Genomic DNA, 42078 nt, shown 5'->3' with positions numbered 1-42078 from the left:
ATTGCGGGGCACCGAGCCAAAGGAACAAGCTTAAAAAAGCGGGTTGGTGCGATGATTATCGGGCAAGAGTTTTCTTTGGATGAATAGCAGTCAAAGTATGCTCGTGCCCTGCTCCTGCATTACTGTACTTACCGCGCCAATTACTATTGGGATCCTTGCTTGGGATTGTGTATCGAATCTTAATTTGTTTGAGTTTGCCATTGTTTTCATCCATTACTGATTTTAGTTGTCTGTATGATTTAGTATACCGCTTTTGACAAACAGTAAATAGTTCAACGTTATTGGTATAGGCTAGTTGTTTCAATTTTTTAGCTTGATTGATACTAATGGCAAATGGTTTTTCTTTGATGATTTTTAATTTTTTTCCAGAGCAATACTTAATGACATCTTCATACATGTAATGAGGAAGAGCTACAAGAACAGAATCAGTGGGAACCTCTTCCAACATTTCTTGATAGCAAGAATAACTTGGTATTTTGTAATTAATTAGCTTACGTGCTTCGATAATGTTTTCTTCTAAAATATCACAGAGTCCAACGATTTCAATCCCTAATGTATTTATTGTAGGGATGTGCTCTTTAAGAACAATATTTCCGCAACCAATTATAGCTAGTTTCATTAATTCTCCTTAATCTTGGATTAATAGAACTATCTTCTGATTTAATAATTTTAATAGAGAATGTTCATATATTTGTAGTTCAAATATTATTTGTTATGTATTCTCTTAACGGATTATCGTATTTAAAATACTCTTTCCCGTTATAGAAGAATATATAACGCACAGTTATTCGTTCAAAAATTTCTGTTCTCTATCGATAAGGATGGGGATCTTAGCAATATTACTTAACCCCTCATTTATATAAAATAGTTAGATACGATAAAAAATTTATTCAATAAAATTAGAAACTAGAAATATGACCTGTATTTATAGATAAGTCATTACTGGTTTTTTGGCTTCTAGCGTTGCTCAACTGTATATACACATATCAAACCTAGCAAGCTACCGAAAATTAATAGAAAAACCATCATGTCATGCAGCACAATGTTGAACAACCCAGATATGTACATATAACAAGCAGCAATCACTAATTGGGCTGTATGAAGAATACCACTAGCACTACCGGCATTAGTCTTAAAAGGCTCTAGAGCTCTATTTAGCGTGATTGTAAATAAAATAGAGTTGATGATACCTATTAGTGAAAAGGTTATCATATAGCTATAAGTACCCAAAATATCTTCAAATTGGTATAGTTGGCATCCAGCAGCACCCAGTATAATTAGCCCTGTGTTAAGCAAAATTCTATCAGAAATCCAACGTCTCAATAAAGACAGACCAAATGAAGTCGTCACACTTAATGCCGCAAATAATCCCATCCAAAGCGCATATTCTTTGGTAGTTAAGCCATATTTGTTTATTAGTACGAGTGGACTGATATTTACATAAGTGAATACACTGGTAAGCCCGACAGAGGAAATAATCACCATCTTGATAAAATTGGGATCTAGAAAAGAATTTATCGACTGTACTTTATTCCCTAAATTTTCAAGTGGTCTGATATTCTTGTTCATATTAACAGAGGCAGCACTAACTATCACACCAAGAGCAGCCATAGAGTAAAATATGGACTTCCACCCCAACAGAACAATTATTGCTCCTATACTTGGTGCTAGGATTGGCACTGTACATGAAATACCATTGAGGATAGCGTAAGCTTTTACTCTCTCATCACTATCGTAAGAACATTTTCTCACTGTTGAAAGTGCCGCTATATAACATATTCCGCTGCCACATCCTTGAAGAAATCTACTGGTAATAAACAGCTCAACTTCTTGAGCAGGAGTAATTGCACACGATATTGATGACGCTATAAATAATGCTGATCCAAACACTGATGTTAATGACATACCAAATCGATCTACAGTTTTTCCAGCAAGTAATAGACTGCTTGCAACTCCTATGAGATAGACGGAAAACACCCGATTCATTTCTATATCAGAAGCTAAAAGGTGTAATTTTATGTTTGGCACAGATACTAAATAGAGATCAATGCCTAGTGGATAAAGTAGAACTAATAAGCTGAGCGATCGAATAACACTCCATTGCATACAATACATTCCAGAAAGTGAATAGGTGCAATGGCTAGCCCAAAGCAATTCAGCAAAACGGTGAGCCGAAATTTAGCAATTTCCTAAATGGAAATCCATAACTATAATTAGCTAAAAATAAATCGGGAAATATTTGTTTTGACTCTTATCAATGCTAAATTTCTTACTATCTATTACCTCAACAGTTTAAAAATAACGGTATTAAAATCTCCCGCCAGCAAATTAAAAAATGGGTGATGGATTTACGGGTGATAGATTTACCCGGTTTCCCTTGAGCTATTTTGATTTATTTTCGTACTGCCCATTATCACTAATGGAGTCATGGGCAGAGATAATTAATGATACGGGGTTGTTAGCAATCAGCCTTTCATTTTTTTCAGCGCATTTTCAACACCGGCGCCATATTCTGGGTGAACTTTTCTAAATAGCTCGACTTGGCGGCGTTGAGTATCTTCATGAGCTTGTGACAGTTCACTGGCGATACGGTCAAACATACGCTGATGCTCTTTACTACTGATTAAGTTATATAGTGCGCGAGGCTGACTGAAATAATCTTCATCTTGACGATGGTTCCAGTGATCGGCATCTCCTTCTAAAGACAATGATGGGTGTTTGAATTCAGGTTGTTCCTGGAACAATCCTGCATTGTTTGGTTCATAAGTCACGGTGTTTCCGCTGTTGCCATCGACCCGCATTGCCCCATCACGGTGGTAATTATGGAACGGACAACGAGGCGTATTGACTGGAATTTGATGGTGGTTAACGCCAAGACGATAACGTTGAGCATCACCATAAGAGAACAGACGGCCTTGTAACATCTTATCAGGGGAGAAACTGATACCTGGCACGACATTGGCTGGGTTGAAAGCAGCCTGTTCAACATCTGAGAAATAGTTATCAGGATTACGGTTTAGCTCGAAATAACCGACATCAATCATCGGATAATCGCCGTGAGGCCATACTTTGGTCAAATCAAATGGGTTGTACGATAACAGATTAGCTTCTTTCTCTGGCATGATTTGGACTTTTAATTTCCAGCGTGGATAATCTCCTTGCTCAATTGCTGCAAACAAGTCACGTTGAGAACTTTCACGATCTTTACCTACCAGCGCTTCTGCTTCTTCGTCCATCAGGTTTTTAATGCCTTGCTGACAACGGAAATGGAATTTCACCCAGAAACGTTCATTATCTTCGTTGATAAAGCTGAAAGCATGGCTACCAAAACCGTGCATATGACGGAAAGATTTAGGTACGCCACGGTCACTGAAATCAATCGTTAATTGGTGCAGTGATTCAGGTTGATGAGAGAAAAAATCCCATTTATAGGCAGGATTACGTAAATTAGTGTGAGGATCGCGTTTAACAACATGGTTAAGATCTGGGAACTTCAGCGGATCACGAAGATAGAATATCGGGGTATTGTTGCCGACTAAATCCCAGTTCCCTTCTTCAGTATAGAACTTAAGCGCAAAACCACGAATGTCACGTTCAGCATCTGCTGCGCCGCGCTCACCGGCGACGGTTGAGAAACGGGCAAACATCTCGGTTTTTTTGCCTATTTCAGAAAAAATCTTAGCGCGGGTGTACTTAGTAATATCGTGAGTAACCACAAAGATGCCATGAGCTCCAGAACCTTTGGCATGCATACGGCGCTCTGGGATCACTTCACGATCAAAATGGGCAAGCTTTTCTAAAAACCAAACATCTTGTAACAACATAGGACCACGTTGACCCGCAGTCATGACATTATTGTTGTCAACGACAGGGGCACCAGCATTCGTTGTAAGTCCTCTCTTTTTCATCACACTTCTCCTGTTTTACATGAAAAAAAACAGCGGAATCGCTGATTAAGAAAAAATGTTCTGGTCAAATGGCGAAATGCAAATATTGTGTTTTTTTATAATTCATTTATTATTTTCTTGTTTATTGTTTAAAATAAAACTATTTACATAATTAATTATTAAGCAAATGAAATGAAAAATTCACACATATTTAGTAAGTATAGATGATTCATTTCTTTTTGTTGTCTATCGGTTTAGTTGTATTTACGTAATATGTTTAACATTAAGTAAATAAAGAGGAAATATCATGAAGGTTTATCTTGCCGCGGTAGCAACCGGTTTGTTGTTGATTGCTGAATCAGCGAATGCAATTTCCGTGAATGTTCAGGCTGGCCGCCATTTCACCCATACTTCTGCGGCAATTGGTGATAACAGTGCTGGATTATCCTTTAATGGCAACTGGGCACGCAGTGATCATAATGGGCAGTTGGGAAGTTTGGGAACCGCATTTAGCCTGCCTGTTGGTCCATTGACGGCCAGCATTGGCGGTAAGGCTCTCTATTTATCCCCTAAAGATGGGAAAAATGGTGAGGCATTAGCCGCAGGTGTGGGTTTGAGTTGGACTATTATGCCCGCTTTAGCGCTGTACGGTGAAGCTTACGGTGCGCCATCCAGATTAACTTCGGGTATTGATTCTTATGTTGAGGCTGCGGGTGGCTTACGTTTTACCGTATTTAAACCGTTGACGGTGGATGCTGGTTATCGGGTTATGAACATGAGAGGGAAAGAGGGAAATAGGGATAACAAACTGGCTGATGGATTTTATATCGGTGCTGGTTTGAATTTCTAATTTACTTTTGCGTTTTGTCCGCACCATTGCTGATGCGGACAGTTTTGACTTCTTAACTAACCCACTTCTGGCAGTAAACCACTGACAATACCTATCTGGATAGCAATTACCGTAATTCCGCAAAGAAATACCAGAATCAGAACGGGTTTTCCGCCTTTTACCCGATAGGCTCGTTGCTCAATTTGACGACTGCGCCATGCCAGCATGGAAGGTAGTAACAGTGCGAGAATGGACAGAGCGACTGCGGCGAAAGTTAATGCCATGACAAAGTTTGGATAGTACAGAGCGCAAAGCAATGGTGGAACAAAAGTAATGATGCCGGTTTGCAGGCGACCGGTCGCGTTGTTACGGCGTTTGAACAGATCTGCCATATAATCAAACAAACCTAAGGAGACCCCAAGAAATGAGGTTGCCAGCGCCAAATCAGCAAACAGACGGACAGCAAGCTCTACACGAGGTGTTGCGACAACCTCTCTCACCGCTTTTAACAGCCCATTCAGCCCTGATTGCTCCGCTAAGATCCCGACAAAAGTATGGGAAGAGATGGCACCCAGAGTGGCTAATTGCCATAGGATATAGGCAGTTAATGGGATAGCACTGCCGATAACAAATATTTTGCGTAACTTACGGGTATCGCCCCCCATATAATTGACGATACTTGGCACACTGCCGTGAAAACCAAAAGAGGTGAATACCACGGGAATAGCTGATAATACCAAACCTTGTTCCAAAGGCATTGACATCAAGTTAGTGCTTTTGATGTGGGGCATCATGACGGTCAGCATAATAACCAGAAAGATGATTTTTGCCGTAAATAGCAGGCGGTTAATCATATCGACAGATTGAGTACTGATAGTGACAACACAACCCGCGACAAGAGTGAAAATCAGCACACCGTATGAAACAGGAATAGGTTTATCCAGCCATGAAGAGAGGCTGCCTGACAGCAACTCACCTGCACCACTGATATAAGCGGTTGTCAGAGCATACATGAGGAAAAGCATACTGAAACCGGTGAGCCATTGGCCTCCTCGCCCAAGATAACGTTTTGCCAGCGTTCCCAGGCCCGTATCGGCCGGGCTGTATTGATAAACTTCCACCAACAATAAAGCGGTATAGCTCATCAAAACCCAAAGAGCGATTAACATCACGAAGGTTGTTCCAAAACCGACACCGGCTGCTGCCAGCGGCATCGCCAGCATTCCTGCGCCAATTGTCGTGCCCGCTACGATAAAAATACTGCCAAGAGTACGATTCTTCACGCTTTCCCCTAGTTTCTGAACTGATTGAAATCGTTATGGAAAGGCAGGCTAAAGGATTAATTTATTCATGTCAAATTAAGGTTACACTTAGTGTAAATAAATAATTACAATTGTGTTTTTGCATGATCGTAAATGATGTATTTCATTAAATATAAAAAGTTACTTATTCTATTAAGTATTTAAAAAACCAGACTTTATTCACACTTAAATAAGATAATTTTTTATTTTCATCTAGATTGCCAATTAAAATAAGACGTTATTCATTATCTTAACAATTAACGCATGGTGAAATAAAAATTATCAATGGAAAGAATATCTGTTTGTTTTAGGACATTGGTTGTATCTGTTCTATTCGCTATATCGGGGCAAGCTTATGCTTCAGAGTTTATTGGCCCGGCGGATCAAGAGGTTATCACGCAACAACAGAAAGCGTTATTGCAGCAGGCTCAACAGCAGCGGGAGGCGTTACGTAACAACATCACTTTGTCTCCAGCTTTAGAGCCCGAAACTGATGGTGCTAAATCTGTTTGTCATACCATCCGCTATATTCAATTTGAAGGTGTTGAGAGCCTTTCCCAATCAGTAAGGGAAAAACTAATACAACCTTATTTAACCCGTTGCTTAACCTTGCCAGATATTAATGAACTGGTGCGTAAAGTATCGAATGCCTATATCGAGCGAGGTTATGTCACTTCTCGGGCTGGGCTCAGAGCACAGGATTTATCCACCGGTACGCTCATTATTACCGTGAGTGAGGGCAAAGTTGAATCAATCACGCTTGATGGTGAGACATCCCTTTCATTGAAAATGGCCTTTCCGAGGATGGTTGGTAACATACTGAATCTACGGGATATTGAACAGGGGATGGAACAACTGAACCGGCTTCCTTCCCAACAGATAACCATTGATATTCAGCCAGGAAAACAGCCCGGTCATTCTGCGGTTATCTTAAAACGAATATCGACTCGTTTGCCGGTTGGCGCTAGTTTGGGGATAGATAATAGTGGTCAAAAAAGTACTGGCGCCGGGCAAATCAACGCCAGTGTGAATGTAGATAACCTATTACATCTTGCAGACCAATGGTCATTATCTGTCAGTCGCAACAACGATTTTCGTAATAACCACCGTAGTCGAAGTCTCTCTTCCAATGTGACGATTCCTTATGGTGACTGGTTGTTCAATTATCAATATGCGTGGAACGATTCTTTTCAGGAGATTCCGATCGGCTCACAAACCTACCGTTATGAAGGTGACAATCAAACTCACCGGCTAGCAATAAACCGGACGTTATATCGTGACGGTGAGCAGAAACTGGCTTTGAATGCAGGAATAACACATCGTCAGACGGCTAATTTGTTTGCAGGAAAGAAATTATCCATCAGCAGCCCGACATTAAGTGTTGCCAATCTTGGTATTAATTACAGTTCGGTACTGGCGGGTGGCTATATCACGTTCAACCCTGCATTGAGTTATGGCTTACCCGTGTTAGGCGCAACAAAAGATGATCCGCATTTCCCGGATGCTCCACGTAGCCAATTTCGCAAATTCAGCCTGAGTGCTAGCTATTTTGTCCCGATCTCCGACTCGCTTTATTACCTTTCATCTGCTTACGGTCAAACCACACCGTACAACCTTTATGCCAATGAGCGTCTCTCGTTAGGCGGGCAATATTCTGTTCGGGGATTTAAAGAACAATATCTGACCGGCAATCGCGGTGGGTATTGGCGTAATGAACTGAATTGGCAAATTTCAGAGTTGCCTGTGCTGGGTGAACTGGCCTTAACGGGAGCGCTGGATACGGGTTGGTTACAGGGAAAAACCAAGCAAATCGATGGCGGTAATGTTACCGGTACAGCGCTTGGCATATCACTGACGCACAGCAAGTTCAATCAAACGATGACATTGGGAACACCTCTGATTTATCCAGACCACCTGAAACCGGATAACTGGGTAGTTTACTGGTCTGTATCACTGATTTTTTAGCGATGTAATACGGATATTTATACCAATAACTTTGTACTCAAATTAAGAAAGGACAGAATAATGGAAAGACGTAACGGCCCTATGGCAAGGGGCGCTTGTTATCTTTTAATTTATCTTACTGCCGTATATCCCCTTCATCCTGCTATTGCGGCCGGGATCACGCCAGATAATAACCGAACACAGGTACAAAACCAGGGTAATGTGCCGATCGTAAATATTGCTACGCCTAATGGTGCAGGAATATCTCACAACACTTATAAAGAATTTAATGTTGCGACTCAGGGCGCCGTATTAAATAACGCCACTCAGGTGGTTAAATCACAATTAGCCGGGCAACTTAACGCTAACCCTAACTTGAATGGTAAATCGGCTGAATTGATTATTAATGAAGTCACCGGTAGTGGTCGATCTGATCTCCAAGGGAAACTAGAGATAGTTGGTCATAAAGCCAATATGATGATTGCCAACCCTAATGGCATTACTTGTGATGGTTGTGGTTTTATCAATACCGGCAGTGCGACATTGACCACCGGTAAACCTCAATTTGATAAACAGGGTGCGTTGGAAGCATTGGAGGTTAAAAAAGGCCAGATTACTATTGGTGGCAAAGGGCTGGATGGTAAGACAACGGATTATATCGATATTATCAGCCGGGCGACTGAATTAAATGGAAAAATTCAAGCTAATAATTTATCCCTGACGCAGGGAGCTAACCGGATTGATTTTAACGATGGCACAGTGAAAAAAATCACTGGAGAAGGTGTTAAACCTCAATTAGCCGTTGATACCAAAGCATTAGGCGGCATGTATGCCAATAAAATCCGTTTGGTTGCTACGGAAGATGGTGTCGGTGTTAATCTTAAGGATTTAATCAGCAATCAGCGTGATATTACCTTAAACGTTAATGGCAAAATTGAGCTGGGAAATGCCAAAGCCAAAACGGATTTTAATCTTAGCGCTAAAGAGACTCATATTGCGCAAAATATTAAGGTACAAGCGGAACGGGATATTACTCTGGCAAGTACTAAATTGGATAATAAAGGGAGTGTAACTGCGGGCCGGGATATGCGGATATTTGGTGATACCTTGCGTAATACCGGTGATAAAGCACTTTTGCAAGCCAATAATAATATGTGGTTACAGAAAGATTCTCAGGGAAATAAGAGCACTCTGATTGAAAATAAATCTGCAACGATAAAGACTGTGAAAGGGGATTTGGTTGTTCGCACTGATAAACTGGATAATATAAGAGATCAAACCATAACTGAATGGAAAACCATTCCGGCTGACTCCGTAGGAATTAATAAATGGGCTGGTAGTTTTTATGGTATCAGACAAGGTGTTGATTCCGTCATTACATTGGCTGTGAAATTGAAAGATTTTAATCGGGATAAATGGTTTGGTATTATTGATTTATTAAAAAATAACTTTATCAATATTAAACAGGATAGATTTTCAATAAAGGCGATAAGCCCAGCAGGGAATATTGTTTCTGGTGGTAATGCTTATATTAATGCAACTAATTTGCGAAATGATGTTTCATCTATATATGCGAAAAAGGATCTTATTCTCACCGGGGAAAATATTGATATTATCAGTCGTCAATTAGGTAAGAAAAATACATTTTGGCATTATACTACATCAAACCCTATGGTTGGCAGTGAATTCAAAGATGATGATGCACCACCGGGTGATTGGGATTTATTTTATGTTTATGAAGATGCAGAATATACTAAGCAAGGAGAGTTATATACTTGGGGAGAAGAAAGTTATATATCGTCTTCAATTAGTGCGGAAAAAAATCTAGTAGCGGATTTTAAAAATAACTTAAATATCAGAACGTTGATTCCTGATGATGCAAAAAATCTGTCAGAAATAACAGTAACTGCCCGACCTGACACATTATCAGCAAAAAACATTTTGCTTCACGCAGGTAAAATCAATATCACTGATAAACTAAAGGCTATTGATGGGTTAAATATTATTTCCGAGAATGATATTAATCTTAATAATGCAGCATTGATTTCGTCAAATAGCTTATCTATGACAGCAACTAATAATATTAATGCTTTGCAAGGTGAACTAAAAGCCAAAGATGTAACTATTATCAGCCGCAACGGGAATGTTCAGTTTCAGAGTAGTAGCAAACCAGGGTATTTTAATCCTGATAATACGCGTAAAATAAGTAGCTTAGAAGCTACGGGTGATTTACTCTTACATGCAGGTAAGAACATTCTTCTTCGCAATATCCTCTTAACGAAAAGTCATAATATTTCTTTAACTGCAAATCATGATATTACCATTGATAATAACAGTGAGTTATTGACACATAAACGAATGGGGGATGTGAGCGCTGAGAGTAAGGAACAAACGCTGTTTAATCAGATGTTATCTACAATAGGTAAGCTTGATGCAAAAAGCTCGGTTGTCATTAATGCTGGAGGAAATTTATCTATTAAGGGAGTTAATGTTTCAGCGGTAAAAGATATCAACTTGACCGCTGCAAAAAACATTGATCTCACTCCTCGTGAATTATCTCCTTCACTGAATAAACTATTTTCCACATCCCGTTCTGGTGAATTAAGTAGCCGATTAACCGCAGGAAATAATATCAATATTATCAGTGGTGCCGATATCAATGGCAAGGCGGCTCAAATTAACGCGAAAGGTAATACATTATTATCAGCAGGTCGGAATATTAACTTGTTAGCTCTGGGCTATTCCGCTATTGATAATAAGAACGATAATAATAAAGATGATCGCCATATCGTTGCTGTAGTTAATGGTGGAAAACAGCTTACCTTAGCTGCTAATGGAACGCTGATTACCCAAGGCGCTACATTAAGCTCAGGAGGAAATACAACGATTTCTTCCGGCGGCAATATGCGTTTTGAATCAGTGCAGAATCATTCTTACCGGGAAAAAGGCAGGGAATTCACTGAATCAGTCACACAGCAAGGTACTGCATTGACTAGTGGCGGTATATTAACTGTTATTTCAAACGGCAGTATTCTTTTCCAAGCCACTAAACTGACTGCCAAAGGTGCGATGGACGTCGCGGCGAAAGGCGGTTATCTGTACGCTCAGGCAATGGAAGAATCTAGCCACTATGAGAAAACAGAAACCAAACGTAAGTGGTATGGCAAAAAGAAAACCATTAAACGTACCCGTCATGATGTCACTAATAAAGTCACTGAATTTACTGCGGGTGGTGATATTAACCTGTTAAGCCGGGATGATAGCACTTACGAAGCCAGTAAAATTGCGACTAATAAAAACGCCAAACTGACCAGCACTCACGGTAAAGTTAATTTTAAAGCAGTAAAAAATACCGCTTTTGAACAGACTATTACCTATTCCAAAGGCTTTTATATTAAGCAAAGGGATAAAGGTTATACCGAAACCCAATGGGTATTACCGCAGATTTTCACTGGTGGAAAACTGACAGTGGAAGCAGCCAACGGTGTTAGTGCTGATATTAAAGCTAAAAATGGTCAGTCATTGCAAAATGTATTAGCCGTATTGGGAAATACGCCAGAAACAGCTTGGTTGAAAGGGCTTCGAGAAAATAAAGATATCCAGTGGAATGTGGTCAAAGACGCTTATGACAGTTGGGATCACAAGAGCCAGCATTTGAATCCAGTGGTTTCTGCGGTAATTGCGATTGCAGCGGCGGCGGCAACCGCAGGCAGTTCTTTAGCGGCATCTGTTGCATCTTATGCGGGTAATAGCGTTGCGGGTGGGGCGTTAACTGCGGGAATGTCATCACTGGCGGCACAGGCGGCCGTTGCTATTGTGGATAATCAGGGGGACATATCCAAAGCGCTAAAAGTATTAGGTAGCAGTGATGCGGTTAAATCAACAATTACCTCAATGGCGATTGGTGGCGCATTGGCCGGATTTGATTCCTACATGGGATGGGATAAAGCGGCTGATGGTACCAAATTAGATCCCACAAAAGCGAAATTACCCCAAATCAGCAATGGTGATTGGAATAAAGTCGTCCAACGGGTAGCGGGTCAATCCATTATTAGTTCTAGCTTGAATACCGCCATTAACGGCGGCAGCTTTAAAGATAATTTGACTACGGCTCTGTTGGCTAATATTGGCAGCCAGATTAATGCGGAAGGTGCCAGATTAATTGGTGACAACGGCGAAGTGCTTGGAGTGCCGGGTAAAACGTTAAGCCATGCAGTTGTCGCAGGGATAAGCGCTGAAATTGGCAGAGGAAATGTTAAAGGCGCAATGGCAGGGGCTTTGGCTGCGGAATTGGCTGGTTCTATTATGGATAATAGCTTGTTTGAGCCTAAATTTCGTGATGAATCAGAACGTCAGTTAAATAAGCTAATAAAGGCTATGTCTGATAATGAATCTAATGCCCAGCTAGCAAAAGTTTTTGGTTCAGTAGCGGGAGCAATAGTAACAGGAACGCCGGATGGTGCTTACAGTGGTGCAAATGCATCTGAGATAGTTTTTCGTTATAACTATATTGATCATCAGCTTACTCAGTTAGCGTTAGAAAACCAAAAAGATATGTTGGCTGCAATGGAAGGTGATAAAGAGGCTTTAATTCGTGTGGAAGCTCGTCAACAAGCTGCGTTAGCAGTTATGGATTACATCCCTGTCATTGGCGCAACGAAAGGATTTTATGATGCAGAGAAATTGGAAGATTATCTTCTTGCTACTCTCAGTGTTATTCCTAGTGGGAAGTTATCAGTAAAAATCATTGAAAAACTTAAAGTTGCGGTTAAAGCTAAAAATGCCCCTGAAACAAGGATATTGTTGAATGAAATTAAGCGTGATATTAGTAAGTCAGGAACAGTATGGGATTCTATAAAAGCAACACAGCCTGCAATTCCTGGAACATCAATACCAAAATCGTTTGAGATGACGGTAAATGGAAAAGTTGTATGGGTTAACCCAAATGCAACCAAGCATATGGAGGAATATCTAACGCGTAATGGATTGTCACACAGCACAACAGAAGGGAGCCAAGCTATGTTGTCAAGTCTTCAACATGCGATCAAGAATGCATCATCTCAAGGTTTGAAGTTTAATGAAAAAATGCAAGTAGGTCGTTGGGAGTTAATATTTAGTCAGCGATCTACAGATCCTTATCCAGTATTAAAACATGCGTTGTATAAATAATGATGCTGAAAATAATCAAGCCAGTAAATGATCAGGAAGTAATCATTAATATTGATGGTTACACACCTATTGATATCCAATTAGTTGATAATATAAACGAAACTCCTTTATATTGGAGAGTTGGTGATGATAAGAAGAGTTTATTAGAGTTTGCTATTTTGCCTAGTAATGGCAGAATTGCAGCGATTACTTTGGTTATAATTAATCCAGAGTTTATTCAATATGCAGATGATTATCTTATTGAATCATATGAAAGTAAATGTGGTTTTCCTATAGTTGATGTGAATATATGGAGATTTACTGAAAATAATGATTTTAATCATCGTTTTATCGATGAATTCAATTGTGTGATTAAGGCATTGATTTATCAAGAATCTATAATGTTGGTCATAAAAGAGAAATGTATGTTATCCAGTTGGATTAAATGTAGCAACTCTTTGTGGTTGGGATTGGACGATGATGAAAATATTGTAAGTGTTCTAATAAGAGGATTATCAAAAGAAGATATCAATAATTTCTTTAATTCTATTAGTTAGTGTATATCAAGCTAATTTTATCTTGGATTGATATGCGATATTGCTATGTAGTAAAAATGGGTAACATCGGTTTCCATACCGATGTTACCAAATATATATTTTTTTATTACCTTAGATAGTCTTTGTGTTGTATTAGGAAATTTTTTACTGCTTACTGGATCTATCCAATGGAGTCTTGCGATTGAAATAGTATGGGTATCCTTTTGAGGATTTTGTTGCTACGCAAATGCCAGCAGGTTCTCGGTTGCCTGAAAGGTTTAAGACTTTTGATTTTTATGATGAAAAAACAGGTTTGGCTACCAGTGTAAAAACATTGGATACACGTACTGCGGCAAGGATTAAAGATCCGAAACAACTTTATTCTTCCATAAAAGGGAACATTGATTCAGTGGTAGATTTTAGTGGGCATGTTAAAAAGGGTGAAGAAGTAACATCATCGATGATTTCACAACGAGAGATTCGCATTGCTGTACCAAAAGCCACGACGGTAAATCAGTGGGAGCAAATTAACCGTGCAATAGTTTATGGTGCAGAAAAGAATATTAACGTCAAAATTACAGTGGTGAAATAATGAGTGAAATTTTTGAACGATGGAAAAATGCCAGATGTGTATTTAATGGTGATTTCTACTCAGTAACAGCTTATTCTGGTTATCGTGCACTTAATTTAGATACTTCAAGAGGCAACTATATGTTAACTTCTGATGTTTCTGATGAGGAGCTAGGCATTGTAATTCTGGATGCTCTTTCTAAAAGTCGGCTGATTGATCCCGATGATAATTTTTTTGACAATGAAAAAAAGGCTGAGAGATATAAAGAATGGGTTAAACTCTTAATGGAAACTTACAATTATCGTTCAAAACGTCAGCTTTTTAAAAAAATGCATAACTGTGGAATCCAATTGCTTGATGGCCAAATAACGATAAGACCATCTAGCCATGAAAAATTGGAAGGTTGGTCTGAAGATGGTATTTCTGAAGCTGATTATGTCGTGATTCCGGCAGACAGTTCTCCTGAGGAAGTTGGTGCGGCATTACGATTGGCTTTTTCACGTTGCAGAAGTTATGTTTGACAATAAAATAACAATTTGTTTTTACATTGATTATTCATGATCTTTGATTTAGAGAGTTAATTAAGGTGGACACGTAGTAGTTATTATGTGTCCGCTAATTATTTCGAAAAGATTCAAATAGTTATTAAATAAGCCTTACTGCTAAAATTACGGTGGTGAAGTAATGAACATAGATTTTGATCAAGGATTGAATGCGGGTGTTAAGTTTAATGGTGATTTTTATTCAATACAAACCTATTCAGGCAACGGTTTATTAGGGGTAGATCCCTTAGGAAGCGAATACCTATTACAGCCAGTTGCATCTGATCAAGAGTTGGGAAAGGCTGTGCTTGATGCTTTATCAAAAAGTAGGATAATCCCACTTGATGAGTATGGGGATTATTTTGATCATGATGCAAATGACAAACAGTATAAAAACTGGATCACAGAGATGATGGGATCTTATGGTTATCGCTCAAAACGTCAGTTATTCAAGAAGATGAACAATTGCAATATTCGCTTGTTAGATGGTGTGATAACTATTATGCCCTACGGTCACAAAAAACTTGAGCTTTGGACAGGGCAGGGTATTGTCGAATCTGATTATGTCATTATTCCGGCAAACAGTTCTCCTGAGGAAGTTGGTGCGGCATTACGGCTGGCTTTTTCACGTTGTAGGAGTTATGTTTGATTAAAGAACCTAAGTTTTATTTCGTAACTGATCATAGCGATATCCATTATATAAAATCATCAGTAAACAGAATATATGGCATTGTTCTGTTAAGAATAAATCTTATGAATAGTAAAACTGTTTTAGTTGATAAAAATGGTAATAAAAAGAAGTTAATAAAGTCTTTTAGACCATTTATTAACTTCCGATATTTTTAATGAACTCATATATATTTGGTTTTTATTTTCCTCTAAAAACTAATTTATTAATTTTTATATTGTAAATAATTATTAATTCTATAGTCTTTTAATACTTGGTCTATTACCCAACTGGTTCGTGAGCCTGATTCTCCTGTTGATGGGCAAAATCCTTTTCCTTGTAATTCATTAATTATTGTATTAATCAATGGCATTTCTATATGCTTTGGATTATCAATATTAAATTGGTGTAATTTATTATTTTCGTCATAATATGAAATGGCTGAATTTCCAAATGTAGAGAAAGATATTTTTCCTTTAGTACCAATTATTTCAACATTATCTCCTCTAGAGTTCGACACAAAATTCCATATACCCACACCTTGAATATTATTTTCAAACATAAATGACATTGATACACAATCTTCAGCGGGATAAGCATTCCCTTGTGAATTTGCATGTCCTTTGACAGAAATAATCTTTCCCAAAAGAAAGTCTAATATATCAAGAGTATGACATGCTAAATCAACAAATAACCCACCACCGGAAATTTCTGGATTAACAACCCAAGGTAAATGATGAGGATCTTGGTAACATTTCTCTATCTCTCTATAAAGTATACAGTTTACTATCCTTGGTGTTCCTATCGCGCCTGACTCAATTAATTCTTTGATCTTTAAAAATCTTGGCAATGCTCTTCTGTAATAAGCTACAAATAAGGGAACATTTTGGGATTTACAAGTCGCGATCATCTCATTACATTCTTCGAATGTTAATGCCATAGGTTTTTCTACATATATTGCTTTACCAGCTTTAGCCGCTAAAATAGTATATTCTTTATGTGTAGAGGGAGGTGTTGCAATATATACTGCATCAATGTCTTTGTCATTAATAAGTGAATTAGCGTCAGAATACCATTTAGGGACATTATGTCTCTTAGCAAAATCCTCTGCTAAATTAGCGTTGCGCCGCATTACTGCAACTAATTCAGAATTATCTAATTTATAAAAGGCAGGGCCACTTTTTACTTCAGTAACATCACCGCAACCAATAATGCCCCATTTTATTGTTTTTTTCATTTTATTTTCCCAATATGTTTATATCGAATTCTTTCTTAATAAAATCTTGGTGGAGATTATAATAGAATTCTGATTTATCCCATTTTTTTCGTTCCAATATATGATTATATAACATGTTTTTTACTTCTGAATCAAGCGAGTTAATATAATCTTCATCAAATTTCTTATAATCCATTACACCGAAGTGACATGTGGGTTCACATCTATTAGTATGGTAACCCAATTGTATTGTTGCGCGATTATGTTTCAGTATGCCACCATATCCTCTATGTATTGCCAAATTATTATAAAAGATAGCTTCTCCTGGATTTAGTATGATTTTTTCACCGATATTAATGTCAGGCGATTTCATTGGGGCTATTTTTTTTGAACCAGAAAATAATGCTTTTTCTATATTATTAAAATTACGAATATGGCTACCTTTTACAAACCATAAACATTCATCTTTATATAACGGTATGTTTATTTGAATATTATTATGGAAATGCTTATCTGAATACCATGAGTCGAGAATTTCTTCATCAGGAATTTGTATTACATCACGATGCCAGCCTTGACGGTAGTCAACCCCTTTATTTGCGTAGAATAATGAGGCACCATCAAGTATGATGTCTCCACCTTTTAATAAATGGCTACAAATCTCAATAATTTTATTATTATTAATAATTGATTGAATTCCCTTAATTGCCATTTTGGGTTGAATAAATTGAATATTAAACATCTTATCATTATTTTGTTTGATATGATTATGTATTATATTTAAGTATAGATCAATTTTAGACTCTGATAAGATAGGTTTAATAATATACCCATCTTTATTAAACTGTAATAATTCATCTTTATTTAGCATATTTACTAACCTTAAGTAATTAAAATTATTTTTATATTGTAGAATAATTTTCTGGAGTATTGTCATTGAGGAATTTAATAATATTTTTTATTATTCTTTCTTTTCCGGTCTTTATATCTAAACACATTGTTTGTCTATGAATTTTCAATCTGGTTTCATAATCAAATATTTTTATAATGGAATTTATAAAAACATCATCAGAAATATCATTATGTAAACCTAATTTGAAAAAACCTACTGTATTAGAAAAATAATGCAAATTTTCTCGTTTATTTGCAGAAATTGATATAGATGGAATACCTAATGCAGCTAGTTCATATACTGTTCTTCCATTAGAACTGATTGCAATATCAGCAGCCAACATATGTTGGGACATACCGGTCTTAATATTATTTATCCATTGAATATTTTTATAATTTCCAAAATTTAAGAAAGAATTTAATTCTTGGGTAAAAGGATAAGCCGGGCCTGTAATAACTGTTACTATAATATCTTGGAAGAAATTACATGTGGATAATAACTTCAAAAATCGCAAAGTTAGGTTGTTTGGATCTTCTCCTCCAAAAGATAATAATATAGATTTTACCATTTTATTTATTTTTATTCTATTTGACGAAATAAATTCGTCTCGTAGATCAATATAATTATGTCCATAAAGGACATGAGGATATCTTCCTGAAGAATAAATAGCATTTATAGTAAGATCTGTTTTCTTTACACCACTCCCGGTGTCTTCAAATGTAATGATTTTTTTGCCTAAATTTTTTATGGCGTCAATATAACTTTCATCAGTGTCTAATGTGTCATTTATCACTAAGTTTGGATTTATTTTTTTGACATATTGGTAAATGGGTATATTCCTATTTTGTAGGATAAGTTTTATATCTAAAGATTTTAAATAATTAAAAGCGTTTATACTTTCATGAGTGCATAAAACATATACATCGTTATTCTTTAAACTTTTGCTTAAATCAGCCACCCTAAAAGTATGTCCCATTCCGATTCCAGGATAGCCAGCAACTATAAATAGTATTCTTTTTCTCATTTTATACTTTTGTTTAGATATTAGAGGGTTATGATCATTAATTAGTTTATGATAAACAGGGATGAAGCATAAGTTGATTTTTTTCTGAATACAATGTTTTTATTTAAAAATAACTATTTTTAGTTATTTTATGTTTGCATGGCTCCTATTAAATTCTCCTTTCCTCCAAATATGGGAGAGTATTTTGAGATCAAATTTGGAAAGCTTTTCTTCTGCTGGTACTGATATTTTTCAAGCTAATATACCAATTAGCTTGAATTTCTTTTAGGGTTTGCCAAGTACGATGATTGGTCTTTTCTTAGGTAAAAGATGAGTAATTTTAGGATATTTAGATACAGTACTTACTATAGTTATTTATTGTGATGTAGCTCAGTTAAACTGAATGAAAAAAATAGTAATAGATTGTTTTTTAATAAAATAAATGGAGTTTAAAGCTTATTGTAATATACAATTACAAATAAAACTTTAGATAACCCGATAAATTAATTATGGTTATAAAATAGTGTTTGATATTGTTGAATTATTGATTTTATTAGGTATATATATGGATAAAAATGACGTATATACCTGTCATCTTTCAAGTTACCTCTTTGTTGGCTGCGCTCACTCACCCCGGTCACATCGTTATCTATGCTCCCGGGGATTCGCTCCCTTGCCGTCGCGATGCATCTTGAAATCCATAAGGTATATATTGAATTTTTTCTTAATAAAATCTTGGTGGAGATTATAATAGAATTCTGATTTATCCCATTTTTTTCGTTCCAATATATGATTATATAACATGTTTTTTACTTCTGAATCAAATGTTAATGCCATAGGTTTTTCTACATATATTGCTTTGCCAGCTTTAGCCGCTAAAATGGTATATTCTTTATGTGTGTAGGGTGGTGTTGCAATATACATATCGAATCGTTTATTAATTAAATACTTGTGAGGGTTATAGTTGAGATTTGACTTATCTCATTTTTTCTATCCAATATCTATGTATATAACATGTTTTTTATTTTTCAAGCAAGTAAGTTAATATGATTTTTCCCCAGTATTAATATCAGGTGATTTCGACGGTGCAATTTTTACAGTAGTTGTTTTACATTAATCAGTTATAGTCTTTGATTGATATAGTCAATGCTAGCTTGATGAAATGTGATTTAGTGGGCTTTTCGGTCAGAATATTTTTTTGTCACCAGAAATTTGGTGAATTGATCATCAAATCCACAACATTTATAATCAATACATATCAACATTGAAGGTGGTGAGGATATGAAGAGACAAGTGAAAACAATGACTCTCCCAGCGATGACAGCGGCGTTATTGGCGTCTCTGGCTCCTGTTCCGGCTAAAAGTACCGTTCTACCGATGACGGTCGTTGAAATACAAAAATCGGCAGGTTTGATATCTACATTGACATTTAACCTGAAAGATGAACAGGTTTTTCTGCCTTTGTCAGAGGCAACTGCTTACTTGCAAAGTCTGAATGAGTACACGCGAAAGTCGTTATCTGAAGCTATCGCTCATCGTGTTGCTAAGGGGAGTGGTGAATTGTTTTCAAATTCAGTACGCATAAGAAAATTAGCCAATGACAACATTGAATATTGCATGAGGATAAAAGAGGCAATACGTATCGTTCTGTCATCTGATAATCTGAGTAAGAATTTTACAGATCCGTCTCAGCGAGAAATATTTCGGGTGAATATTGTGAAGTTCGGTCGAGCAATAGCGAACTCTGAATATACTGCGTGTGATATTCTTTCGGCTATTGAACAAAGCCTGCCTCCGACAAAGACATATCATCCTGATAATTTACCTACTTCTAGAGAAGTTAAATTGATGATATTAGCAGAACATAAAAACCTTGGTCTGTCAGAGCCGGAATTTTTATAATGGGAGTCAGTGTTACTGTTCATAAAGATGTTGAATTTCATGAGGTTGCAATAGTTTATGCAAAGTTGTTAGAGCATTGGAAAAGGACGGCGTTATTACCTTCTGTATTTGGCCTGGATGGTCAATGGGAACATAATAGCAGAACCTTAGATTCAAATATCTATAAATTGCATATTAGGATGCCAGATGAAATACCGTGGGAAAAATATAAGCCACAGATTGATCGATGTTCGGATAATTATTTAGTGTATGTGCAGCATTGGATGGATAGTAAGAGTTTTCAGGTGATAAGTATTATGAGCCCAAAGGCTCACGAATTAGCAAAGACGTCATTTCTTACAGAGCTTGAGCGTAGGGCTGAGGAGTTCCATTCCATCTAAATTACTATATAACCTGCTGTTAATAAATTAAAAGCCCTTATATACCCAATGGATTTCAAGATGCATCGCGGCGGCAAGGGAACGAATCCCCGGGAGCATAGATAACTATGTGACCGGGGTGAGTGAGTGCAGCCAACAAAGAGGCAACTTGAAAGATGACGGGTATAAATTCGGGGATTCTTTGTCCATGCTATCAAGGTGTGGATATTCGTATTCATTATTGAGTGTTAGTTTTTAAGATAAATACTAAAGCTCAATCTCAATATCACTAAGCGGATGACAGCAGCAGGGTAAAATTTCGCCTTCATTAACAAAAGCCAGAGGTTTGCGTCGATAGCCGACTTTGCCTTTTATCAATTTGACACGGCAGGAACCGCAATAACCTTCGCGGCACTGGTATTCAGCTTGAACTCTACCTTGTTCCAGTGCCTCTAGCAGACTGTTATGTAGTTCGGGAGAGCTGTAGATATGATAACCCTGCATACCATGCAGGGTTACTTTATAGCTTGTCATCAGAGTTCAAAATCACTCAGGTCGTCAGGGTTAACTTCAGCATCAATCTGACCAACCAGATATGAACTAACTTCAACTTCTTGTGGCGCGACTTGAACGTTATCAGACACCAGCCAGGCGTTAATCCACGGAATCGGGTTAGAACGCGTTTCAAATGGCAGTTTCAGCCCGACAGCCTGCATGCGGATGTTAGTAATGTACTCAACATATTGACACAGAATATCTTTGTTCAAGCCAATCATCGAGCCTTCGCTGAACAGGTAATCTGCCCACTCTTTTTCTTGTTCCGCCGCCTGAACGAACAGGTCATAGCACTGTTGTTCACACTCTTTGGCAATTTCTGCCATTTCCGGGTCGTCCTGACCAGAGCGCAACAGATTCAGCATATGTTGTGTGCCGGTCAGATGTAGTGCTTCGTCACGGGCGATCAATTTGATGATTTTTGCATTACCTTCCATCAATTCGCGTTCAGCAAAGGCAAATGAACAGGCAAAACTGACGTAAAAGCGGATCGCTTCCAGTGCGTTAACGCTCATCAGGCACAGATATAATTGCTTTTTCAGTTCACGCAGACTCACCGTGATGGTTTTACCGGTAATCTGATGTGTGCCTTCACCAAATAGCTGGTAGTGATTAGTCATCTCAATCAGATCATCGTAATAAGAGGAAATGTCTTTCGCCCGTTTCAGAATCTCTTCGTTGGTGACAATATCATCAAACACAACCGCCGGATCGTTAACGATGTTCCGAATGATGTGAGTGTAAGAACGTGAATGAATCGTTTCAGAAAAAGACCAAGTTTCAACCCAGGTTTCCAGCTCCGGGATGGAGATCAAGGGCAGAAAAGCCACGTTCGGGCTGCGGCCCTGAATAGAGTCCAGCAGCGTTTGATATTTTAAGTTACTGATAAAAATATGCTTTTCATGGTCTGGCAGCGCATTGTAATCAATGCGATCGCGAGACACATCGACTTCTTCCGGGCGCCAGAAGAAAGAGAGCTGTTTTTCGATCAATTTCTCGAAAATCGGATACTTTTGTTGGTCATAACGGGCTACGTTTACTGGCTGACCAAAAAACATGGGTTCCTGTAACTGATCGTTTTTGACTTGTGAAAAAGTGGTATAGGCCATAACTTCCTCAAATTAAATCTTACATGCGCCGCTTTCACAATCGGAATCAGCAGATTCCACGACTTCTTCCAGGTCATCCTGAATGTCTTCCGCGCCATCACGGGTATTGTGGTAATACAGTGTTTTCACACCATATTTGTAAGCGAGCAGCAAATCTTTCAGCAGTTGATTCATCGGCACTTTTCCACTCGGGAAATGTGTCGGATCGTAGTTGGTATTGGCAGAGATCGACTGATCGATAAATTTCTGCATGATACCAACCAACTGCAAGTAGCCATCATTACCCGGCATTTGCCACAAGAGTTCGTAAGCGCTTTTCAGACGCTCATATTCCGGTACAACCTGGCGCAAAATGCCATCTTTTGATGCTTTGATGCTGATATAACCACGAGGCGGTTCAATGCCGTTGGTGGCGTTAGAGATCTGTGAAGAGGTCTCTGACGGCATCAAAGAAGATAATGTTGAATTGCGCAGACCATATTGTTTGATATCGTTGCGCAATGCTTCCCAGTCATAGTGCAGCGGTTCATTGGTCAATGTATCCAGCGCTTTTTTATAGGTATCGATAGGTAGGATACCTTTAGAATAGGTGGTTTCTTTAAACCACGGGCAAGCACCTTGTTCTTTCGCCAGTTCATTAGAGGCTTTCAATAGGTAATACTGGATAGCTTCAAATGTTTTGTGAGTCAGGTTGTTAGCGCTGCCATCTGAGTAACGTACACCGTGTTTCGCCAGATAGTAAGCATAGTTGATGACACCAATGCCTAATGTACGGCGACCCATTGCCCCTTGCTTGGCGGCAAGGATAGGGTAGTCCTGATAATCGAGCAGGGCATCAAGGGCACGGACCGCGAGAGTAGCCAGTTCTTCCAGCTCATCAAGATTTTCAATTGCCCCCAGGTTGAATGCGGACAAGGTACACAGTGCGATTTCACCATTTTTATCATTGATATCATTCAATGGCTTGGTTGGTAGTGCAATTTCCAGACACAGGTTTGATTGGCGCACAGGAGCGACTAAAGGATCAAATGGACTGTGGGTGTTGCAGTGGTCTACGTTCTGAATGTAGATCCGGCCGGTAGAAGCACGCTCTTGCATCATCAGGGAGAAGAGCTCAACTGCTTTCAGACGTTGCTGACGGATATTGCTGTCCTGCTCATATTTGGTGTACAAGCGCTCAAACTCATCCTGATCAGCAAAGAATGCTTCATATAGCCCAGGAACATCCGATGGGCTGAACAGGGTAATCTCTTCACCTTTGATCAGGCGCTCGTACATCAGTTTATTAAGTTGTACGCCATAGTCCATGTGACGAACACGGTTTCCTTCAACGCCACGGTTGTTTTTCAGTACCAGCAGGCTTTCAACTTCCAGATGCCATAATGGATAGAACAGTGTCGCCGCACCGCCACGAACGCCCCCCTGAGAGCAGGATTTGACCGCGGTCTGGAAATGTTTATAAAAAGGAATACAGCCAGTATGGAAGGCTTCACCATTACGGATTGGGCTTCCCAGCGCGCGAATACGGCCTGCGTTGATACCAATACCAGCACGTTGAGAAACATATTTTACAATCGCGCTGGAAGTCGCATTAATGGAATCCAGGCTATCATCACATTCAATCAACACACAGGAGCTGAATTGACGAGTCGGGGTGCGTACACCTGCCATGATCGGGGTAGGCAGAGAGATCTTAAATGTGGAAGCTGCGTCGTAAAAACGGCGAATATAGCCCAGACGTGTCTCTTTCGGATAACCGGAGAACAGGCAAGCCGCGACCAGAATATAGAGGAATTGGGCACTTTCATAAATTTCACCGGTAACGCGATTCTGAACCAGGTATTTACCTTCAAGCTGTTTGACCGCCGCGTAAGAAAAGTTCATATCACGCCAATGGTCAATAAACTCGTTCATTTGCTCGAATTCTTCTTTCGAGTAGTCTGCAAGCAAGTGCTTGTCATATTTGCCCATTTTCACCATACGGGATACATGGTCATAGAGCGCGGGTGGCTCGAATTGACCGTAAGCTTTTTTACGCAGGTTGAAAATTGCCAAGCGGGCGGCCAGATACTGATAGTCAGGTGCATCACCGGAGATAAGATCAGCGGAAGCTTTGATCATCGTCTCATGAATATCTGAGGTTTTGATGCCATCGTAAAATTGGATTTGAGAACGCAGTTCTACTTGTGATACCGAGACATTTTTCAGTCCATCGGCTGCCCAGTTAACAACCCGGTGGATTTTATCAAGGTCAATTCGTTCTTTGTGGCCATCACGCTTTGTTACTAGCAGACTATGGTTCATGGACAGGCATACCTTACATTTACTTTCAAATTCGCTCCCACCTGCTTTGTGTCTTTGACTTAGGACCAAAACATAATCCTCTCAGTGGCGGAAAAACCAACGAGAGAGTAGTGGTAATGGAATGTTAAGGAACACAATATGTAGGGGGTACACTAAATAATGACAACAAGATAATGTTAAAATCAGCTTTTATCAAGTGCACAAAAATACGGATTCTTGTGGATAACTTGAGGACTAAAATTTATTAAAAAGCCGGAAGCCTGCATCATTACTAGCGGTTGCTCTGACAGAAACACCGGCAAAAATGGGTAAAAAAATTCCTGAAAATGTGATTTATTTGCCGCTTTATTAATCGGTCAGATAAACATGTCAGACATATTGGGTGTGTAACATATAATTGACGTCTACATTGTGACCAAGGCTAAATTTATCCGTTAGCGGGTTGTAATGCAGGCCGATAATATGCTTTTCCCGCAGGGATGTTCTGTCAACCCAGCCTATCAATTCTGATGGCCGGATAAATTTCTTCGCATCATGGGTTCCCTTCGGTACCATTTTTAGAATGTATTCCGCGCCGATTACCGCCATAAGCCAGGCTTTTTTGTTGCGGTTAATGGTAGAGAAAAAGACGTGTCCGCCGGGTTTCACTAATTGAGCGCAAGCATGAACGACCGATTGTGGATCGGGGACATGTTCCAGCATTTCCATACAGGTGACGATATCATAAGCTTGTGGATATTTTTCGGCGTGGCTTTCTACTGTTTCCTGTACATAGGTCACGGGGATAGCTGTTTCAAGGGCGTGCAGTCTGGCAACCTGAAGTGGTTCTGTACCCATATCCAGTCCGGTCACATCAGCCCCTTCACGGGCCATACTTTCTGACAAAATACCGCCACCACAGCCCACATCTAACACTTTTTTACCGAAAATGCCGCCAGAACGTTGCAAAATATAATTCAGGCGTAGTGGGTTAATCCGGTGCAGTGGCTGAAATTCACCTTCCAAATCCCACCAGCGAGAAGCAATCGCTTCAAATTTTTCTATTTCCTGTTGATCAACATTGTTTGGGGTGGAAGGGGTTTTGATGTTCATCAGCGGTTGTTGCTCCTTAAACTTTCTTTAAACAGGCGGATTCACTCAGTTCTGAGATAGTATACACGGCTTAATTTTTAAATACCCGTATCTGATTTTTATAAAACTGTTGGGGTGTGGTATAGTTCTAAGCCTTTGAATTCGGAATGTATGAAGGATAGTGGGTTCCATGAGCGACATTGCTAGAGAAATCACCCCGGTCAATATCGAAGAAGAGCTGAAAAGCTCGTATTTGGATTATGCGATGTCTGTTATTGTTGGACGCGCACTACCAGATGTTCGAGACGGACTAAAGCCGGTACACCGTCGCGTACTTTATGCCATGAGTGTGCTGGGAAATGATTGGAATAAACCCTACAAAAAGTCTGCCCGTGTTGTCGGGGACGTCATCGGTAAATACCACCCACATGGGGATAGTGCAGTCTACGACACGATTGTTCGTATGGCTCAGCCATTTTCCCTTCGCTATATGTTGGTTGATGGTCAGGGTAACTTTGGGTCAGTTGATGGTGACTCAGCCGCCGCTATGCGTTACACCGAAGTGCGTATGGCGAAAGTTGCCCATGAACTGCTAGCGGATCTGGAAAAAGAGACTGTCGATTTTGTGCCAAACTATGATGGTACAGAACAGATCCCGGAAGTGATGCCAACGAAAGTACCAAACCTGCTGATCAACGGTTCTTCCGGTATCGCAGTGGGTATGGCAACTAACATTCCTCCTCATAACTTGTCCGAAGTTATTGATGGTTGTCTGGCTTATATTGAAGATGAAAATATCAGCATTGAAGGGCTGATGCAGTATATTCCTGGCCCAGATTTCCCTACTGCTGCGATTATTAATGGTCGTCGCGGTATTCAGGAGGCTTATCGTACTGGTCGCGGTAAAATTTATATCCGTGCCCGTGCGGAAATTGAAGTGGATGAGAAGAATGGTCGTGAAACTATTTTAGTGCACGAGATTCCTTATCAGGTCAATAAAGCCCGTCTGATTGAAAAAATTGCCGAATTGGTGAAAGAAAAACGCATCGAAGGGGTTAGTGCACTTCGTGACGAGTCTGATAAAGACGGCATGCGGATTGTGATTGAAGTGAAACGGGATGCGGTGGGGGAAGTGGTTCTGAATAATCTCTACTCCCTGACTCAGCTTCAAGTCTCTTTTGGTATCAACATGGTGGCCCTGCATCAGGGGCAGCCGAAGTTGCTGAATCTAAAAGATATTATTTCGGCCTTCGTATGCCACCGCCGTGAAGTGGTCACTCGTCGTACCATCTTTGAATTACGTAAAGCCCGTGAACGTGCCCATATTCTTGAGGCATTAGCTGTAGCACTGGCGAATATCGATCCTATCATCGAACTTATCCGTTTTGCACCGACGCCCGCCGAGGCAAAAGCCGCATTGGTTGCTAAGCCGTGGGAATTAGGTAGTGTTGCTGCCATGTTGGAACGTGCTGGTGATGATGCTGCCCGCCCTGAATGGCTGGAACCACAATATGGTGTGCATGACGGTAAATATTATCTGACCGAACAACAGGCTCAGGCCATTCTGGATCTGCGTTTGCAGAAACTGACCGGCCTGGAGCATGAAAAACTGCTGGATGAATATCGTGAATTGCTGACATTAATCGGCGAATTGCTGTTCATTCTGGAAAATCCTGAGCGCTTGATGGAAGTGATCCGTGAAGAGTTGTTGGCAATTAAGTCGCAATACAGCGATGCCCGCCGTACTGAAATCACGGAGAATACGGCTGATATCAATATTGAAGATTTGATTAATCAGGAAGATGTTGTTGTCACCTTGTCACATCAAGGGTATGTCAAATATCAACCATTGTCTGACTATGAAGCGCAGCGCCGTGGTGGTAAAGGTAAATCCGCAGCGCGTATTAAAGAAGAAGATTTTATTGACAAGTTGTTGGTTGCCAATACTCACGATACGATCCTCTGCTTCTCCAGCCGTGGCCGCCTGTACTGGATGAAGGTTTATCAATTACCGGAGGCGAGCCGTGGTGCGCGTGGTCGTCCGATTGTTAACCTGTTGCCGTTAGAGCAAAATGAGAGAATTACGGCGATTCTGCCGGTGCGTGAATATGAAGAAGGGCTGTATGTCTTTATGGCTACCGCCAGTGGGACCGTGAAGAAGACCGCGTTGCAAGATTTCAGCCGTCCGCGCAGTGCGGGTATTCTCGCCGTTAATCTCAATGAAGGTGATGAGCTGATCGGTGTTGACCTGACTGACGGTAGTAACGAAGTTATGTTGTTCTCCGCGGAAGGGAAGGTTGTTCGTTTTGAAGAGGAAGCGGTTCGTTCAATGGGGCGTACAGCTACCGGTGTACGTGGTATTAAACTAAATGGTAAAGATAAAGTTGTTTCTCTGATTATCCCGCGTGGAGAAGGAGAAATTCTAACGGTCACTGAAAACGGTTATGGTAAACGTACCGCTGAAAACGAGTATCCAATTAAATCCCGTGCAACACAGGGGGTTATCTCGATTAAAGTCAGTGAGCGTAATGGTAACGTGATCGGGGCAATTCAGGTTGAACCAACCGATCAAATAATGATGATTACTGATGCTGGCACATTAGTACGAACAAGGGTGTCGGAAGTTAGCGTTGTTGGCCGGAATACTCAAGGCGTAACACTTATTCGTACCGCTGAAGATGAGAAAGTTGTCGGCTTACAGCGGGTTGCTGAGCCTGAAGATGATGATGAAGACGGGCTGGCAACAGAAGGGGAAGAAGTGAAAAGTGATAGCACCGATTTACCTGATGCTAACAGCAGTGAGTCAGTTGATCCGGTTTAAGTGAGGATATTTTTTCACTTAATTTAAGAAACAGGTGCTTCGGTGCCTGTTTTTTTAAAGGAATTTTTATTAGTATCAAAATCTGCAACAGATGGGCCTTTTTAATCTTTAAACTCTGGATACCCTATGGATTTCAAGATGCATCGCGACGGCAAGAGAGAGAATCCCCGGGAGCATAGGTAACTATGTGACCGGGGTGAGCGAGTGCAGCCAACAAAGAGGCAACTTGAAAGATAACGGGTATATATCTTGTCATTAATGACATTGAATAATGCTGGTTTTTATCAGGTAACCTTTTGAGATATCTTTCTTCTTTTCGTACATCGCTGAAAATATCCCGTTATCTTTTCCGGGTGCTTGGCTTAATGTTGTGGGCATTAGGCGCTTTATTAACAGCTTTTTACCTGGTTAATATCTTTAATGAAGTTAAATCAGATATTCGTCAAGAATACAATGCTAATTATGATTCCACGCTCTCTTATGTGCGTCATACAGCAAGTGTTCTGCGGGATATCCAATATATGACAGAGAAGCATTTACTGAATTCTAATGGAAAAAATGCCATTTTTGATTTTCCACATAATAATCCAGCGTTTTCTTATCATCCTTTGTACCAAAGCGCTGACTGTCATACTTTTCGCAACAGTACTCATAGTTATTTAAATTCATTAAATAATTTTATCTCCTATTGGAAAGATAATCTTGCTGCGCCTCAGGGGTTGAATCAGGTTTTTCTGGTGGGTACGCAAAGTATGTGTATGGTAAGTTTTTCTATCCGTAATACCACGACTGAACCCGATACGTTGAAAAAAATAGTTTATGAAAACTCACGTAGGCTTATCAGCCTGAAAGAGCAAGGTAAAGAACGAAATGTTTATTGGGTTATACCGGGTGCAAGATCTGATAGCGGCCATCTCTACGTGTTGGCTCCGGTATATGTCAATGGTGAGATGGTTGCTATGATAGGCATTGAACAATTCATCAGATTGGACTCTTTTATTCAGAGACAAGACCACTCAATTTCAATCACGTTATTGAATCGCAGTAATCAACCGGTGTTGCATTATCCAGCAAATGATGACTATAAACTTCACTATGCTGATTATCAGTTGGCAGCGCCTTATTTTGGCTATGATGATAATTTTACTGATTTACTGTTAAAACGTCGGTTAATGCCATCTTCATTCAGTATCATTTATGCACTGCCACTGAAAACTATTTTCGAAGGTTTTAAGCTACAGATTATTAGCAGTATTGTGCTTAATGTATTATCTGCCTTTGTCATCATTATCTTGGTGTATCTGTTTGAGCGGAAAATGTTTGTTCCGGCTGAAGAGAATGCCATTCGCCTGGAAGAGCATGAACAATTTAATCATAAAATTGTGGCTTCAGCGCCGGTTGGGATCAGTATATTACGGGTCAGTGATGGCAGTAGTATTCTGAGTAATGAGTTGGCACATAATTATTTGAGAATGCTAACGCACGAAGATCGGGAACGGATTATTCATATTATTTGTGACAGAACCAGTAGTTATGTTGATGTTGTAACCAGTAATAATCATCATCTACAAATCAGTTTTGTTCATTCCCGCTACAGGAATGAAGAGGTGGCAATTTGTGTCTTGGTTGATATTAGTGTCCGTGTGCGGATGGAAAAATCATTACAGGAAATGGCGTTGGCATCAGAACAGGCTAACTATTCTAAATCTATGTTTTTGGCTACTGTCAGTCACGAGTTGAGAACGCCGCTTTACGGTATTATTGGCAACCTGGAGTTATTACAAGCACATTCATTGCCTGCTGAATCTGTCCGTTTGTTATCAACGATGAATAACTCCTCAGCGCTGTTGCTAAAAATCATCAGTGATATTCTCGACTTTTCAAAGATTGAATCTAAACAGCTTAAAATTGAGTCTAGAGAATTTTCCTGTCAGGAAGTTATCTCCCATGTTATTTCTAACTATCTACCGTTAGTGGTGAAAAAGCCGTTGACCTTGTATTGCTATATTGAACCGGATGTTCCAGATTATATCTGCAATGATCCGGTTCGATTACAACAAGTTATATCTAATCTATTAAATAATGCGATTAAATTCACTGATACCGGATGTGTGATTATACATGTGACAGTTGATAGAGATTACTTATACGTCAGAATAAAGGACACTGGCGTCGGTATCTCTGATAAAGCGCTTACTCAGTTGTTTGATCCATTTTTCCAGATCATGCCAAATACGGAAAGTTCATCTCAGGGAACAGGGCTTGGTCTGGCGATTTGTGAAAAACTTATCAATCTGATGGATGGTGATATTGAAGTCATTTCACAACCACAGATAGGGAGTATGTTTTCTATTCGTTTACCTTTATATGGTGCGAAATATAGGCCAAAAACTCAGTTAATAAATGAGTATCAGCGAAAAATCATCTTGGCTATACGTAATCTTTATCTGGAGGAGTTTTTACAGCGTTTTCTGGTTCATCATGGCTTACACACTGTTTTATACAGTGAGCAAAATACAGAGGGTAGTGAAATTATTATCAGCGATTTTCCTGATGCGGTTATTTCCTCTGTATACGCTTATATTGAATTATCGACGGACTATATTGGCTCACCGGAACAAATCAGAGAAAACTATTGGTTACATAACACTTACCATTTACATGATTTGTCGGTAATGATTGAGCGGCTGATTTCACCGAATCATAATGTGGTATTGAATACCGCCGCCCCTGTTTTTCAGGCAAACACCCGGTTTAATACTATTGTGGTTCTGGTGGTAGATGATCATCCTATCAACCGCCGTTTATTGGCCGATCAGTTGAAATCCATTGGTTTTCAAACAGCGATGGCAAATGATGGATTAGATGCGTTGGAATATCTGAAGAACGGGGGGATTGATATTATTCTGACGGATGTCAATATGCCCAATATGGATGGTTATGCGTTAACAATGTATTTACGGAATGATGGGTGTAAGCTGCCGATTATTGGTATTACGGCAAATGCACTAGCAGAAGAAAAACAACGCTGTATTGATGCGGGAATGGATGATTGTTTGTCTAAACCGGTTTCTCTGGTGACTCTCAGGCAGACACTGACGCAAATGATTTGAAACCCCGGTACAAAATAATGCCCGGTACAAACAAATAGTTACCGGGCATCAGGACGACTTTCAGGTTAAAATAACGAACAGTATTTACTGAACGTGATTGTTCGTATCGATAGTGACAGAAGCAAGATAATTGAGTAATGCAATATCGTTATTTACCCCCAGTTTTACCATAGCCGATTTTTTCTGACTGCTGATAGTCTTGACACTGCGTTTAAGTTTTTTGGCAATGTCTGTTACCAAAAAGCCTTGGGCAAATAGACGTATAACTTCACTCTCTTTTTGTGATAACGGTTTATCGCCATAGGGGGTTTTCGTCACTTTTTTCAACAGTTCAGAAACGCTGTCTGGCATAAATTTTTCCCCTTGTTTCAGGGCCGTTAATACATCAGGTAGATCTGTTGGCGCTCCTTGTTTTAAGACAATGCCTTCAATATCAAGTTCGAGTACAGCACTTAAAATTGCTGGATTATTGTTCATGGTTAGAACAATGATGGATAGCCTGGGATAATGGCGTTTGATGTATTTAATCAAATTGATCCCATCGCCGTATATGTCCCCAGGCATGGACAGATCCGTGATCAGTACGTTTGCTTTAATACAGGACAGATTGTTGATCAATGTGGTCGAGTCTTCAGACTCAGCGACGACGTTGATCCATTCAAGCCGCTCAAGTGATTTGCGGATGCCAAACAGGACAATCGGATGGTCATCAGCAATAATGACGTTAAGGTTATTCATCTTATTAGTTACCCTGCTGCAATAGCCTTTTGGTGAAGGATTCAATACGGCCAATGCTATTTTTAATCTCTATTACGTTACTGTCTGTTATGTGTTGTTCCAGTGTTTCGCAAGAAAGTTTGAGGAGTTCTAGGTCTAACATAGCAAAGACGCCTTTCAGGCGATGTGCTGTTTGCGAAAGCGATATCAGATCATATTGTTCTATATCAGTATACAGCTTATTAATATCTATCGGTACTGTCTCGACAAATAATTGTCGGTAATCGCTATCAGTTAGCTGTTTTTGATAACTATTTATAACATTGCCAAAATCGTAATCGCTGCTTTCATCGTTAAATGCTGACATTTCTGAATTTGCAGTGAATTCGTTAAAACTGAAACTTCTCTCAATTAATAACGAAATGGCATTGATAACCGCTTCACTCAGATTGTAGTTACATCGAATATAGTCAGGTTTTATCTGTTCAAAGCCGGCCAGATTATCAACCAGTAATATAGTCGATTTTGCCGAATCGTAGGGTTTATCCGTCAACATGATATCGTATTCTCGATCCATATTTTCTGGCTTTTTAGCGAAGTAAACAGCGCCATAATGATGCAGATGATTTTGCACGATCTTACGGATCTCCGTATTGCTGATATCCAGCAAGGCAGTAATGTCTTCCAGTAGCGGCGGGCATTGGTTTTCGCCGATTATTAAGGGCAGACTGATAGCATAGCGCGTACCCAGGTTGGGTTTGCTGTTTATAGTAAAATGGCCATTTAATTTTCTACATAATTGGTTACATAGATAAAAGGTCAGTCCTGAATTGGATTGATATTTATCACCAGTGGCTTTGCTTAAAAATGGATAATTCAAGTTTGTTAAATCTGTTGAATTAAGTCCGGTTCCTGTATCTATAATTTCGATTTGAATTTGTTCTTTGTATTCCTGAGAATAATTAACGATGAGAGATATTTTGCCATAAGATGTGAGCGTGATTGCATAATTGACTAACATCAGGACAATCTTACTGATGGCAGTACTATCGCCAATAAATAGTGATTCAGGATTAATATTACAGTGATAATAATAATTCAATCCTTTATTATTCATCTTAGGAAACACTTTTTTAATAATATCTTCTAAAATGACTGATAATGAAAACGATTCATTTTTTGCTTGCCATTCACCTGATTCTAATTCATTGAGTAATGAAATATTCTCGATCCAGTCGGATATATATTCAGATTTAGTTAATAAATTATCGACGATACGAACACTATTTTTTTCTATAAGAATTTGTTTCAGTTGGTAAGCGATATGATCTAATTCCTTTATTGGTTGTTTTAATTCAGAACGAATGTTGGTCAACATAAAACGTCGAGCTTGTACACTCTTATCGTGTTCCAAATGGGCAAGTTGTAGACGCCGGCTAATTAATGCTTCCTGATCTTTATCTTGCAGTAAAAACAGATAAGTTTCTGGCAACAGGCGAATGCTGTACATGTTAATTTCATAGACTGAATCATCAATTGAGGTTTGGATGACACCATGATGTTGCTTTGCCATCATCTTAATTTTATTTAAATCGACATTCGGCAACAGATGGTCGGCGATATTATTGCACATAATTATCTGATTTACTGAGAAATCATAAATCAATAAGCCAATCGGGATATTGGAGATAATATCGTGACTTAACGCATCCTTGATTTGTAGCTCGTGGCTCATCTGGGCATTTGGCGCGATATATTTTCTACGAATGTAAATAAGCCCACCTAAGGACAGGATAATAAATACTGAATCAGCCAGTAACAACCAGATGTTTCTATATAACAAATCGATTAGCAAATCTTTGAGTGATATCCGATACAACAGTTTGTATTGCGTACCTTTAATTGATTGAGAAAATTCGAGCCAGAAACCATTTTGTGAAATATTGACTTTATTAATTTCATTAGGGGGTTGCTCGTCATCCGACAATAGACTGAAGTTGGCCGCTGCCATATCCATAGGAAGAAGATGACAAATAGGCAAATCAAAAGCGATAACTGTTGCCAATTGACCCGGTGAATTGAACGTCGCCCGATAAGTATAAAAATAGATATTTTCGCCATTTAACTTACGGATTGATGAAATATTTTCCCGTTCATCTAACGCGATGGATTGCATCAGCATTTCTGAACGTTTTGATTCGGCAGTCAGTGTTAGATAACTTTCTTTAAATCTCAATTCTGGTTTAAGAATAGAGTGAGTGGTTATCAGAAACAGATTGTTATCTTTACCATTCAGATAGTACATGGAGTTGTATTCATTGCGGGTGCCCCACAAAATCTCCATATAATTGGAAAGGCGTTGTGCCAACTCTACACTTGCAGTGCTGTGGTGACCAAAAATAATCGTGTCGATAGTTTGATAACGATTCTCAAGCCAGTAAACATCAGGTCGTAGCTTCATCGGTGTGACGAGTTCTGGTGGTTTAAAAGATGAGCTATTGGCTTGTTTAAAGATAGAATTAGCGTGGTAACGATAATCTTCTATCTGTAATACTATTTTGGTTGCAACACTATTTAGCGCATATTTTTTCCCCATTAGCCAGGCATTGAAGTAGTTATAGCTGTATAAAAACAGGGAAACAAAAAGCAGAATAATGAACAGACCGTAGTAACGGTTTATGGTTGATGAATTAATAGAAAATTGTTTGTTATACATTCGTTGAGTAAAAGCCTTAATAATTGCTTGGCTGTTTAGCGAGCTCGTTAAATTGGTGAATCTTATGATTCGATCTATTTAGGCTAATTTTAGCAGGATCAGGGCTGAAAAGGATATTATAGATTGAGGATTGAGCGAATAGTAAAGAAATTACAGAATTTTTACGATAGAGACTAGACATATTATCATGTTAGGCGCATAATTTCGCGCCATGGAAGGATGGCCGAGCGGTCGAAGGCAGCGGTCTTGAAAACCGCCGATGGGAAACCATCCTAGAGTTCGAATCTCTATCCTTCCGCCAAATAATGACCCCATGCATCTTCTTGCATGGGGTTTTTTCATTTCCATATGCCATTCAGATAATAATTAATCCATTTTCATAGCCATAAGGTGACCATTCATAGAGGCACTAGGCACTGCTATCGGCGTGCGGGCTGGAATAGCGTTCTCATGAAACTGGAATACAAAGCCGCAGCGGCGGGGGTCAAACTGGATCTGTGGTTCGCCAGTTCGAAAACCTGCCATTGCTGCGGTCACAAAGTGCCGGAAATGTCGCTGCCTAAGCGGATCTGGAATGCCCGGTTTGTCATGTCGAACATGACCGCGATATCAATGCGGCGATCAACAGGCTGTAACTGCCCAGTCGGCCATTCTTTCCTTTGCCAACGTTTCAAATTCCAGTCGCCGGGAGTATAAGTCGGAATGGTGTGGGTCACCCCGGTCACATCGTTCGCTATGCTCCCAGGGATTCGCTCCCTTGCCGTCGCGATGCATCTTGAAATCCATAGGGTATAAAAAATTAAACTTTTTTAATCGGCTTTGAACAGCATAGTTACAGCGGTTACGAACATAATGACAGCCGCACCTTTAAATAAAATCCGTTGTGCCCGTTGGCTTGATAACAGATGTCGAATACTGAGAGCGCCGAGAATAAATACCGTTCCTACGCTGAATAAGACAAAAACCGTCAGTGGTACTAACATGAATCCCCAGTTTTGCAACGAGATAGATTCCATATTAATCACCAAAGGTAATAGTGCGAGATAGAAAGCGATCGTTTTAGGGTTACTTAACGTTAGAGTGAGACCAGATAACCAGGCCGCCGCCAACTCCTTTTTCTTAATGGGTTGGTCTTCACCAATGGGTTGATGATCGGCAAACCAGAACTGCCACGCCAGATAACCCAAATATAATGCGGCACCCCATCTCACCACAACAAATAAGGTGTCAAAACTGTTCGCGATAATGGACAAGCCAAAAACAGCAAAGGATAAATAAGTGAGATCACCAATAATCAGGCCAAACAACACACTAAATCCCGCTAACGCGCCACTACTCACACTTCTGGCGACCAATGCTGCTATTCCTGGGCCTGGTATCGCCGCAGCAACAGTCAGTGCTGCGGTATAGGTTACTATTTGGGACACTTCTAGCATATCTTTCCTCTCAAAATAACACTTTGAAGTAACAGAACATAAAAATGTCACTTGCGTATGCAAGTGACAAATAGGGCTCTTTATAGACAATAACGACATTTTTCTAATACTGAACGTCTTAAGTTTGGCATATTTTCATCCAAAATAATTAAGACATTTTTATTAGTTGTCGAATGACTTCCCGAGAAAATACCATATCTTGAACGGCCAAACCAACGGATTGAAAGATAGTCACACCCTGATCGCACAAATTGGAATGAGATTGAGAAACGGTACCAATTTCTATCCCAATGTCTGACCCGCTAAGAATACCTTTCTCCCTTGCCTTAATAACAGATTGAGAGGCGGCAAGTACCGATTCATTGGAATCAGTAAATAGGGTTGTATTGCTATACATATCTTCGCTGAGTTCTTGGAATCCCAGTGCCGAAGCGCCAATGGCATTGACATGACATTTACCCGGTAGCTCTTTTCTACTGAGTATAGGGTCACGCGATGCCGTAGTTGTGCAAATGATGTCACTATTGAGTACAGCCTCAGCAGGTGAGGCTTTGATCGAAATAGGAAGATTGAGTGTTTTATCACACCATGTGACAAACTCACGGCATCTTTCTGCATTACGACCCCATAAAGTGACTTCTCTAATCGGGCGTACATATAACATGGCTTGCAAATGTGCTTTTGCTTGTAAACCCGTGCCAAGTATCGCTAACCGGCTAGCATCTTTTGCGGCGAGAAGGTGGGTTGCATAAGCAGAAGCGGCGGCGGTGCGGATTTCTGTGATAGCGCCGGCATCCACCGCGGCAATCCCTGAAACACCTGGCTCGTCGTAAACCAGCACACTACCGATGTGTGAAGGTTTATCGCTATTGCTTTGAAACCTCACTACCACCGACTTTAACCCAAACCCTTTATATGGCCCCTCCTTAATATAAATCGGCATGGTGCCCATTAAGCCGTCTTCACCTTTAACAATATTGCGCAAAGGTTGCTCTACTTTTCTTTCCGATTGCAATTTAAATGCTATTTCACTTAGCTTAAGACTAAGTTCCATCGTCAAATAACGCGCAACGGTTTCTTTATCGACATAAAGCATATTGATGCCTTTCAAGATCAGTTAAAGGTTGTCCAGCTTGAATTTATCATCAATCTCGGTTCCGGCAATGCTATTGAGAATTGTCGACATATTCTTTTGAGAAACTCCTAACACAACATCCAGCATATTCTCTTTGCTGAAACCACGGCTTAGGAATAGATCAATAGCACTTCTTTTCAATTGTCCCCGGCAGTAAATAACCTCGATGGTAAATTCACGTAGTGCCAATAATCGTGGGGAGAGATCGTCGGTTTTTTCAATCAATGCTTTAACTATTTTTTTGTCCACACCATTATGAATTGCAATATAGCCGTGTGCCTGAATCGTGTAATGACAACCATTTTCTACTCCGGTTGTAATCCACACAACAGCTTTTTCCTCTTCATTCAGTGAACTATCAATAAATAGGTCGTGTGCTCGTTGGTAAGCGGCTAATAGTGAAGGAGATTCTGACATATAACCACTTTGGTTAGGTATCCAGCCGAAATCATTAATAGAACTTTGAAGTAATTTTTTACTTTTTTCAGGTGTGGTAGTAATGGTGTGTAGAGTAAGTAAAGACATAATGACCTCTGTATATTGAAATCCATTGGGTATATACCCGTCATCTTTCAAGTTGCCTCTTTGTTGGCTGCACTCACTCACCCCGGTCACATAGTTATCTATGCTCCTGGGGATTCGCTCCCTTGCCGTCGCGATCCATCTTGAAATCCATTGGGTATATATATTTGCCTATTTTAAAGCAACATTAGCTTTTATGCGGCTGTAAATACTGACCAAAGCATTTGAATTGGTCGAATATGAGAAATAAATTTTAAATTGTGTAATTTTGCTGCCACTTCTGTCGTGAGTGCGGCATCTACCTCTGAATTAGCGACTGCTTTTGCGGCTGAACTGGTTGAGTCTTTAAAAATGATATCTGCAATTTTTAGATTATCAGGCAACAACTCTGGGATTAAAGCCTTTGGTGCCGGATGGGTTGCAATGACGATATTATCTGTAGTTAATTCATCACGAATAGCAATACCATAATTAGGCGTGTAATTTAAAAATGCGGATGACAAGTTAAACCTGTTATCCATATAAAACTCACTGATATTGTAATAAGCATTGGCGACTACCAATGCCTGACAGTTATTTAAAATAATTTGATTACTTGCTTCTTCATAAGTATTACATAAAACAACCTGGTAGCTTTTGGCGACTTTATTTTTAATGGCAAATTCACCAAAACGAATAGCGGATTGTTCGCTACTTGTACCTGATGGGCCTAAGGTAGCAATATTTAGAACATCAAATGTATCTTTGTTGAAACTAAAAAAAACACATTCCATGATGTCTCTCCTGGAATTACACTAATAAACCGGATTTAACCAATGTGAAAACTTATCTATTCTACCTCTAATTATTTCTTGATAATCTTTGGCAATAACATTGGCTATAGAATCTTCTTTTTGTATATATGACACATTATCTATTTGTGACACAATTGATATTTCAAGGCCAGTGCCTGTTAAAAAACAGCCATCTGCTTCATAGAGATCCTTTTGTTGAATTTCTGACTCGATACAGGGAATATTGCGGAATTTACAAATATCGAAAACAGATTGTCTGGTTATTCCATTGAGAATGCCAGCGCTAAGCGATGGTGTAATAACGCAATTATCTTTTACAATAAAAACATTTGATGTACTTGCTTCTGCACACATGCCTTGTTCATTCAACATGATAGCATCATCAAATCCGTTTTCTTTGGCATCTTCATGAGCAAGTGCGGAATTAACATAAGTGCCGGTAATTTTGGCAGATGATGGAATTGCCGCATTTGATACACGTCGCCATTTTGAAATAAGACATTTAAACGCTGTTTTTTTGGCATAAGCGCCCATAGGTAAAGCGTTAATACAGAGGGTTGAATTTACACCACTTAGCTTAACGCCAAATTTCTCACCCGGCATTAACGACTTTTTAAGCGCTAATGGCCTGATATAAATATCTTGTTTGAAACCATTTTTAATGATGATGTTTTTAGTAATATCGGTTAACTCCTGACTGGTATAGGGCAATTCAATTTTTAATGTTTTAGCTGATTGAATTAACCGTTCATAGTGCTCATGCACTCTAAATAGATTAAGTTGGTTATTGTCTTGATCCCAATAAGCCCGGATTCCCTCAAATGTACCGGTGCCATAATTTAACGCTTGTGTATTGGCAAGAAAGGTCGCATTGCTAAAATTGAGATATTCCCCGTCTAGAAATACGATCCAATCTTTATTAACTGGGCTAACGATATTGTTTATCATTTAGTTGCCCTCTTGTTCATGATTTCTAAAGCCGAATGTCGCTCAATATTGTTGGTATCATCTCTCAGATCATGGATTCGTGCTGCTTTCCAACTTACCATTGCTGCGGTTCCAATAAGTCCACCGACATCTCCGACATGGATGTCAACATTCATATTGAATTTAGATTCCATTTTTTGCTTTATCTTATTAATGAGTGATGCATCATTTAATTCGTCACTCGGCTCTAAAGTGATCTTGAGCTCATCTGTACCGGCTGTGTTGTTGATTTCAATAAAGTATTCAAAACAATATTCGAGTTCTTCAAAGATGGCATTTTCAATATCAAAAGCATACACATTGGCATTGTTTAATAGTAATACATCTTTTACTCGGCCGATGGGTTCTATTTCCCATTGATTTAAGCCTATTGCTTTACACCGAACCATATCCCCTGTTTTGTATCGAATCAGAGGTTTATTCCCTTTATATAAATGGGTAATCACTAATTCACCAGCAACGTGATTATCACCAACATTGAGTTTTTGCTGAGTAAAAGGACAAATGAGTTCGTAATAATTGTTGTATGGAATAGTAATAAGCTTATTGGTATTGTCACAAGCCGCCAGAATTGACGTTTCTTGTGAGGCATACATACAGTTGTAAATTTTAGCGCCCCAATTCCGAGATAAGTTTCTTAATCTATTGGGGGTAATAAGTTCGCCAAGCACCAAAATGATCTCGATACCTAATTCTTTTGCATCACATGCATTGTTCCGACAATATTTTAGCAACTCAGCGGCGACCGCAGGTGTGCAAACTAAAGCAGTTATTTTGAGGTCTTGTATCAGCCTGAGTACTCTGTGCATACCAACAACGGGCGAACGAGGCCACATTTTGATAACGGTATGCCCTAAACTGCGAAATACATCTTCAAATGTATCTCCAGTGGAGTGCAATTCCGTTGGACCCATCACGCCAATAATGTGTTGTTTGCCTTCTTGATTGAAAATAGACTCATATTGCAGAGTCAAAAAACTGTTATTGACTAAAGAGTCTATTTCATTGCGAGGACAAGGTGTTGATGGCCCAGTCGTCCCTGTGGTTTCATAATATATCCAAGCGTTACTTAGGTTATCTGAAGATATCGTGTTTCCCGCCTTACTTAGATCTGATTTTGTAGTAAAGGGAAGTTTTTCAATCAATGAGGATAAATTTTCATCATCATTTGGGTTTATTGCGTCTAGACGATCTTGATAGAAAGCTGACCCATTTTTCGTATAATTTATGATTTCTTTTAATTTTTCGTATTGTATTTTTTCCAATGCAGAGATATTTATCTCGCCAGACAGATATTTTTTTAACTCGGTAAGGTATTTCATACCTAATTCATGAAGTTCATTTCTAAAAATGGAATACATATATATTACCTGGTTATTTATAAAGTGGTAAGTTACCAGTGATTTTATTGATATCTTTCTTTGGTCCAACTATGCCAATGCCAGATAACTTCAATTCATCCGAATGTTCAGCAGATAATTTTCCTTCGTATTCCTCATATGTTCTGCATGATTGCGCTAAACAGGAGAAAGGACTCAATTTAAAATTATCGTTAGATTTTAATTCATTATGAATAGCGGTCAGTACATCATGACTTGCTTTCAAAACAGGCAAAGGCGTTTTAATGACACCGGGATAACAAATGCTATCTTGACTAAAGACATCGTGTCCTACAATCCCGTTGATATTTCTACCAATTGAAACACTAATGACGCTCAGTGCATTCATGGCTAACCCAAGTGGCAGACTATCAGCGATAACGACGACACTTTTATGTAGGTTTTCGTCAAATTCCATACGACTTTCCTATTAACTGAGTGAAATTTATCAACTTATTTATATCGATAATAATATCCGAGACTGTCCATGTACTTATTTCTTTCCATAGCACCACGCCTTTTATATGATCGGGATGATGCATGTATATGTCCAAGTCTTCGTAACTTTCAAAGTAACCAATTAAACTAAAGTCAACTGATTGCTTTCTGTCTACCGTACTTC

General features: G+C 39.3%; 34 protein-coding genes, 1 tRNA gene and 2 pseudogenes (1 of these 37 cut by a window edge). 14 read left to right on the top strand and 23 right to left on the bottom strand.

The window, feature by feature from the left end; translation table 11 throughout:
• Window positions 1-55: 55 nt before the first annotated feature.
• The 3 genes from ACGF49_RS14365 to ACGF49_RS14355 form a co-directional block, all read right to left on the bottom strand.
• Window positions 56-619: a Gfo/Idh/MocA family protein gene (locus ACGF49_RS14365; protein ID WP_387491550.1), complete on the bottom strand. Its 564-nt coding sequence runs from the start codon at window positions 617-619 to the stop codon at window positions 56-58.
• A 338-nt stretch (window positions 620-957) separates the two neighbouring features.
• A complete protein-coding gene (locus tag ACGF49_RS14360) occupies window positions 958-2106 on the bottom strand; it encodes an MFS transporter (protein WP_262977574.1) in 1149 nt (382 codons plus the stop codon).
• 359 nt (window positions 2107-2465) lie between these two features.
• Window positions 2466-3908, bottom strand: coding sequence for a catalase (locus tag ACGF49_RS14355; RefSeq protein WP_113042518.1), 1443 nt, complete (start codon window positions 3906-3908; stop codon window positions 2466-2468).
• Window positions 3909-4194: 286 nt separating this feature from the next.
• On the opposite strand from ACGF49_RS14355, the gene ACGF49_RS14350 reads away from it, so the two are divergent.
• Window positions 4195-4737 carry a YfaZ family outer membrane protein gene (locus ACGF49_RS14350; RefSeq protein WP_113042520.1) on the top strand — a complete coding sequence of 181 codons (543 nt, stop codon included), beginning with the start codon at window positions 4195-4197 and terminating at the stop codon, window positions 4735-4737.
• A gap of 56 nt (window positions 4738-4793) precedes the next feature.
• Here ACGF49_RS14350 and tyrP read toward each other — a convergent pair whose 3' ends face one another.
• A complete protein-coding gene (gene tyrP / locus ACGF49_RS14345) occupies window positions 4794-5999 on the bottom strand; it encodes a tyrosine transporter TyrP (protein ID WP_387491546.1) in 1206 nt (401 codons plus the stop codon).
• A 303-nt stretch (window positions 6000-6302) separates the two neighbouring features.
• Between tyrP and ACGF49_RS14340 the strand changes: the two genes are divergently transcribed.
• The 6 genes and pseudogenes from ACGF49_RS14340 (at window position 6303) to ACGF49_RS14315 (ending at window position 15407) form a co-directional block, all read left to right on the top strand.
• Window positions 6303-7982, top strand: a complete 1680-nt coding sequence (locus ACGF49_RS14340) for a ShlB/FhaC/HecB family hemolysin secretion/activation protein (RefSeq protein ID WP_113042522.1) — start codon at window positions 6303-6305, stop codon at window positions 7980-7982.
• A gap of 60 nt (window positions 7983-8042) precedes the next feature.
• Window positions 8043-13130: a DUF637 domain-containing protein gene (locus ACGF49_RS14335; protein WP_271859250.1), complete on the top strand. Its 5088-nt coding sequence runs from the start codon at window positions 8043-8045 to the stop codon at window positions 13128-13130.
• Window positions 13130-13666 carry a hypothetical protein gene (locus tag ACGF49_RS14330; protein ID WP_011147280.1) on the top strand — a complete coding sequence of 179 codons (537 nt, stop codon included), beginning with the start codon at window positions 13130-13132 and terminating at the stop codon, window positions 13664-13666. Before ACGF49_RS14335 ends, ACGF49_RS14330 begins: the two co-directional genes overlap by 1 nt.
• Before the next feature lie 205 nt (window positions 13667-13871).
• Window positions 13872-14237, top strand: a pseudogene (locus tag ACGF49_RS14325) (hypothetical protein); the annotation flags it as partial.
• Complete coding sequence (locus tag ACGF49_RS14320) at window positions 14237-14737, top strand: contact-dependent growth inhibition system immunity protein (protein ID WP_262977570.1); 501 nt, start codon at window positions 14237-14239, stop codon at window positions 14735-14737. The pseudogene ACGF49_RS14325 and the gene ACGF49_RS14320, both read left to right, overlap by 1 nt.
• Before the next feature lie 163 nt (window positions 14738-14900).
• Window positions 14901-15407 (top strand): contact-dependent growth inhibition system immunity protein, encoded by a 507-nt coding sequence (locus tag ACGF49_RS14315; RefSeq protein ID WP_113026115.1) that lies wholly within the window; start codon window positions 14901-14903, stop codon window positions 15405-15407.
• A gap of 244 nt (window positions 15408-15651) precedes the next feature.
• Here ACGF49_RS14315 and ACGF49_RS14310 read toward each other — a convergent pair whose 3' ends face one another.
• From ACGF49_RS14310 to ACGF49_RS14290, 5 genes are all read right to left on the bottom strand, one after another.
• Window positions 15652-16662, bottom strand: a complete 1011-nt coding sequence (locus ACGF49_RS14310) for a Gfo/Idh/MocA family protein (RefSeq protein ID WP_262977569.1) — start codon at window positions 16660-16662, stop codon at window positions 15652-15654.
• A 1-nt stretch (window position 16663) separates the two neighbouring features.
• Window positions 16664-17512, bottom strand: coding sequence for a hypothetical protein (locus ACGF49_RS14305; RefSeq protein WP_113042532.1), 849 nt, complete (start codon window positions 17510-17512; stop codon window positions 16664-16666).
• 31 nt (window positions 17513-17543) lie between these two features.
• Window positions 17544-18557, bottom strand: coding sequence for a PseG/SpsG family protein (locus ACGF49_RS14300; protein WP_113042535.1), 1014 nt, complete (start codon window positions 18555-18557; stop codon window positions 17544-17546).
• A gap of 482 nt (window positions 18558-19039) precedes the next feature.
• On the bottom strand, window positions 19040-19177 hold the full coding sequence (locus ACGF49_RS14295; RefSeq protein WP_158536564.1) for a hypothetical protein: 138 nt from the start codon (window positions 19175-19177) through the stop codon (window positions 19040-19042).
• A 4-nt stretch (window positions 19178-19181) separates the two neighbouring features.
• Entirely contained in the window at window positions 19182-19460 is a 279-nt protein-coding gene (locus tag ACGF49_RS14290) for a Gfo/Idh/MocA family oxidoreductase (protein WP_262977568.1), read from the bottom strand.
• A gap of 357 nt (window positions 19461-19817) precedes the next feature.
• Between ACGF49_RS14290 and ACGF49_RS14285 the strand changes: the two genes are divergently transcribed.
• From ACGF49_RS14285 to ACGF49_RS14275, 3 genes are all read left to right on the top strand, one after another.
• Window positions 19818-20438, top strand: coding sequence for an iron-sulfur cluster assembly scaffold protein SufA (locus ACGF49_RS14285; protein ID WP_113042539.1), 621 nt, complete (start codon window positions 19818-19820; stop codon window positions 20436-20438).
• Window positions 20438-20818, top strand: coding sequence for a type II toxin-antitoxin system YafO family toxin (locus tag ACGF49_RS14280; RefSeq protein ID WP_228900484.1), 381 nt, complete (start codon window positions 20438-20440; stop codon window positions 20816-20818). Before ACGF49_RS14285 ends, ACGF49_RS14280 begins: the two co-directional genes overlap by 1 nt.
• 109 nt (window positions 20819-20927) lie before the next feature.
• Window positions 20928-21056 (top strand): hypothetical protein, encoded by a 129-nt coding sequence (locus ACGF49_RS14275; protein ID WP_267479063.1) that lies wholly within the window; start codon window positions 20928-20930, stop codon window positions 21054-21056.
• An 8-nt stretch (window positions 21057-21064) separates the two neighbouring features.
• Here the strand turns inward: ACGF49_RS14275 and yfaE are convergent, their stop codons facing one another.
• The 4 genes from yfaE to ubiG form a co-directional block, all read right to left on the bottom strand.
• Complete coding sequence (yfaE, locus tag ACGF49_RS14270) at window positions 21065-21331, bottom strand: class I ribonucleotide reductase maintenance protein YfaE (RefSeq protein ID WP_011147271.1); 267 nt, start codon at window positions 21329-21331, stop codon at window positions 21065-21067.
• Entirely contained in the window at window positions 21331-22461 is a 1131-nt protein-coding gene (gene nrdB / locus ACGF49_RS14265) for a class Ia ribonucleoside-diphosphate reductase subunit beta (RefSeq protein ID WP_262977567.1), read from the bottom strand. Before nrdB ends, yfaE begins: the two co-directional genes overlap by 1 nt.
• A gap of 12 nt (window positions 22462-22473) precedes the next feature.
• Window positions 22474-24765: a class 1a ribonucleoside-diphosphate reductase subunit alpha gene (gene nrdA, locus ACGF49_RS14260; protein WP_113042546.1), complete on the bottom strand. Its 2292-nt coding sequence runs from the start codon at window positions 24763-24765 to the stop codon at window positions 22474-22476.
• A 369-nt stretch (window positions 24766-25134) separates the two neighbouring features.
• On the bottom strand, window positions 25135-25857 hold the full coding sequence (ubiG, locus tag ACGF49_RS14255; RefSeq protein ID WP_113042549.1) for a bifunctional 2-polyprenyl-6-hydroxyphenol methylase/3-demethylubiquinol 3-O-methyltransferase UbiG: 723 nt from the start codon (window positions 25855-25857) through the stop codon (window positions 25135-25137).
• A 169-nt stretch (window positions 25858-26026) separates the two neighbouring features.
• Between ubiG and gyrA the strand changes: the two genes are divergently transcribed.
• Window positions 26027-28657 (top strand): DNA topoisomerase (ATP-hydrolyzing) subunit A, encoded by a 2631-nt coding sequence (gyrA, locus tag ACGF49_RS14250; protein WP_113042551.1) that lies wholly within the window; start codon window positions 26027-26029, stop codon window positions 28655-28657.
• Window positions 28658-28953: 296 nt separating this feature from the next.
• The gene (rcsC, locus tag ACGF49_RS14245; protein ID WP_113042553.1) at window positions 28954-31770 is read left to right on the top strand and encodes a two-component system sensor histidine kinase RcsC; all 2817 of its coding nucleotides are present in this window, start codon (window positions 28954-28956) and stop codon (window positions 31768-31770) included.
• 84 nt (window positions 31771-31854) lie between these two features.
• On the opposite strand, the gene rcsB is transcribed toward rcsC, so the two are convergent.
• Window positions 31855-32508 (bottom strand): response regulator transcription factor RcsB, encoded by a 654-nt coding sequence (gene rcsB / locus ACGF49_RS14240; protein WP_113042555.1) that lies wholly within the window; start codon window positions 32506-32508, stop codon window positions 31855-31857.
• A gap of 4 nt (window positions 32509-32512) precedes the next feature.
• On the bottom strand, window positions 32513-35203 hold the full coding sequence (gene rcsD, locus ACGF49_RS14235; RefSeq protein WP_271859233.1) for a phosphotransferase RcsD: 2691 nt from the start codon (window positions 35201-35203) through the stop codon (window positions 32513-32515).
• A 213-nt stretch (window positions 35204-35416) separates the two neighbouring features.
• Here rcsD and ACGF49_RS14230 point away from each other — a divergent pair.
• Window positions 35417-35504 (top strand) — tRNA-Ser (locus tag ACGF49_RS14230).
• Between the two features lie 128 nt (window positions 35505-35632).
• Window positions 35633-35829 (top strand): annotated as a pseudogene (locus tag ACGF49_RS14225) (zinc ribbon domain-containing protein); the annotation flags it as partial.
• A 183-nt stretch (window positions 35830-36012) separates the two neighbouring features.
• Here the strand turns inward: ACGF49_RS14225 and ACGF49_RS14220 are convergent.
• From ACGF49_RS14220 to ACGF49_RS14185, 8 genes are all read right to left on the bottom strand, one after another.
• A complete protein-coding gene (locus ACGF49_RS14220) occupies window positions 36013-36639 on the bottom strand; it encodes a LysE family translocator (protein WP_113042559.1) in 627 nt (208 codons plus the stop codon).
• Between the two features lie 148 nt (window positions 36640-36787).
• The gene (locus tag ACGF49_RS14215; RefSeq protein ID WP_191214761.1) at window positions 36788-37735 is read right to left on the bottom strand and encodes an ornithine cyclodeaminase family protein; all 948 of its coding nucleotides are present in this window, start codon (window positions 37733-37735) and stop codon (window positions 36788-36790) included.
• 21 nt (window positions 37736-37756) lie between these two features.
• A complete protein-coding gene (locus ACGF49_RS14210) occupies window positions 37757-38389 on the bottom strand; it encodes a carboxymuconolactone decarboxylase family protein (protein ID WP_229015611.1) in 633 nt (210 codons plus the stop codon).
• A gap of 101 nt (window positions 38390-38490) precedes the next feature.
• On the bottom strand, window positions 38491-39069 hold the full coding sequence (locus tag ACGF49_RS14205; protein ID WP_113042563.1) for a prephenate decarboxylase: 579 nt from the start codon (window positions 39067-39069) through the stop codon (window positions 38491-38493).
• 21 nt (window positions 39070-39090) lie between these two features.
• Window positions 39091-40038 carry a branched-chain amino acid transaminase gene (locus tag ACGF49_RS14200; protein ID WP_113042565.1) on the bottom strand — a complete coding sequence of 316 codons (948 nt, stop codon included), beginning with the start codon at window positions 40036-40038 and terminating at the stop codon, window positions 39091-39093.
• Window positions 40035-41438 (bottom strand): phenylacetate--CoA ligase family protein, encoded by a 1404-nt coding sequence (locus tag ACGF49_RS14195; RefSeq protein ID WP_113042567.1) that lies wholly within the window; start codon window positions 41436-41438, stop codon window positions 40035-40037. Before ACGF49_RS14195 ends, ACGF49_RS14200 begins: the two co-directional genes overlap by 4 nt.
• A gap of 13 nt (window positions 41439-41451) precedes the next feature.
• Complete coding sequence (locus tag ACGF49_RS14190) at window positions 41452-41874, bottom strand: DUF2000 domain-containing protein (protein WP_113042568.1); 423 nt, start codon at window positions 41872-41874, stop codon at window positions 41452-41454.
• Window positions 41864-42078, bottom strand: partial view of a Dabb family protein gene (locus ACGF49_RS14185; RefSeq protein WP_112877528.1) — the 3' portion only. The gene runs 151 nt beyond the window's last position; 215 of the gene's 366 nt are visible here — the last part of the coding sequence; its start codon lies beyond the right edge, outside the window; its stop codon occupies window positions 41864-41866. The genes ACGF49_RS14190 and ACGF49_RS14185 overlap by 11 nt, the downstream gene beginning before the upstream one ends.

Source organism: Photorhabdus sp. RM96S, assembly GCF_042879335.1.
Taxonomy (GTDB): Bacteria; Pseudomonadota; Gammaproteobacteria; order Enterobacterales; family Enterobacteriaceae; genus Photorhabdus; species Photorhabdus kayaii.
This window is presented reverse-complemented; position numbering and strand designations above follow the sequence as displayed.

Bases quoted from the DNA above. Each gene is read 5' to 3' on its own strand.
- ACGF49_RS14310 (WP_262977569.1), bottom strand. From the start codon at position 16,662: ATGAAAAAAACAATAAAATGGGGCATTATTGGTTGCGGTGATGTTACT.
- rcsB (WP_113042555.1), bottom strand. From the start codon at position 32,508: ATGAATAACCTTAACGTCATTATTGCTGATGACCATCCGATTGTCCTG.
- ACGF49_RS14205 (WP_113042563.1), bottom strand. From the start codon at position 39,069: ATGGAATGTGTTTTTTTTAGTTTCAACAAAGATACATTTGATGTTCTA.
- ACGF49_RS14360 (WP_262977574.1), bottom strand. From the start codon at position 2,106: ATGCAATGGAGTGTTATTCGATCGCTCAGCTTATTAGTTCTACTTTAT.
- ACGF49_RS14320 (WP_262977570.1), top strand. From the start codon at position 14,237: ATGAGTGAAATTTTTGAACGATGGAAAAATGCCAGATGTGTATTTAAT.
- ACGF49_RS14280 (WP_228900484.1), top strand. From the start codon at position 20,438: ATGGGAGTCAGTGTTACTGTTCATAAAGATGTTGAATTTCATGAGGTT.
- ACGF49_RS14300 (WP_113042535.1), bottom strand. From the start codon at position 18,557: ATGAGAAAAAGAATACTATTTATAGTTGCTGGCTATCCTGGAATCGGA.
- ACGF49_RS14335 (WP_271859250.1), top strand. From the start codon at position 8,043: ATGGAAAGACGTAACGGCCCTATGGCAAGGGGCGCTTGTTATCTTTTA.
- ACGF49_RS14330 (WP_011147280.1), top strand. From the start codon at position 13,130: ATGATGCTGAAAATAATCAAGCCAGTAAATGATCAGGAAGTAATCATT.
- ACGF49_RS14220 (WP_113042559.1), bottom strand. From the start codon at position 36,639: ATGCTAGAAGTGTCCCAAATAGTAACCTATACCGCAGCACTGACTGTT.
- ACGF49_RS14350 (WP_113042520.1), top strand. From the start codon at position 4,195: ATGAAGGTTTATCTTGCCGCGGTAGCAACCGGTTTGTTGTTGATTGCT.
- gyrA (WP_113042551.1), top strand. From the start codon at position 26,027: ATGAGCGACATTGCTAGAGAAATCACCCCGGTCAATATCGAAGAAGAG.
- ACGF49_RS14190 (WP_113042568.1), bottom strand. From the start codon at position 41,874: ATGGAATTTGACGAAAACCTACATAAAAGTGTCGTCGTTATCGCTGAT.
- rcsD (WP_271859233.1), bottom strand. From the start codon at position 35,203: ATGTATAACAAACAATTTTCTATTAATTCATCAACCATAAACCGTTAC.
- ACGF49_RS14200 (WP_113042565.1), bottom strand. From the start codon at position 40,038: ATGATAAACAATATCGTTAGCCCAGTTAATAAAGATTGGATCGTATTT.
- ACGF49_RS14340 (WP_113042522.1), top strand. From the start codon at position 6,303: ATGGAAAGAATATCTGTTTGTTTTAGGACATTGGTTGTATCTGTTCTA.
- ACGF49_RS14355 (WP_113042518.1), bottom strand. From the start codon at position 3,908: ATGAAAAAGAGAGGACTTACAACGAATGCTGGTGCCCCTGTCGTTGAC.
- nrdB (WP_262977567.1), bottom strand. From the start codon at position 22,461: ATGGCCTATACCACTTTTTCACAAGTCAAAAACGATCAGTTACAGGAA.
- ACGF49_RS14365 (WP_387491550.1), bottom strand. From the start codon at position 619: ATGAAACTAGCTATAATTGGTTGCGGAAATATTGTTCTTAAAGAGCAC.
- ACGF49_RS14305 (WP_113042532.1), bottom strand. From the start codon at position 17,512: ATGCTAAATAAAGATGAATTATTACAGTTTAATAAAGATGGGTATATT.
- ACGF49_RS14215 (WP_191214761.1), bottom strand. From the start codon at position 37,735: ATGCTTTATGTCGATAAAGAAACCGTTGCGCGTTATTTGACGATGGAA.
- ACGF49_RS14195 (WP_113042567.1), bottom strand. From the start codon at position 41,438: ATGTATTCCATTTTTAGAAATGAACTTCATGAATTAGGTATGAAATAC.
- ACGF49_RS14290 (WP_262977568.1), bottom strand. From the start codon at position 19,460: ATGTATATTGCAACACCACCCTACACACATAAAGAATATACCATTTTA.
- nrdA (WP_113042546.1), bottom strand. From the start codon at position 24,765: ATGAACCATAGTCTGCTAGTAACAAAGCGTGATGGCCACAAAGAACGA.
- ACGF49_RS14315 (WP_113026115.1), top strand. From the start codon at position 14,901: ATGAACATAGATTTTGATCAAGGATTGAATGCGGGTGTTAAGTTTAAT.
- ubiG (WP_113042549.1), bottom strand. From the start codon at position 25,857: ATGAACATCAAAACCCCTTCCACCCCAAACAATGTTGATCAACAGGAA.
- ACGF49_RS14285 (WP_113042539.1), top strand. From the start codon at position 19,818: ATGAAGAGACAAGTGAAAACAATGACTCTCCCAGCGATGACAGCGGCG.
- yfaE (WP_011147271.1), bottom strand. From the start codon at position 21,331: ATGACAAGCTATAAAGTAACCCTGCATGGTATGCAGGGTTATCATATC.